Here is a 53,465-nt window from a genome sequence, read left to right as displayed (position 1 = left end):
AGCTTCGGTCTCTATGGCTCCGCCGCCTACGAGGTGATGCCCAGGCTGCGCCTGCGCGGCGTCCTCACCGGGATTCCGGATTTCGAGTTCGAGGGCGACAAAGATGATTTCGGCACGGAAATCACCGCCGATGGCAGCTTCGGCGGCATCGCCGCTCTGGCGGATTACCACCCCTATGGCGGTGGCTTCCGCATCTCGGGTGGCCTGTTCTTCTCCAGCAGCGATCTCGACGGCAGCGGCCGGGGCTTCGAGGCGGACGACGGCATGCGCTACGACGATGCGCGCGTCGATGCCTCGGTCCGCTTCGCGAACGAGGTCGCGCCGATGCTGGCGCTTGGCTACACGAGCGGCGGCGCGCATGGCTGGGGCTTCGAGAGCGAGATCGGTCTGATCGGCATCGGTGGCGTTGAGGTGGCGCTCGACGGTACTAGCGGCGATCCGAGCGTCGATGCGGAGTTCGAAGCCGACCTGCAGCAGATGGAAGACGACGCCAACGAGACCGGCAGCGATCTGGTCGTCTACCCCTGGCTCTCGCTCGGCGTCAGCTACCGCTTCTGATTCAAGGCTTTATGCCCTCATGGCCGGCCCCTGTCGGGGCCGCCCATTTTTCTGCGACGAGGTTAACCACGGCGCGGCGATTCGGTGTTATGCTCCCCGGACAGAGGCGAAACGGGCCGCAGAGCCCGGACAGGAGCAGGCATGAAACTCTCGAGACGAGGCGTACTTGCGGCTGCCGCCGCGATCGTGGCCACCGGACCGGTTCTGGCCGCCCCCCCGCGCGTAGTAAAGATCCCGCGCGAGTGGCTGCCCACCGAAATCAGCGTCAACGAGGCGCTGGCGCCGGGGCAGATCCACGTGCGGATCGCGCAGAACAGGCTCTACTGGACCTTGGGCAATGGCCGGGCGATCCGCTATGTCGTGGCGCTCGGCGCGGCGGGGCGCAACTTCACCGGCACCGCCCAAGTGGCGCGCAAGGCCGAATGGCCGGCCTGGACGCCCACCGCCAACATGATCCGGCAGGAGCCGGCGGTCTACGGCCCCTATGCGGGCGGACTGCCCGGTGGCCATGCCCGCAACCCGCTCGGCTCGCGCGCGCTCTATCTCTACCAGAACGGGCGCGACACCTATTACCGCATCCACGGCACGCCGCAGCCTTGGACCATGGGACGCAAGTTCTCGTCGGGCTGCGTGCGGCTGATCAACGAACATGTCGAGGATCTCTACGACCGCGTGCCGATCGGCACGACGGTCGTCGTCATCTGAACCCGGCGCGCCCCTCTCGACGGGGCGCGCCGCTCGTTTCGCCTTACTGCGGTGATTTGGTCATCCGCAGATAGGGCAGCACGGTCTCGAACTCGCCGAACTTGGCCTTCGCGTCCTCGTCCGAGAGCGTGGCCGGGATCACCACGTCCTGACCGACCTGCCAGTCGGCCGGCGTTGCCACCCCCTTGCCGGTGGTGAGCTGCAGCGCGTCGAGCGCGCGCAGCACCTCCGAGAAGTTGCGTCCGACGGTCATCGGATAGGTCATCGACAGCTTCAGCTGCTTGTCGGGACCGATGACGAAGACGGCACGCACGGTGGCGCTGTCGTTGGGGGTGCGACCGTCGGGCAGATAGGCGTCGGCGGGCAGCATGTCGAAGGCCTTGGAGATCTCCAGACCGTCATCGGCGACGATCGGGAACTCGGGCGCGACGCCGCCGGCCTTCTCGATGTCCTTCTTCCAGCGGACATGCTCGTCGACGCCGTCCACCGAGACGCCGAGCACCTTGGTGCCGCGCTTCTTCCACTCGGCGTCGAGCCGCGCCACGGCACCGAACTCGGTGGTGCAGACGGGGGTGAAGTCCTTGGGATGGCTGAAGATGATCGCCCAGTTATCGCCGACCCAGTCATGCAGGGCGAACTCGCCCTGGTCTGTCTTGACGGTCAGATTCGGAATCTCGTCATTGATGCGCAGGGCCATGGTAACCTCCTGTAACACTGTTCCCGTGGCCAACATAGGAAGCCGCGGCACCGCCTGCCATAGCTTGCGGCCCCGATCCGCCGGTGACACTCTGCGCCGCGACACGGAGGAGATCCCCATGATCGAGAAACGCGACTTCTACATCGACGGCCGCTGGACCGCGCCCTTGGACGGGCGCGACTGCGAGGTGATCGACCCCTCGACCGAAGAGCCCTGCGCTGTCATCTCTCTCGGCGGTCAGGCCGACACCGATGCCGCCGTCGCCGCCGCCAAGCGCGCGGGCCCCGGCTGGCGCGCCACCCCGCCCGCCGAGCGGCGCGCCGTGGTCGCGCGCATCCTCGAGCAATACGAGGCCCGCAAGGAGGATCTGGCGCAAGCGATGAGCCGCGAGATGGGCGCGCCGATCGATCTGGCGCGCAACAGCCAGGCCACCTCCCTGCCCTATCACCTCGAGAACTTCCTGACGGCCTTCGACCAGATCGAATGGCTGCGGCCCTTGGGCGATCATGCGCCCGACACGATGATCTCGCTCGAACCGATCGGCGTGGTCGGGCTGATCACGCCGTGGAACTGGCCGATGAACCAGGTGACGCTCAAGGTAATCCCGGCGCTGCTGGCGGGTTGCACCGTGGTACTGAAGCCCTCCGAGGAGGCGCCGCTGTCCTCGATCGTCTTCGCCGAGATGCTCGACGCGGCCGGTGTGCCGCCGGGCGTGTTCAACCTCGTCAACGGCGACGGCGCCGGCGTCGGCACGCAGCTCTCGACCCACGAGGACGTGCAGATGATCTCCTTCACCGGCTCGACCCGGGCCGGCCGCGCCATCTCCAAGGCGGCGGCCGAGACGCTCAAGCGGGTGACGCTGGAGCTGGGCGGCAAGGGCGCCAACCTGATCTTCGCCGATGCCGGGGAAAAGGCGGTGGTGCGCGGCGTGCGGCACTGCATGCAGAACACCGGTCAGTCCTGCAACGCGCCGACCCGGATGCTGGTCGAGCGCGGTTTCTACGACGAGGCGGTCGAGATCGCCGCCCGCACGGCGCAGGAAACCGGCGTCGGCCCGGCGAGCCAGGAGGGCCGCCATATCGGCCCGCTCGTCAACAAGGCGCAATGGACCAAGGTGCAGGATCTGATCGAGACCGGCATCAAGGAGGGCGCGCGGCTCGTCGCGGGCGGCCCCGGCCTGCCCGAGGGGGTCAATCGCGGCTACTTCGTGCGGCCCACGGTCTTTGCCGACGTGACGCCCGACATGACCATCGCGCGCGAGGAGATCTTCGGCCCGGTGCTCTCGATCATGCCGTTCGAGGACGAGGCGCAGGCGATCGAGATTGCCAACGACACGCCCTATGGCCTGACCAACTACGTGCAGTCCGCCGACCCGGCGCGCCGCAACCGTCTCGCCCTGGCGCTGCATGCGGGCATGATCGAGATGAACGGCCGGCCGCGCGGCGCGGGCGCGCCCTTCGGCGGCGTCGGCCAGTCGGGCCGGGCTCGTGAAGGCGGGGTCTGGGGCATCGAGGAGTTCCTGGAGGTCAAGGCGATCTCCGGCTGGGGCCTCGACGCTGCCGAGTAAGCATCGCGGCGCGTCCCTGTCGGGGCGCGCCCGTCTAGGCCTCGGTGCCGGCAAGGCATGTGCGACTTGTGCGCCCATGCACCGATCCCGCGCCCGGAGCGGGGATTTCGGCGCGACCGTGCTAGCTTATCTCTGAGCCGAGCACAGGGGAGCCAATGCCATGCTGGATCAGATCAGGGGCCTGCACCACGTCACCTCGATGGCGTCCGGGGCCCGGGCCAACAACGCCTTCTTCACCGACACGCTCGGCCTGCGCCGGGTGAAGAAGACGGTGAATTTCGACGCGCCCGACGTCTATCACCTCTATTATGCCGACGAGATCGGCACGCCGGGCACGGTGATGACCTATTTCCCCTTCCCTCAGGCTGCGCGCGGGCGCAGGGGCGCGGGCGAGGTGGCGCTGACCGGTTTCGCCATTCCGCAAGGCAGCGCCGAGGCGTGGGAGACCCGGCTGCGCGAGCGCCATGTCGAGAACATCGTTCGCGACAGCAGTTTCGGTGCCCCCCGCCTCCTGTTCGACGGCCCCGATGGCGAAAGGCTGGCGCTGGTCGAGGCACCGGCAGACGGGCGCGCCCCGTGGACCGGCGGTGGTGTGTCGGAAGGGATCGCGATCCGCGGCTTTCACTCGGTCGAAATGCTGTTGCGTGACAAGGCGGCGACGGTCGAGCTTCTGGAATTCATGGGATACCGCGAAGCGGCCAGCGACGGGGCGGTGACACGCTACGAGATCGCGGGTGGCAACCCGGCGAGCCGCATCGACATCCGGGTCGATCCGGCGGCGCCGCGCGCACAGGCCGGCGCGGGTTCGGTGCACCACATCGCTTTCGCCGTCGAAAACCGCGCCGCGCAGGCCGAGGTCGCCGAAAGGCTGGCCGAGGCCGGCTGGCCCACCACGCCACAGATCGACCGCGACTACTTCTTCGCGATCTATTTCCGCAGCCCGGGCGGTGTGCTGTTCGAAGTGGCGACCAACGAGCCCGGCTTCGACCGCGACGAGGATCGCGCGCATCTGGGCGAGGCGCTGAAGCTGCCCAAGCAGCACGAACATCTGCGCGCCGAACTCGAGCGCCGGCTCGAACCGCTGGGACATGACGCGTGACGCTTCATGCTGCGCACCATGAGGGGCGCCCCGGCGCGCCCCTTCTCCTGACCTTTCACGGCACGGGCGGCGACGAGCAGCAGTTCCACAGCTTCGGCACCGAACTGCTGCCCGGGGCGCATGTCGTCTCGCCGCGCGGCACGGTGAGCGAGGGCGGCGCGCTGCGCTATTTCCGGCGTCGTGCCGAGGGCGTCTACGACATGGAGGATCTGGCCATGCGCCGCGACGAGATGGCGGAATTCGTCGCGGCCGAGATCGCCCGCACCGGCGCCACGCGGGTTCTGGGCCTCGGCTATTCCAACGGCGCGAACATCCTTGCCGCCGTGGCGCTGACACGGCCCGATCTCTTCACCGATCTGGCGCTGCTGCACCCGTTGATCCCGTGGACCCCGGCGCCGCAGCCCGGGCTCTCCGGTCGCCGCGTATTCATTTCCGCCGGCGAACGTGACCCGATCTGCCCGGCGCCGATGACACGAGCCCTCATCGCCTATCTGCAGGCGCAGGGGGCCGACATCACCCAAGTCTGGCATCCCGGCGGCCACGAGGTCCGGCCCGCCGAGATCGACGCCTTGAGAGATTTTTTCGGCTAGAACGGCGCCTTGGCGCTGTAGCGCACGCCCTTGCCGCCATCGGGGTGACGGAACTGCAACGTTTCGGAATGCAGCATCAGCCGCGGATGATCGCGCGCCTCGCCCTCGGCATAGAACGGGTCGCCGAGGATCGGATGACCGAGCGCCTGCATGTGCACGCGCAATTGGTGGCTGCGCCCGGTCTTCGGCATCAGCCGCACCCGGCTTTCGCTCGCATCGGCGCGCAGCACCCGCCAGTCGGTGACCGCCTGTCGCCCGTTCTCGTGATCGACCATCTGCCGTGGCCGGTTCGGCCAGTCGACGATCAGCGGCAGGTCGACGGTGCCGGTCGTGGGCTCCAGCCGTCCCCGTACCCGCGCGACATAGGTCTTCTTCGCCTGCCGCTTTTCGAATTGCAGACCGAGATGGCGCTGGGCGTGCGGCGTCAGCGCGAAGACCATGACGCCCGAGGTGTCGCGGTCGAGCCGGTGCACCAGAAGCGCCATCGGATAGGCTTCCTGCACCCGGGCCAGCAGGCAGTCGGCAAGGTGTTCGCCCTTGCCGGGGACCGAGAGCAGCCCGGCGGGTTTGTCGACGATCAGCACCTCGTGATCCTCGTGAATCACGACGAGCGGCTCGATCGGCGGATCGTAGGCGCTGCCGATATCGGGTTCGGGCGGGGTGTCAGGCGTCCGGGTCATCCCGCAGCGGTGCCAGCAGCCAGACCACCGTGCAAGGGGTGTCGTGGGGATTGAGCCAGGATATCTCCTCGCCCCGGGCCCAGAAGCTGTCGCCGGGGCCAAGCGCGTGATGCCGCCCGCCGATCCGGATCTCGAACCGGCCCTCCAGCACGTAGCCCATCTCGACCCCGCCCCTTCGGCTCGGCTGGTCCGAAGCGGAATGCGCCTCGAGCGTGCTGCGGTAAAACTGGATTCCATGGACGAGCGGGGCGAGCAGGTCATCGACCGCCCCGGTATTGTCGGCCGGCAGCGGGCGGCGTTGATCGGCGCGCAATATGTTGCCCGCTTCGGGGATCGGCTCCGCATCGCGGAGAAACAGCTGCGACAACGGCAGATCGAACGCCTGCGCGATGGCGACCAGATCGGCGTAGCCTGGCTGGGAGCGATCCCGCTCCACCTGGCTAATCCAGCCGGTGGAGCGGTTGGTGAGAGCCGCGAGATCCGCGATCCTCAACCCGCGCGACTTTCGCAAGCGTCGCAGGTCCCGCCCCAAACTGCCGCGCTCTGGCGAAGCGTCACTCATCAACCACCTGGCCTTTAGTACAGGGCACGGCGCCTTCTCTACCAAGGCGAGGCACACCGCAACACGATTCAACCGCGCGCGGTGCGCTGATGTCCAAAGAACACAGTTTTCATGAGCGCTTCCAAGCGTTCGGCATCCTCCGCGTCGAAGGCATCCGGTTGGTCGCTGTCGATGTCGAGCACCGCAAAGACCTCGCCCTGCGAATCGCGCAGGGGAATCACCAGCTCCGAGCGGGTCGAGGCCGCGCAGGCGATATGGCCCGGGAACGCCTCGACATCCCGCACGAGCTGGGTCTCCCCGCTGCGCGCGGCGGCGCCGCAGACGCCGCGGTCGAAGGGAATGGTCAGGCAGCCATGGCCGCCTTGATAGGGCCCGATCTTGAGAAGGCCCGGCGCCGTCACCCGGTAGAAACCGGTCCAGTCGAAGCGGTCATCGGCATGGTGCAGCTCGCAGGCGATGGTCGCCATCAGCGCGATCTCGTCGGTTTCCCCCTCGGTCAAGGCGAGGATACGCGCGCGCAACTCGTCGAAAGGCAATGTGGTCGTCGTCATGAGGGGCTCCCGCTGAGGCGATCCAACAGGTGTACCGAGCCGCGCGGCCCGTGCAACCCTTTGACGGCGCGCCCTAGTTGAGATCCACCTGCAGGGGATAATGCCCGTCCTCGAAGGGGCCGAAGAGATCGTCCAGATCGGGGTGATCGACCGGCTCGCCGGAATAGTCGGCGACGAGGTTCTGCTCGCTCACATAGGCCACGTAGTAGCTTTGCGCATTCTCCGCGAGCAGGTGGTAATAGGGCTGCTGCTTCGCCGGGCGGCTGTCCTCGGGGATCGACTGATACCATTCCTCGGTGTTCGAGAAGATCGCGTCGACATCGAAGATCACGCCCCGGAACGGGTGCTTGCGATGGCGGACCACCTGACCCAGTGAATATTTCGCGCGCGACTTCAGCATGGCAGACCGTCCTTTCCACCAGTAATACCCGCAAAGCCCCTCACAGGTCCATGCGGGGCGGTCAAGTGGGGGAGAAACAGTCCGTGAACCTTGTTCTGACAGTGCTGGAGATCACTGCGCCGGTCTTCGCCCTCGCCACGATCGGCTTCGTCTGGGTGCGACTCGGCCTCGCCTATGACGTGCCCTTCGTCAGCCGCATGGCGATGACCATCTCAGTGCCCTGCCTGATCTTCGTGGCGCTGATGCAGACCGAGATCGACCCCTCGGCGCTGGCCACCCTCTCGCTCGCCGCCGCGCTCAGCTACGCGGTGCTGGCGGCGCTCCTCGCGGCGCTCCTGGCGGTGATGCGGCTCGACATGCCGACCTATCTGGCGCCGCTGATCTTCGGCAATACCGGCAATCTCGGCCTGCCCCTGGCGCTCTTTGCCTTCGGGCAGGAGGGGCTGGGCTACGCGGTCGTGGTCTTCGCGGTGATGGCGATCGGCTCCTTCACCTTCGGCATCTGGCTGGTGGCGGGGCGCGGATCGCTGGGTCGGGTGCTGCGCGAACCGCTGGTCTGGGGTACGGTGCTGGGCGCGCTGTTCCTGTGGCGCGGCTGGCAGACGCCGCAGGTGGTCACCAACACGCTGGAGCTAGTGGGCCAGATGGCGATTCCATTGATGCTGATCACGCTGGGCGTCGCGGTGGCGCGGCTCAGGCCCGGCACGCTGGCGCTTTCGACCGGGTTATCGGCCACCAAGATCGCACTCTGCGCCGGCGTGGCGGTGGGGCTGGGGCTGTGGTTCGCCCTGCCGCCAGTGGCCTTCGCGGTGCTGGTATTGCAGATTTCGACCCCGGTGGCGGTGACCTCCTACCTGCTGGCCGAGAAATATGGCTCCGACGCGCAGGCCGTTGCGGGTCTGGTGGTCACATCCACGTTGCTGTCGGTGATCGCTTTGCCGCTCATACTGGCAATCGTGATCGCTTGATCTACCCTGCCCTGTTCCACGGCGGCTCGGCTTCGGCTAGGCTCGCAAAAAAACGAGCACTTGCGAGGGGCAGATGAGCAGACTCTTTCGCGCCATGATTCTGTTGGCCGTCCTGGCCGGATGCGGGCCGCGCGACTTCGCCGCCCCGCGCGAGTTGGACGACGCCTGCAGCATCGTGCGCCAACATCCCGACTATCTCCGCGCCTTCAAGGCGACCGAGCGCAAATGGGGCGTGCCGGTCCCGGTCCAGATGGCGATCATCTACCAGGAGAGCAAATTCGTCGGCAACGCGCGCACGCCGTTCCAGTGGAAGCTCGGCGTGATCCCGGTGGGCCGTCAATCCTCGGCCTATGGCTACAGCCAGGCCCTGGACGGCACCTGGGAGGAATACATGGAGCAGGAAGGCGGCTGGCGCCACAAGCGCGACGACATCCGCCATGCCACCAACTTCATGGGCTGGTACATGAACGGCACCCAGCGCGAGCTGGGCATCCCGCTCTACGACACGCGCAACCAGTACCTCGCCTATCACGACGGCCGCGCGGGCTACCGGCGCGGCACCTGGAAGTCCAAGGGTTGGCTGATCAACGTCTCTGACGCGCTGGCGCGGCGCACGCTGCTCTACGACAGCCAGCTGCGCGCCTGCGGCAAGCGCTGAACCACGGATGCGGGCGGCCTTAGGGCCGCCCTTTCCTTGTGCGGCAGGCCGATGCAGTCCCTTCGGGGAGCTGTGCGACTCGGGCCGCGAAGCCTACCTTGCGGCACGGGCCGAGTTGCGGCCCGATCATGGGAGATACTCGACATGTTTCGATTCCCAGATCACCCGTGGCGCGGCGGGGGCATCGCCCTTGTCCTCGCCCTGACTGGCTCCATGGCCTTCGGCATGGACGACATGGCGAAATCGATGGCGCCGGATATGCTTGAATGGGGCGCCGGGCCGCCCACCCTGCCCGAGGGTGCCGAACTCGCAGTGCTGAGCGGCAACCCGATGGAGGCCGGCCCCTTCGTGGTGCGGCTGCGCTTTCCAGATGGCTTCGCAGTGCCGCCACACACTCACCCCACCCCGGAGCACGTGACGGTGATCTCCGGCACCCTGCTCTTCGCCCACGGCGAGGACCCTGCCACGGCCGAGCCGCAGCCGGTCGCGGCTGGCGGCTTCATCATGATCCCCCCCGACCACCCGCACCGGGCGATGGCCGAGGGCGAGACCGTGATTCAGATCAATGGCGAGGGGCCGTTCGCGGTGACCTACCTCGATCCCGCCGACGATCCGCGCGGCCAGTCCAACTGACCACGACGAAAAGGGCCGCCGGTCGGATGACCGGCGGCCCCGAGAGGGTTCAGGCGTGGCCCGTCACCACCTCGACATCTCGGAGCGGATGTTGAACTTCGCGTCCGAGATGCCCGCGCCCGGCCGCAGGTCGTTGAGCACCACGGTGGTCTTCTGCCCGGCATTGTCGGTGACGATCCACTGGCGCAGCTCTACCGGATCGGCGGTGAACACCATCTGGATCGAGCCGTACTCGGGATGCGCCGGGTCCTGCGCGGTCACCGTGGTCTTGGTGCCGTCGGAGCTGTGCCCCGTCACCATGCCCGCCCGGCCGAGATTGACGTTGCGCTCGAGGATGATGTTGAGCGGCGTCTGGTTCAGCGGGTAGCGCTCGGGCCCGGTGTTGGAGCGGGCGTCGAACACCGCGACCTGGCCGCCACCGGCGATCATCATCGAACGGTCGCCCGCGTATTCGAAGCGGATGCGGCCGGGCCGCTTGATATACATCGTGCCGGTCTTGATCGAGCCGTCGCCGTTGATCTGGGTGAAGCCCGCGGTCGCCGACTGGAGCTGGTTGAGATAGTTCGAGATCTCGCCCAGCGAGAGCTGGCGTGCAAAGGCCGGCCCGGTGGTGACCGCCAGCGTGGCGGCCGCGGCGAGCGAGGCGAGGAAGCTGCGTCGGATCATGGTCATGTCTCGCGTGGTCCTTCATGTCGTGGCCCCGAATGGACAGCAGGGGCGCCTTGGCACTCGATATAGGGCCGGTCTGCCGGATTGTCCGCCGCTAGGCGATATCGCGCGCGCCGCCAGCCGATGACCACGCCATGAAAAAGCCCCCCGCCCGGCGGGGCAGGGGGCTTAACCCATTGAAAATTCTATGCGCATACCCCCCTCACTGAGGGCTCGCGGCGATGTCAGTGGACCTCGGGCACCAGCACTTCGCGCTTGCCGACATGGTTCGCGGAGGAGACCACGCCCTGATCCTCCATCTGTTCGACCAGCCTCGCGGCCTTGTTGTAGCCGATCGCCAGCTTGCGCTGGATGTAGGAGGTCGAGCATTTGCGGTCCTTGGCGACGATCTGCACCGCCTGGTCGTAGAGCGCGTCTTCGCTGTCGGAGCCGGAGGTCGAGGAGCCGCCCCCCGCGAGGCCCAGCACCGCGTCGATGTCCGAGCTCTTGTCCTCGTCCGGGCCCTCGACCACACCGCCCACGTAATCGGGCGGGCCGAAGCCCTTGAGGTAGGTGACGATCTCCTCGACCTCCTCGTCCGAGCAGAACGGCCCGTGCACGCGGGTGATCTTGGAGCCGCCCGCCATGTAGAGCATGTCGCCCATGCCGAGGAGCTGCTCGGCGCCCTGTTCGCCGAGGATCGTGCGGCTGTCGATCTTCGAGGTGACCGAGAAGGAGATCCGGGTCGGGAAGTTGGCCTTGATGGTGCCGGTGATGACGTCGACCGAAGGCCGCTGCGTCGCCATGATCAGGTGGATGCCCGACGCCCGCGCCATCTGCGCGAGGCGCTGGATGCAGGCTTCGATCTCCTTGCCCGCGACCATCATCAGATCGGCCATCTCGTCGACGATGACGACGATGTAGGGCAGCACCTCGGGCTGGAACTCGTCGGTCTCGAAGATCGGGTCGCCCGTCTCCTCGTCGAAGCCGGTCTGCACCGTGCGCGAGAACATCTCGCCCTTGGACAGCGCGTCGCGCACCCGGCCATTGTAGCCGTCGATGTTGCGCACGCCCATCTTCGACATCTTGCGATAGCGCTCCTCCATCTCGCCCACGACCCATTTCAGGGCGACGACCGCCTTCTTGGGGTCGGTGACAACGGGAGAGAGCAGATGCGGAATGCCGTCATAGACGCTGAGTTCCAGCATCTTCGGGTCGATCATGATCAGCCGGCATTCCTCGGGCGTGAGCTTGTAGAGCAGCGACAGGATCATCGTGTTGATCGCCACCGACTTGCCCGAGCCGGTGGTACCGGCGATCAGAAGGTGCGGCATCTTGGCGAGGTTGGCGATCACCGGCTCGCCGCCGATATCCTTGCCGAGCGCCAGCGGCAGCTTCATCTGGTTGTCGCCGTAATCCCGCGCGGTGAGGATCTCGCGCAGCGCCACCATCTCTCGCTTGGCATTGGGCAGTTCGATGCCGATCACCGAGCGGCCCGGCACGGTCGAGACCCGCGCCGAGAGCGCCGACATCGAGCGCGCGATATCGTCGGCGAGGCCGATGACGCGGCTGGCCTTGAGACCGGGCGCGGGCTCCAGCTCGTACATGGTGACCACGGGGCCGGGGCGGACCGAGACGATCTCGCCCTTGACGCCGTAATCCTCGAGCACGCTTTCGAGCTGGCGCGCGTTCTCTTCGAGCTGCGCATCCGGCAGGTGGTGCCGCTCGATCGCGGCGGGGTCCATCAGCAGGTCGAGCGGCGGGTACTCGTATTCGGGATAGGCGACTTGCGGCGTGGCGGGCTGGCTTGGCGGCGCCACCGGCGCGGGCTGCGGCGCGGTGCGCGCGATCTCAGCGGCCGGGCCCTGGGGGGCAGCCTGACGCGTGGCGACGGGCTCGGCGCGGTGCGCGGCAAGCGGCGGGGCCGCGGGTGCGGGCGTACGGGCCGGTGCGGCGGGTTCGCGGCGCGCGGTGAGCGGCGGCTCGGCCGGGCGCTGTGGCGCGACGGGGGCGGAGATCGCGGCCTCCAGCTCCTGCCAATCCTCGGCCTCGACCGGCTCTTCGGCTTCATCCGCCCATTGCGGTTCGGAGGGCAGGTCCCAGTCCTGATGCGGTTCCGCCTCGAGCGCCTGCTCGGGCACTTGCGCCCAGTCGTCCTGCGGCGCGGCCTCTTCGGTCCATCCGGCGGTCGCGTCATAGGCCACGTCATCGCCAGCCTCGACCGGCTGCGGCTCGGGCATGGCGCCGAACGGATCGGGTCGCACCGCATCGCGAGCCAGCGGCGGCTCGACCCGGGGTGCCGGGGCCCCATCCGCGCGGGCACCGCCAAGCGCCTGTCCCGCGAGCGCCTGCCCGGCGGCGGCGAGACCGGCCCCGGCAGCGGCAAGCCCGGCGCCGGCCACGGCGCGCGGCGTCTTGTTGATCATCAGCGGTTTGGGCCCACGGCCACGGGTCAGCGAGGGCTCGATCCGGCCATGCTGGAACGGCGGCATCGTGTTCTGCCCGGTGCGCGCCCGGATCGCGTCAGAAATGCGCGAGCGGATCCGGTCGTCATCGGCGGGACGCTCGGCCGCGGCCTGCGCGGTGAGCGGCGGCTCGACCGGGGCAGCGGGCGGCGTCTCGCGTGGCTCGGTCCGACGCAGCAGCTGCGGCATCCGCGACAGCAGCCCGCCGGAGGGTTCCTCGGTGCGCGCCGGGCGCGGCGGCGCGGCGAGCGTGCCCGGGGGCGCCGGCGGCAGTCGCCGCGCCGGGGCCACGTCCTGCGCGGCGGGCGCGGCCTCGGACCAATCGTTTTCGGGCCAGTCGGACCGGGCCTGCTCATCCTCGGACCAGCCATCTTCGGCCCAACCCGTCTCTTCCGTCATCGGCGGCGCGGGGGGCACGGGCGCGGGCTGGCGAGGCATGACCCGGGACACCGCCGGCGGCATGCGCCGCGCCGGCGCGCTGTCCTCGATCAGGGCTTCGTCCTCCTCGGCCTCCGAAGCGGCAGGGGCGGCGGGCCGGGCGGCGGCGCTGATGCTGGCCATGCGCTTGGCGGCATGGGCGCGCACCACGGCGGCGACGCGTTGGGTCTGGTCCGGCTCGGGTACCGCGCGGGCGGCGGCCTCTTCTTCGGCGGCGAACGCCGCATCGCGGCGCATCTGCTCGCGCCGCGCCTCGATCTCGTCGCCGATCCGGGCGCGCAGCACCTCGGCGGCACGCATCGAAACCGTGGCGCCGCGCCCCATCAGCCGCAGACCCAGCGCATAGGCGAGCACCAGCCCCAGGAGAATCAGCCGCCAGAGGCCTTGCGTTTCCTCGCGGGTAAAGCCGGTGACATAGGCCCCCGCCGCCAACGTGCCCGCGCCGAGCAGCAGCGCCAGCAGGTTCACCCCGAGCCCCGGGCCGAAGGGGAGCACCGTGAGCAGCAGTCCCAGCACCGTATCGCCGAACAGGCCGCCGAGGCCGAAATTGTGGCTCCAGCCATCGGGCGGCGTCAGCGTCGCGGCGAAGACCGCGGCCAGCGCCACGACGATCGGCGCGAACATCAGCCGCGACATCGCCCGGTCCTCGCCCCGGTGCAGCGTCAGCCGCGCGCCCCAGGTCAGGAACACAAGCGGCAGCATCCATGCGCCGCGCCCGACGATCATCACGATGGGCTGCGCCACCGAGGCGCCGAAACGCCCCAGCCAGTTCTGTACCGGCGCGTCCGAGGCCAGCATCCAGTTCGGATCGTCGGGGCTGTAGGAGCCGATCATCATCGCGACCATCAGCCCCAGGGCGATCAGCACAAGTCCGAGCAACTCCTTGCCGCGCTTTTCCAGCGCCGCCTGCGTGTTACTGTCGAAGAGCGGTTCGCGCCCCCGCGTCTGATACGCCATCTCGCCTCGTCCTCTCAGTCGTAGAGACAGTCGCGAAGCGTCTCGAGCCCGCGCTGCATCTCGTTGGCCGGGGCCACCATGGCGACCCTGACATATCCCTTGCCGGGATTTTCTCCGTTCACGTCACGCCCGAGATAGGCGCCGGGCAGCACCCGCACCCCCGTCTCGCGCCATGCCTTCAGCGCCGCCGCCTCGCCATCCGCGACCGGCAGCCACAAAAAGAACCCCGCCTCCGGCGCCGTATAGCCCGGGACATCGCCCAGTACCGCGTCAGCGATGTCGTATTTCGCGGCATAGAGCGCACGGTTCTCGACCACATGCGCTTCGTCCGACCACGCCTTCGCGGCCACCGCCTGCAGGGGCAGCGGCAGCGGCGCGCCCGCATAGTTGCGCAGCTGCCGCATCCGGCGAATCGATTCCGGGCCGCCCGCGGCGAAGCCCGCCCGCAGGCCCGGCAGGTTCGACCGCTTGGACAGGGAGTTGAACACCACCAGACGCTCAGGGTCCGCGCCCATTGCTGCGGCGACGGCCAGCGCGCCCGGTGGCGGCGTCTCGCGCCAGATCTCGGAATAGCACTCGTCGGCGAAGACCCGGAAATCATGGCGCTCGGCCAGTTCCAGCAGCCGCTGGAGATAGGCTTCCGTGGCCACCGCGCCCTGGGGGTTCGAGGGCGAGCAGAGATAGAAGATCGCGGTGCGGTCCAGCGTCTCGGGCGCGATCGCGTCCAGATCCGGCAGGAAGCCGGTCTCGTGGGTAGCGGGCAGATAGCGCGGCTCGGCACCCACGGAGAGCGCGGCCACCGCATAGACCTGGTAGAACGGGTTCGGCATCAGCACCAGCGGCGCCTGTCCGCCCTTGGCCTCGGGGCACAGCGCCATGGCGGCGTTGTAGAGCCCCTCTCGCGTGCCATTGAGGGCCAGCAGCCGCTCGGGCGCCACGGTGATGGCATAGCGCCGCGAGATCCAGCCGGAGATCGCCCCCAAGAGCATCTCCGAGCCCTCGTTGACCGGGTACTTGCCGAATCCCGCCGCCGCCTCGGCGATGGTGGGGCCGACCCAGTCCGGATAGGGGTGCTGCGGCTCGCCGATGGTCATGGCGAGCGGCGCGCCACCCGGCTTGTGCGAATCAAGCAGGCTCCGCAGACGCGGGAACGCGTATTCCGGTAGGTCCGAGAACCGATCGGGGAAATCCATCGCTGCCTCATGAACGGGGGTCATGCCAGTGCCCCTCTTGCCACGAAACTACCCGCGCGGGCAGGACGATGTCCAGCTTTCGCCCCCTGCTCGCCCCGCATGTGTCTTTCGGGTCAGGCCCCTGTCAGGCGAGGGCCGCCTCGACCGCCGCCGCGAGACGCCACAGCGCCGCGTCCCGCCCCGCCCCGCCGTTGAGCAACAGCCCGCAACCCGGATCGCCGAAGGGCAGCGCCGCCGAACATAGCCCCATCAGGTTGGCCAGCCGCGTGTTCCGCAAGGTCTTGAGGTTGGTGAGACGGAACGCCTCGGCGTCTTCGAGAAGCGGCGCGACCTTGGGAGGCATGATCGCCACGCCCGGGCAGATCACCGCGTCGAACCCCGCCGTCGCGGCCCGGAAATCGCGACGCAGCGCGTGCAGGCGGTCCCAGCCGGCGATCCAGTCGGCGGCCGACACCCCCTGCCCCGCGCTGACCCGGTCGAGAATCGGCGGGGAGAGCGCATCCCTGTCGGCCTCGATCCGCTCGCGCCACCAGGCCCAGGCCTCGGCGGTATAGAGCGTGCCCGACAGGTCATAGGCCTCCTCCAGCGCCGGATGCGCGCGGCGCGTGATCACGGCGCCAGCGCTGTCGAGCCGCGAGAGCGCCGCATCGAAGCTGCGCGACACGGCAGGCTCCAGCCCCTCCATCACCACCGTGTCGATCACCAGAAGCCGCCGGCCCTCGAGCCCGGCCCCGCGCAGATCGGCCGAGGGTCCGCCCAGCGCCGCGAGGGCGAGATTGGCGTCCTCGACGCTGCGCGCCAGCGGACCGATGGTATCGAATCGCGCGCAGAGCGGCACCGCGCCCGCGAGCGGCAGCGCCCCGTGGGTCGGCTTGAGCCCGACGAGCCCGTTCCAGACCGACGGCACCCGCACCGAACCGCCGGTGTCGGAGCCGATGGCCAGCGGCGCCAGCCCGTGCGCCACCGAGGCCGCCGCACCTGAGGAAGAGCCGCCGGGCGCGGCCTCCGGGTCGAAGATGTTGGGTGGCGTCGCGGTGCGCGGGTTGATCCCGAGCCCCGAGAAAGCGATTTCGGTCATGTGGGTCTTGCCGAGGCAGACCATCCCGGCGGCGCTGGCGCGCGCCAGCACCTCGGCGTCGCGGTCGGGCACGCGGCCCGCCATCAGCCGGGTGCCCGCCTCGGTCGCCACGCCGACGCTGTCGAACAGGTCCTTCCAGCTCGCCGGCACCCCGTCGAGCGGGCCGCGCCTGCGCCCGATACGGGCCCTTTCACGCGCCGCCTCGGCCTCGGTCATGGCGCGCTCGGGCGTCAGCCGGGCATAGATCCGCGCGGCGTCGGGATGCGCCTCGGCCGCGTCGAGAAAGCTCTGGGCCAGCGCGACCGGGTCGATGTCGCCCGCCGCGATGCCGCGCCCAAGGGCCGCCGCGCCCATCCGCCGCCATTCGTCCATCGCCGCCTCCGCCATATCCCGCCTCGATCGGGCGCGAGGCTAGCGGCGCCGGGGCGCATGGACAATCCCGCCCCCCGCCCCATAGTCAGCCGCATGGACCAAGATAGCGACATCCTCATCGCGGGCGGCGGCCTCAACGGCCCGGTGCTCGCCCTCGCCCTCGCCCGGGCCGGGTTATCGGTGACCCTCGTGGACGCGGCCGCCCCGCCGGCCCGCCTCGCCCGCTTCGACGGGCGCGCCTACGCCATCGCCGCAAGCTCGCGGCGGATGCTGGCGCGGCTCGGCCTGTGGGATCAGCTGGCGCCGCAGGCGCAGGAGATGATCGAGATCAAGGTCACCGACGGGCGCGCCGGCGAAGGTCCCTCCGCCTGGTGGCTGCACTTCGACTCGGCGGAGATCGAGGAAGGCCCGATGGGCCACATGGTCGAGGACCGGCACCTGCGATCGGCTCTCGCCGGCGCGCTGAAGGCGACGCGAGGCGTCACTCTGCGTGCTCCGGCCAGAGTGGTGGCGCAGGAGACATCGGCGGGCGGAGTGTCTATCACGCTCGAGTCGGGCGAGGTGCTGCGCGCCGGGCTGCTCGTGGGCTGCGACGGCCGCGCCAGCGGCACCGCTGCGCGGGCCGGGATCAGGCGCAATGGCTGGGGCTATGGCCAGAGCGCGGTGACCTGCGCGGTCGAGCACGAATTGCCGCACAAGGGCATCGCGCACCAGTTCTTCATGCCCGGCGGGCCGCTGGCGATCCTGCCGTTGACCGGCCGGCGCAGCTCGCTGGTCTGGAGCGAGCGCAGCCCGCGCGCCGAGCGCCTCGCGGCGATGCCTGAGGCGGAATTTCTCGACGCGCTGCGTCCCGCCTTCGGCAATTTCCTGGGCGAGATCGGTCTCGTGGGCAGCCGCGGGCTGTTTCCGCTGGGTCTCAGCCTCGCGGAGCGCTTCACCACCCGGCGCGTGGCGCTTGTGGGGGACGCGGCGCACGGGTTGCACCCGGTCGCGGGACAAGGGCTCAATGCCGGGCTGCGCGACGTCGCGGCGCTGGCCGAGGTGCTGGGCGAAGCTCGCAAGCATGGCGAAGATGCGGGCAGCGCCCTCGTGCTCGATCGCTATGCTCGGTGGCGGCGCTTCGACACCACGGTGCTGGCCGCCACGACCGATCTCACCACGCGGCTGTTCTCGAACGACAACCCGCTGCTGCGGCTGGCACGCGATGCCGGGCTCGGCGCGATCAACGCCGTAGCGCCGCTGCGCCGCGCGATGATCCGCGAGGCGGCGGGGCTGACCGGGGAATTGCCGCCACTGATGCGCTGAGGCACGGGAGGCTTAGTCGAGCGGGCGCGCCTCGTCGGCCAGCATCACCGGGATGCCGCCCCGGATCGGATAGGCGAGATTGGCGGCCCGGCTCACCAGCTCCTGTCGCTCGGCATCGTAGCTGAGCGGGGCTTGGGTCTGCGGGCAGACCAGCGCCTCGAGCATGCGCCGGTCGAAGGCGGCCCGGCCCGCGCGCGGGTCCGGCTCGGGATCGGGCAGCGGGTCGATCGGCGGCACCGGCCGGGGCGGCGTGTCGGGGGGCAGGTTCGGATCGTCGCTCATTGCATTCTTTCCTCGCCCGAGCCGCCGCGCAGGGCGAACTCGATCAGCGTCACCAAGGTCTCGCGCCGGCCCGGCAGGTCCGGCGCCTCGAGCAGCGCCTGACGCTCCTCGCAATCGAAGGGGCACAGCATCGAGAGCGAATTGATCAGCAACTCGTCCTCGGCTTCGCGCAGGTTCTCCCAGTCGGTCTGGAGCCCCTGCTCGTCGAAGAAGCGGGCGAGCAGCTTCAGGAACGGCTCCCGCCGCATGCCCGGGTCGGCCTCGACCGCGCCGCGGTCGCGCTCGAAGCCGGACCAGTTCACGGCGCAGCGGCGATAGGGCGTGAAGCCCTCGACCTCGCGGCGGATCCTGAAACGCGACACTCCCGCGAGGGTGATCATGTAGCGGCCGTCCTCGGTCTCGGAAAAGGCGGTGAGCCGCCCCGCGCATCCGATATCGTGCAGCCGCATCTCGCCCGACGGGGTCTCGTAGGGCTGGATCATCCCGATCAGCCGCTCCGGCGTCTTCATCACGTCCTCTACCATGGCGAGGTAACGCGGCTCGAAGATGTGCAGCGGCAGCCGGGCGCGCGGCAAGAGCAGCGCCCCCGGAAGCGGGAAGACCGGAATGGTATCGGGGAGGTCCGCGCCAGTGATCATGAAAGGCGACCTAGCCTGCCGCGCCCCTCAGGCAAATATCATCGATGAGAGCTTGCGCCGACCCGCGAGCGCGATCGGATCCTTTGCGGGCAGCGCCTCGAAGATGGTGAAGAGCTGGGTCTTGGCCGCGCCCTCGTTCCACTCGCGGTCGCGGCGGAAGATCTCCAGAAGCTGCTCCACCGCCTCGGCGGTCTCGCCCTTGGCATGCAGTGCCGTGGCGAGGTCGTAACGCGCCTGCAGGTCGCTTGGCTCCGCTTCGACCCGGCCACGCAGCTCGGCCACGGGACCGGCATTGCTGGCCTGCTTGGCCAGCGCGATCTGCGCATGCGCCGCGTCCAGTTCGGGCGTCCGGGCGATCTCGGCCGGGGCACCGTTGAGGATCGCCTCGGCCTGCTCGACCTGATCCAGTGCCAGATGCGCGCGCACCAGACCGGCATAGGCGGCGGCGTTCTTGCCATCCTCCTGCAGGATCGCGCCGAACACCTCGGCCGCGCCGGTGGCGTCGCCCTCGTCCAGCATCGCCTCGGCCGCTTCGATCGCCTCCGACAGGCCGCCATCCTCTTCGCCGCCGCCCAGAGCGACGAGCTTCTGCACGAACTTGTCGATTTCCGATCCGGGCAGCGCGCCCTGGAAGCCGTCGACCGGCTGACCCTGCCAGAAGGCATAGACGGTGGGGATCGACTGCACCTGCAGCTGGCCCGCATAGGCCTGGTTACGATCGACGTCGATCTTGACCATCTTCACCTTGCCGCCGGCCTTGGTCACGGCCGCCTCGAGTGCCGGGCCCAGCGTCTTGCACGGCCCGCACCACGGCGCCCAGAAATCGACGATCACCGGCACCGTCTTCGAGGTCTCGACCACGTCCTGCATGAAGGTGGCGTCGGAGCCCTCGCGGATCAGGTCGTCCTTGGGGGCGGCGGGGGCGCTGTCGTTGAGACCGAGCATGTGAAGCTCCTGCTGCTGTTTGCGGCCCTGTGCGGGCAATGTTCAGAGGTGAGTATATGTGCGCGGAGACGCGCCGCGCCAAGCCCTAGAGGTCGAAGGTGGCGAAGACCGGGGCGTGGTCCGAGGGCTTGTCCCAGCCGCGTGCCGATTTCAGAACCCGGCTTCCATGCCCAGCCTTGGCGATGTCGGAGGTGGCCCAGACATGATCGAGCCTGCGTCCGCGATCCGCCGCCTCCCAGTCCTTGGCGCGGTAGGACCACCAGGAATAGAGCTGGCCCTCAGGGATGTCCTGCCGGGTCACGTCGACCCAATCGCCGCTGTCCTGCACCTGTGCGAGGTGCTCGACCTCGACCGGCGTGTGGCTGACCACCTTCAGGAGCTGCTTGTGGCTCCAGACGTCGTCCTCGCGCGGGGCGATGTTGAGATCGCCCACGAGGATCGCCCGCTCGGGCCGGTTGGCGTGAAAATCATCGCGCATATGGGTGAGGTAATCGAGCTTCTGGCCGAACTTCTCGTTCTTCTCGCGATCCGGCTCGTCACCGCCCGCGGGGACATAGAAATTGTGGATGGTCACGCCGTTTTCCAGCCGCCCGGCGATATGGCGGGCATGGCCGAGCTGCGCATGATCATGCGCGCAGACCTCCTCGATCGGCAGACGCGAGAGGATGGCGACACCGTTATAGCCCTTCTGGCCCCGCGCGATCATGTGGTCGTAGCCCAGCGCGCGGAACGCCTCGAGCGGGATCTTCTCGACCGGGCTCTTGCATTCCTGCAGGCACAGAACGTCGGGCCCCTCCTCCTGCAGAAGGCGGGTCACAAGCGTCTCGCGCAGGCGGACCGAGTTGATGTTCCAGGTGCAAAGCGTGAAGGGCATGCGCGGTCTCCGGCTGTCGGGCCGGGCCTGCCTAGCCCCTCGCGGCGCCGAAGACCACCCACGCTCGGACAGCGCGGCTCAGGGCTGGATCGTATAGCTTTCGGCCGCGCAGACATCGACGCGGTCGGGCACCACGGCGCCGTCCGAGAACATCATCAGCAGGTCGTAGAGGCATTCCGACACGTTGCGGATCGTGACGTCGGCATTGCTCCCCGACGGCACGACGTATTCGCCCAGCAGGTCGTCGCGCCAGTACTGGTCCGTCACCGGAGAGGCGAAGAGCCGCACCAGATCCACCCCCGAGCGGTTGCGCACTCGCAGCGTCTCGGTCTCGGCCAGAACGGCGGTGCCGAAAAGCGGGATCAACGCGGTGGCGAAAGCGAGGGGGCGGAAAACGGACATCGGCAGCTCCTGTCGGTACAGGACCAGCCTAGCCCCTCGGCCGCGCCGACCCCAGAGGCGTTTCGACCCGCTCACGCCGGCGCGACCGGAATTCCGCCAAGACCCTTCGATTGCGCAGAAAAAAGCCGGGCACCGGGCCCGGCCAAGTCCAACAGGGAGGTATGTGGCGTAACCCCGCCACGGGGGCTTCGGCATGGCAACGCGCGGCCTCAGGATCGGTTCCCGCCGCGCTCAGGCCACGAGCCGGTATCCCCCCGATTCCGTGACCAGAAGCCGCGCGTTCGAGGGATCGGGTTCGATCTTCTGGCGCAGCCGGTAGATATGGGTTTCGAGCGTATGCGTGGTCACGCCGGCATTGTAGCCCCAGACCTCGTGCAGCAGCACGTCGCGCGGCACCACACCCTCGGAGGCCCGATACAGGAACTTGAGGATGTTGGTTTCCTTCTCGGTCAGCCGGATCTTGCGATCATCCTCGGCCACGAGCAGCTTTTGCGCCGGGCGGAAGCTGTAGGGCCCAAGCTGGAACACCGCGTCCTCGGATTGCTCGTGGGTGCGCAGTTGCGCCCGGATCCGTGCCAGCAGAACCGGGAACTTGAACGGCTTGGTGATGTAGTCGTTGGCGCCGGCGTCGAGGCCGAGGATGGTGTCGCTGTCGCTGTCATGGCCGGTCAGGATCAGGATCGGGCATTTCACGCCCTGCTTGCGCATGACCCGGCACAGCTCGCGGCCATCGGTATCGGGCAGGCCGACATCGAGGATCACCAGGTCGAACAGCCCGGCCTTCACCTGCGCCATCGCTTCGTGGCCGTTTCCGGCTTCGAAGACGTCGAAATCCTCGGTCATGACGAGCTGTTCGCTCAGCGCCTCGCGCAGGTCGTCTTCGTCATCCACCAGCAGGATCTTCTTCACTTGTGCCATATCGACGCCTCCATGACCTTCCGGCTCCACAGATGTGTAACGATCACGTGTGGCTCAAGTTTCGTGGCAATCTCTCACGCCGAGTTGTCGCGCCCGGGGGAAATGTTACAGTCGCCTCCCGCGCCGGGGTCGCCCGGCCTTCCGCAAGGATGCGAACATGCCCTTTCGCCCCGATCCCGTCGAGCGCCGTGCCCGCGCCCTGGCCGATCTTCGCCTCGGCGTGCCGGTGGTCCTGGGTCAGGAGGAGGGGGCTCTCGTGCTCGCGGCCGAGACGGCGGGGCCCGACCGGCTGGCGGATCTGCGGAGGATGGGCGGGGCGCCGGTTCTGGCGATTACCGGGCGGCGCGCCACGACGCTGCGCGCGCGGGCCTATGACGGCGATCTGGCACGGGTGGCGCTGCCGGCGGACGCCGATTGCGGCTGGCTGCGGGCGGTGGCCGATCCGGCGGGCGACCTGAACACCCCGATGAAGGGGCCGCTGAAGACCCTGCGCGAGGGCTCGGCCGAGACACACCGCGCGGCGATCGCGCTGGTCAAGGCAGCGCGGCTGCTGCCCGCGGCGCTGGTGCTGCCGCTCGATGACGCGGCGGGCTTCGCGGCGGCGAACGAGCTGACCCGGCTCGACCTGCCGCTGCCGCCGGCGCTGACGCCGGCCTATGCCCCGGTCGCCGCCGCCCGGCTGCCGATGGAGGCGGCGGAGAAGGGCCGGCTGCACGTGTTCCGCCCCGGCGATGGCGGCGAGGAGCATTACGCGGTCGAGATCGGCAAACCGCTGCGCGACACGGCGCCGCTGGTGCGGCTGCACTCGGCCTGCTTCACCGGCGACGTGCTGGGTTCGCTCAAATGCGACTGCGGCCCGCAACTGCACGCGGCGCTCGACCAGATGGGCGAGGCCGGCGAAGGCGTGCTGCTCTATCTCAATCAGGAGGGACGCGGCATCGGCCTCGCCAACAAGATGCGGGCCTATAGCTTGCAGGATCAGGGCTTCGACACGGTCGAGGCGAACCATCGGCTCGGCTTCGAAGATGACGAGCGCGATTTCCGCATCGGCGCCGAGATCCTCAAGCGGCTGGGCTTTTCGCGCATCCGCCTGCTGACCAACAACCCCAACAAGGTCGCGCGGATGAACGAGGCCGGGATCGCGGTGGAGGAGCGGGTGCCGCTCAAGGTCGGCCGGGGCCTGCACAATCACCATTACCTCGCCACCAAGGCGGCCAAGTCGGGGCACCTGCTGTGATCCATTCTCCCGCCGATCTCGTCCTGACCCGCCGCGGCTTGCGGGTGCTGGGCCGGCATCTCCCCTGCTCGATCGGCAAGGGCGGCATTCGCCGCGACAAGCGCGAGGGCGACGGCGCGACGCCTGTGGGCGAGCACCGGATCACCGGCATGTTCTACCGCCCCGACCGGCTGACCGCGCCCCAGCCATGGGCCGAGCCGATCCTGCCCGGCGACCTGTGGTCGGACGCAAGCGGCGATCCCGCCTATAACAGCCATGTCCGCGCGCCCTACCGCGCGAGCCACGAGGTGCTGCGCCGGGCCGATCCGCTCTACGACATCGTGCTGGTCACGGACTGGAACGAGGGTGGCGCACCGGGAGCCGGCTCGGCCATCTTCCTGCATCAGCGCCGCCGCCCGGGCTATCCGACCGAAGGCTGTATCGCCTTCGCGCGCCCCGACCTGATCTGGCTCGCCCGCCATGTCCCCTATGGCGCGCGGCTGATCGTCAGGCGCTGATCCGCTGCATCTTACCGCAAATGCGCGAACCCGACGCTCGCCTCGCGCGGGCCGCCGGTCAGTCGAGCCGATCCGGCAGAGCCCGTCCCCTGATCGCTTCGGCGAGGGGCAGCGGCCGCTTGCCCTCGCGCTGGATCTCGAGGAACTCGACCGCGCCATCGCCGCAGGCCACGACACCCTCGCCGATCACCATCCCCGGCGCGCCCTCGCCCGGTCCGGCGGCGGCGCGCAGGATCTTGAGCCGCTCGCCTTCGGCCATGCACCACGCGCCCGGAAAGGGCGAGAGCGCGTTGACCTGCCGCGCGACATGGGCGGCGGAGCGGGTCCAGTCGATCCGCGCCTCGGCCTTGTCGATCTTGGCGGCATAGGTGACGCCGTCATGCGGCTGTGGCTCGGGGCGCAGATCGTCGAGGTCGCGCAGCGTCTCGACGACGAGGCGCCCGCCCATGCCGGCCAACCGGTCATGCAGGTCCGCGGCGGTGTCCGTGGGGCCGATCGGCGTCGCCTCGCGCATCAGCACCGGACCGGTGTCGAGCCCGGCTTCCATCTGCATGATGCAGACGCCCGTCTCGGTATCGCCCTCCATGATCGCGCGCTGGATCGGCGCCGCCCCGCGCCAGCGCGGCAGCAGAGAGGCGTGGATGTTCAAACAGCCCCGCGCGGGCGCATCGAGGATCGGCTGCGGCAGGATCAGCCCGTAGGCCACGACCACCGCGACATCGGTGTTCAGCGCGGCGAAGGCCGCCTGCTCCTCTTCGCCCCTGAGCGATACCGGGTGCCGCACCTCCAGCCCCAATTCCTCGGCCCGGGCCTGCACCGCGCTGGGCCGGGGCTTCTTGCCGCGACCTGCGGGGCGCGGCGGCTGGGTATAGACGCAGGCGATCTCGTGGCCCGCGCGGACCAGCGCGTCGAGCGCGTGGACCGAGAAGTCGGGGGTGCCCATGAATACGACCCGCATCAGGAGAGCTTCCTCGCCTTGGCAACCAGCCGGTCGCGCTTGAGCCGGCTCAGCCGGTCGAAATACATGCGCCCATCCAGATGATCGATCTGGTGCTGCAGCGAGGTCGCCCAGAGCCCGACGAAATCGCGCTCCTCGATCTCCCCCTCGGCATTGAGGAACCGCGCGGTGACCGCGCGCGGACGCGAGATCACCGCCGAAACGCCGGGCAGGTTCGGCGAGGCTTCCTCGTGCTCGCGCAGTTGCACGCTCGCATGCAGGATCTCGGGGTTGGCCATCCGCACCGCCTGCCCGCGCCCGTCCGAGGCATCGACCACGGCGAGCCGCAGCGACACGCCGATCTGCGGCGCGGCGAGACCGACGCCGGGCATCGCGTCCATGGCCTCGATCATCTCGTCCCAGAGGACACGGATCTCGTCGGTGATCGCCTCCACGGGGGCCGCGGGTTTGCGCAGCGTCGGGTGCGGCCAGCGCAGGAAGGGGCGGGTCATTCGGGGGTGTCCTCTTCGTGGCGATCGATGCACAGGATGCCGTCGAGATGATCGAGCTCGTGCTGCACGCAGGTCGCTTCGATGCCTTCGAACGCGGCCTCGTGACCAAGACCGGTCAGGTCCTGCCAGCGCAGCCTGACGCGCACGGGACGGCGGACCCGGCACGGCGTGTCGGGGATCGACAGGCAGCCTTCCTCGCGCAGCGCCGTCTCCTCGGAAGCCTCCACCAGTTCGGGGTTCACGAAGACCTTGGGCGCCGGATCGCCGTCGCGCCATGCCACGTCGGTGACGAAGATCCGCATCGGCAGACCGACCTGCGGCGCCGCGAGGCCGCGGCCCGGCGCGTCGTACATTGTCTCGATCATGTCGGCGGCAAGCTGCGACAGGGTGGGGTCGAACAGCACCACCGGGTCGCAGGTCGCGCGCAGCACCGGGGCCGGGTGCCGGACGATGTCGAGCACGGCCATCAGCCGCGCGCCCGCTCGCGCTTGAGCTTGACCATCTTGCGGGTGATCATCTGCCGCTTCATCGGCTTGAGATAATCGATGAAGAGCTTTCCATCGAGATGATCGATCTCGTGTTGCACGCAGGTCGCCCAGAGCCCGTCGAACCGCTCGGCATGGGTCTTTCCGTCGAGCCCGAGCCATTGCACCTCGACCTCGGCAGGGCGCTCGACCTCGGCGAACTGCTCGGGGATCGAGAGGCAGCCCTCCTCGTAGACCGAACGGGCCTCCGAGGCCCAAGTGACGGTCGGGTTCACCAGCACCATGGGCCGGGGCGCACCCTCGTCCTCCTTGGTGGCGTCCATCACCAGCAAACGGCTCATCTGGCCGATCTGCGGCGCGGCGAGGCCGATGCCGGGGGCGTCGTACATGGTTTCCAGCATGTCGTCGGCCAGCCGCCGGATCTCGTCGGTGATGGAGGCGACGGGATCGGCCACGGTCTTGAGACGCGGGTCGGGATGGATCAGGATGGGGCGCAATGTCATGGCGCCGATCTAGGGCCAAGCGGCGCGCCTTGCAACATCGCCGCCCCTTGCGCTCGCGGCTCGGCCTGTGCAGCCTCTCGGCTCGAGACGCAGGAGACCGCCATGAGCCCCGACCACCAGACCGCCCCCGATTTCGACGAGATCATCGATCGTCGCGGCACCAATTGCTCCAAGTGGGACATGATGGAGCCGGTCTATGGCGTCAGCCCCGACGAGGGTCTGGCGATGTGGGTGGCGGACATGGATTTCCGTCCTCCCGCCTGCGTGCAGCGCGCGGTCGAGGAGATGGCGGCGCATGGTGTCTACGGCTACGCCGCCTCGGACGCGGCGCAGCGCGAGGCGATCGGCTGGTGGATGGACCGCCGTCACGGCTGGCGCCCCGATCCGGGCGACATCTTCACCACCCATGGCCTCGTCAACGCCACCGGCCTTTGCGTCGACGCCTTCACCGAACCGAGCGAGGGGGTGGTGCTGTTCACCCCGGTCTACCACGCCTTCGCACGGGTGATCCGCGCGGCCGGGCGGCAGGTGGTCGAATGCCCTCTGGTGCTGGACGAGGGGCGCTACGTCCCCGATTTCGAGGCCTGGGACGCGATGATGACCGGGCGCGAGAGGATGATGATCCTGTGCTCGCCGCAGAATCCCGGCGGTCGGGTCTGGAGCCGGGCCGAGCTGGAGGGCTGGGCCGAGTTCGCACGGCGCCATGACCTGATCCTCGTCTCGGACGAGATCCATTGCGACCTGACCATGCCGGGCGTGACCCATACCGCGATGACCCGGATCGACGGCGTGGCCGACCGGCTGCTGATGCTGACCGCGACGACCAAGACCTTCAACATCGCCGGCGCGCATATCGGCAACGTCATCGTCTCCGACCCGAAGCTGAAGGCCCGCTTCGCGGCCCGGATGGGCGCACTGGGGCTGTCGCCCAACAGCTTCGGCCTCGCCATGGCGACGGCGGCGATGTCGCCCGACGGGGTCGAGTGGCTGGAGGCGCTGCGGCGCTATCTCGATGGCAACCGGCGGCTGTTCGAGGACGGGGTCGCGGCGATTCCGGGCCTCAGGCCGATGCCGCTCGAATCCACCTATCTGGAATGGGTGGATTTCTCGGGCACCGGCATGACGCGCGAGGAGGTGCTGGCGCGGATCGAGGGCGAGGCGAAGATCGCGGTGAACCACGGCACCAGCTTCGGCCTCGGCGGCGAGAGCTTCCAGCGGTTCAACATCGCGACCCCGCGTGCCCGGGTCGCCGAGGCGGTGGCGCGGCTGAAATCGGCCTTTGCCGACCTGCAGTGAGGCTCAGGACGGGGGCAGCCGCAGCGGCGGCTCGTCCTCGGTCCGCTCGAAATCGACGGGTGCGGTGTCGGCGACGCGGCTGTGGCGCTTGAACTCGTAGATCCGCTCACCCTCCTCGACGCGGCTGGTCATGACGAGGCATTGGTAGAGATGGCGCGGCCCGTCATAGAGATCGACGAAGCCATGCAGGATCGGCGCGTCCTTGGCCGCGAGAGCGAAGCCGTCCTCCCACATGCGCAGCACCTGATGCACCTCGCCCGCGTCGTGGATGCACAGCCGCCCCGAGCGGCGTTGCGCGGCGCGACGCGCGGCTTCCATGGCGTCCTGCAGATCCTTCGTCAGATATTCGGTCATCTCGCGTTCTCCCCTGACTCCATCCTGCGCAGAAGAGTATGAAATTCAAGCGACGTTCCTGGAAAATTCCCGGTCAGGCGCGTGCTTTCGGGCGCAGCACATGCGGCTGCGCCGGATCGTAGAGCGCGCTGTCGGGAAAGCCCTGCCCGGCCGCCAGCGCCGGCCCCACGAGGATCAGCGCGGTACGGGTCAGCTTGGCCGCGCGCACCTTCGCATGGATGTCCGAGAGCGTGCCGCGGATCACCAGCTGATCGGGCCAGCTGGCGCGATAGACCACGGCGACCGGGCAATCCGCGCCATAGAACGGCGTCAGCCGCCGCTCGATATCCCTGAGCGCCCGGATGCCGAGATGGATCGCCAGCGTGGTGCCGGTGGCGGCGAAGTTCTCGAGCGTCTCTCCCGCGGGCATGGAGGTCGATTTCATCGACATGCGGGTCAGGACGATGGACTGCGCCAGTTCGGGAATGGTCAGCTCCTGCCCCAGCGCAGCGGCGGCGGCGGTGTAGGCGGGCACGCCCGGCACGATCTCGTAGGCGATACCGTCCGCCTTCAGCCGGCGGATCTGCTCGGCGATGGCGCCGTAGAGCGAGGGGTCGCCCGAATGCACCCGCGCCACGTCCTCGCCCCGCGCATGGGCCGCCTTGATCTCGGCATGGGTCTCGTCCAGCGTCATCGGCGCCGTGTCCATGACCCGCGCGCCGGCGGGCGCGCCCGCCACCACCTCTTCGGGCACCAGCGAGCCCGCGTAGAGACAGACCGGGCAGGCCGCGATCAGCCGCGCCGCCTTGAGGGTCAGAAGCTCCGGATCGCCCGGCCCGGCCCCGATGAAATAGACAGTCATGGCGCGTGCCCTTCGTGACTTTGTTCTTCAAATACGCAAGACGACCGGGCTCGGCCGCCGCGCCGCCATGCCCTAGCGCGCATCGATCTTTTTGGCGTAGCCGCGCGGCGTGACCATGCGCGGCCCCTCCCCCAGCGCGACCAGCTTCGACTGCGACGAGCCGACCAGAACCACCGTGAGCATGTCGACCTCGTCCACCTCCAGCTCGTCGAGCCGGCGATAGCGGATCTCCTCCTCGGGCCGGCCAAGCGAAGATGCCAGCAGCACCGGCGTGTCGGCGGGACGGCGTGCGAGCAGGATGTCCCGCGCCTCGGCCAACAGCGTGCGCCGCCGCTTCGAGACCGGGTTGTAGAAGGCGATGACGAAGTCGCCCTCGGCGGCGGCGTGCAGCCGCTTCACGATATCCTCGCGCGGGGTGAGCAGGTCCGACAGCGAGATGGCGCAGAAGTCGTGACCGAGCGGCGCACCGGCGCGGGCGGCGGCGGCCTGCAGCGCCGAGACGCCGGGCGTGCAGGTGACCTCGACGCGCCGCGCCGCGTCCGAGACGCCGCCATTGTCGCGATCGCGCCCCAGCAATTCGAAGACCAGCGCCCCCATGGCGTAGATGCCCGCATCGCCCGAGCAGATCAGCGCCACGTCACGCCCCTCGGCCGCGCGCTCCAGCGCGTAACGGCAACGATCCTCCTCGCCGCCCAGCGGGAAGTCGGTGCGCGGCTTGCCGGCGGCGAGCGGTCCCAGCAGGTCGATGTAGAGCCCGTAGCCCACCAGTTCCTCGGCCTGCGCAATGAGCCGCGAGGCTTCGGGCGTGCGCCAGCCGGACTGGCCCGGCCCAATGCCCACGACCGAGAGGCGGCCCCGATGACGACCGCGCACCTCGAGGATCGGCGCAGGCGCCATGGCCAGCGCGCAGGTGGCGTTGGCGGTCTTGCACTTGGTGACGGCCAGCGTCGCGTCCTTCCCGGCCTGCGCCAGCGCCGCACCCTCGGAAACGCCATGGCAGCCGACCTCGGCGAAGACGACCTCGGATGGGGTGGCGAGGCGTGGCGCCTCGGCCTCCAGCTCGGCGGCGGTGAAGAGGCGCAGCGGCACGCCGAGATCACGGGCGGCGGCGAGGATCGCGGGCTCGTCCGCCTTGAGGTCGATCGAGGACACGGCCTGCACCGCCTCGGGCGCGATCCCCGCCTCGGCCAGCACATCGCGCAGCAGCGCGGCCAGTTCCTCGGGCGGGCAGTCGCGCGCGCAGCCGAGGCCGAGCACGGCACGCTGCGGCGCGAAGTGAAGATGTTCCGGACCGAGCCCGCGCTGCGGGGCGTCCGAGACGGTGATCTTCAGCGCATCGCCCCGGGGCAGCTCGGCCAGCCACGGCGCCTCGCCGGTCACCGTGGCACCACCGCCCGAGAGCAGCGCCGCCATCGCGCCCTTGGCGTCGTCCGGGTTCACCAGCCGGTAGCCCAGGGGCGGCTCGTCGAGAGCCACTCCGAGCGCCACGTCGCCCGCGGTGGTAACGGTGGCGGTGCCGCCCAGTGCCCCGGCGATGCGTTTTGCCAGGCGGTTGGCGCCGCGATGCCCGCCGAGCAGCGGCACCACCACGCGGCCGTCATCGGAGACCGAGATCACCGGCGGCTCGGCGCGCTTGTCAGATAGAAGCGGCGCCACCGCCCGGATCAGGATGCCGCTCGCGCAGACGCCGACGACCGGCGTTCCCGCGGCGAAGAGATCGCGCGCATGTTCGAGCGCATCGGCGAAGAAGGCGTCGGCCCGCTCCACCCGCCCCTCGCGGCCGTGCAAGGGCGCACCGAGCGCCTCGGCGATGCTACGAGCCATGGGTTCGCCCGAGCGGGAGAGCGCGAGTACAACAGGGGTCACAGCCAAGGATCGGCTCCCTTCGTGAGGATGATCATCGAGAAATAGGGCGCGGTATCGGGCGCCTCGGACAGCGGGCGAACGATCTCCGTCTCCAGCGTGGCGCGTTCGACATAGGTGGCGTGCGATGTCAGGCCGAGGCTATCGATCACCGCGCGCACCTTCGGGAAATGCCGGCCGAGCTTCATGATCGCGACGCTCTCGGCGCCCTCGATCCGGGCGCGCAGCTCGGCCTCCGGCAGCGGGCCGGGCAACACGGTAAGCCGCTCGTTGCGCGCGGCCAGCGGCCTGCGGGCGGCGGCGGCGGCGGCCGTGAGCGACGTGACACCGGGCACGATCTCGACCCGGTGGCGGTCCGCCAGCCGCGCGAAGAGATACATGAACGAGCCGTAGAAGAACGGGTCGCCCTCGCACAGGCAGACCACGTCCTCGCCCGCCTCCAGCGCCTCGGCGATCTGTGCGGCACCCGCGTCATAGGCCGCCTGTGCCGGAGCACGCTCGACCGTCATCGGCACATCCATGGCGATCTCGCGCGCCTCGGGCGCGATCAGCTCGGCGGCGATGGAGCGCGCGAAGCTCGCGCCGCCCGCCAGCGTCGGATAGGCGACGACGCGCGCCCGCTCGATCAGCCGCGCCGCGCGCAGCGTGATCAGGTCGGGCGCGCCGGGGCCGAGGCCCACGCCGTAGAGCGTGCCGGTCATCGCTTGATCAGGCTCCACTGCATCACCGGCATCGCCGGACGCCAGCCGGTGAGCCGGCCCACGGGTGCCGCGCGCGCGACCGAGATCCGCACCAGCTCGCCGCCATGCTCGGCATGCAGCGCGATCAGCGCCGCCTCGCTCTCGAGCGTCACCGCGTTGGCCACGAGCCGCCCCAGCGGCCGCAGCGCCGACCAGGCGGCCTCGAACACCTCTGCCGACAGCCCGCCGCCGATGAAGATCGCGTCGGGCGCGGGCAACCCGTCGAGCGCGCCGGGCGCATCGCCCTCGACCAGACGCAGCCGCGGCGTGCCCAGCGCCAGCGCGTTCTGCGCCGCCATGGCACGGCGATCGGCGCGCGGCTCGATGCCGATCGCATTGGCGTAGCGCGCGGCGCGCATCCACTCGATCGCCACCGAGCCCGAGCCGGTGCCGATGTCCCACAAGAGCGCCCCGCGCATCGGCATCAGCTTGGCCAAGGTGGCGGCGCGCAGCTCCCGCTTGGTCATCGTGCCGTCGGAAACGAAGAGCGCGTCGTCGAGCCCCGGCACGCGCGGCAGCAGCGCCGCGTCGGGGGCGGCGACGCAGTCCACGGCCAGCGTGTTGAAGGCGGGCACCTCGTGATCCCAGCTTTCGGCGATGCCGTCGAAACGCGCCTCGTCCTCGCCGGCCATGTTGGCCAGCACGGTCATCGGGCTCTGGCCGAAGCCGCGCTCGGTCAGGAACCGCGCGATCTGGCCCGGCGTCTCGGAGCCGGTGGTCAGGATCAGCAGCCGCGCCTGCGGCTGGATGAAGGCGATCATCTGCTCCACGGGGCGGCCATGCACCGTCAGCGTCTCGACATCGGCAAGGCTCCAGCCCATGCGGGCCGAGGCCAGTTGGAACGCCGAAAGCTGCGGGTGATAGACGATCTCCGAGGCCGGGATCGCTCGCCCGATCCGCGCGCCGACCGAGAACCACAGCGGATCGCCGGTGGCCAGAACCACGACGCGGCGGCCCTTGAAGGATTTCAATCGGTCGATCAGCGCGTCGAACGGGCTGGGCCAGGCGACGCGCTCGGCGCCCACCGCGCCTGCCAGTTCGTGATGCCGGTCGCCCCCGACGATGACCTCGGCCGCCTCGACCACGGCACGGGTCGCGGGCAGGAGACCGTCCATGCCGTCCTCGCCGATGCCGACGACATGGAGCCAGGGCTCCTGCGCTGCGACCGCGTTCATGCGCGTCCCTCCGAAATGCCGTTGGCCAGCGCGTTCACCGCCGCCGAGGCCATGGCCGAGCCGCCCTTGCGGCCCCTGAGCGCCACGAAATCGCAGCCGCGCGGATCGCTCGCGAGCTCGGCCTTGGATTCCGCCGCGCCGACAAAGCCCACCGGAAAGCCGAGGATCAGCGCCGGCTTCGGCCAGTCTGCATCGAGCCGCTCCAGCAGATGGAACAAGGCGGTGGGCGCGTTGCCGATGGCGATCACGGCGCCCTCGATCCGGTCGCGCCACAGATCGACGGCGGCGGCCGAGCGCGTGGTGTCCAGCTGCTTCGCCATTTCCGGCACGCGCGGGTCGTTCAGCGTCACTACGACCTCGGTGTCCGGCAGGTGCCGCCGGATGATCCCCGCCGCCACCATCTCGCAGTCGCACAGCACCGGCGCGCCGGCGGCCAGAGCCGCCCGCCCCGCCGCCATGGCACCAGGCGAAAAGGCCAGCCTGTCGGCGATCTCGACCATGCCGCAGGCATGGATCAACCGGATCACCATCGGCTGGAGATCCTCGGGAACGCGGTCGAGCCGCGCCTCGGCGCGCACGGTGGCGAAGCTCTGGGCGTAGATCTTCGCGGGATCCGTCTCGTAGGGGCGCATCAGGCCCTCCCTGCCGCGCGGGGCCGGTCGGCCGCCACGCGTATTTGGAGAATGGTGAAGATCACTTGCGCGACTTCAGCACGCTGAGCGGCCCGAGCGGGTGAGCCGCCTGCGGGTAGGGCGCGTGGTGATGGTCGTGGTCGTGATCATGCCCGTGGTGATGATGGTGGCCATGGTCATGCGCATGGTCGTGCGGCAGCCCATGCGCATGGGCGTGTGCATGGCGCGCCTCGGCATCAAGGCGGCACATTCCCGTGCAGAAATCGGCGCAGAGTTCGCAATCCGCCACGTTGGAGCCCGGCGCGTTCGCGCCCTGCCCCTCGACATGGTGGTGATGGCTTTCCTGCACCGCGCCGACCTCCGCCTCGAAGCCCAGCACCTGTGTGCGGTACTTGCACATGCCGCAGGTGGGCGGGACCACCTCGCCGACCAGTTCGGTGACGCGCTCGGAGAAGGTGCCCAGCACCTCGGGATGGTCGCCCAAATAGCCCGCCTTGACGAATTCCAGCTCGGGATGCGCCTCGGCCACCTGGTCGGTGAAGCCGTAGATGCGGTCGATCAGGATGCCGGAGAACAGGAAATAGGGGAACACCACGACCCGGCGATAGCCGAGCCGCGCCACGTGTTCGAGGCAGGGCTCCACCAGCGGGAAGGTGACGCCGGAATAGCCGGTCTCGCACCAGCCGAAGCCCATTCCCTCCCACAGGAGCCGCGCGATCTTGGCGACGTTGCCGTTGGCGTCGGGGTCGGAGGCGCCGCGGCCGATCACCACGAGGCAGGTCTCGTGCATCGGCACGTCGGAAGGATTGGCGTCGAGCGCGGCCTGGATGCGGTCGGCGGCGGCGGCGACCATGCGCGGATCGACCCCGAGTTCGCGGCCATAGATGATCTCGATGCCGTGCTTGGCGGCATAGGTGTTGAGCACGGTCGGGATGTCGTTCTTGGCATGCATCGCCGCGAACAGCATGCCGGGCACCGCGAGGATGCGCGTGCAGCCCTGCTCGCGCAGCCGGTCGAGCCCGTCGCGGATCACCGGGTTGGCGAATTCGAGATAGCCGTATTCCACCGGCCAGTCGGGCGGCAGCAGCGCCGGCAGCTTTTCCGCCAGCACCGCGAATTCGTCCACCGCCGACTGGCTGCGCGAGCCATGGCCGCAGATCATCACGCCGGTCTTGGGCGCGGCGCTCATGCCTCGGCCTCGTCGCCTTGCGGCTCCGCGTCATGCGCCTCGTCCGTTTCCTTGCGCCCGCCCTTGAGCGCGCCCCACAGCCCCAGCGCGATCGCGAGGCCGATCGCCGCGCCGGCGACCCAGTGATCGTGTCCGGCGAGGCCGGCCATGTGTCCGGGATGGGCGAACGCCATACCGGGCGCGGCCATGAGGGCGGTGGTCGGCAGGAGGATGTGGCGCATCGCGGACCTCTCGATCTGGCAATGGCCGGCGCCCGCCGCATCATGCGGCGGATCTAGGACGACGTGGCGCTCCGGTCCCCTGTCTGGGTCGACCCCCGCACCACCGACCGTTCCGGCCACTTCGGGCTTCGTCGGTCCCCTCCATAGCCGGGCGACGGCGCGGGCGAAACCCCCGGATGCGTCACTTCAGGGGAATGTCCCGACGCTGGGCGATGTAACCGATGGCGGGAAAATGCTCCCAGGCCAGCGGCGCCTGCAGCGCGGCCATCTTGCCGCCGCCATGGGTGACGAAGCCGTCGCCGCCGGTCATCAGGTGAAAGCTCACCCCATGCGTGCCGCTCACCACGTAGGTGTCGCCCGCCTTGGACAGCTGCGCCGGCCGGCCGTTGACGCAGATCGCCCGACCCTGCTGGCATGGGATCAGCCGCCATGTCGCCATGTCGCCCCGCGCATCGGCGCTGATCACCGAGACCGGGCCCTTCTGGAAGGGAGATTCGGTGTATTCGGGCTCGAACGGGTCGGGCTCGGGCAGCACTCGGACCGGTGCCGTGGGCGGCGAGATCGGTAGAGGTTCGACCGAAGCCAGAAGCGGCATCACCACCGGCTTCACCTCGGCGCAGCCCGCCAGCAGGGCCGCCGCCAAGGCCGCCCCCGTCATCGAAAATCGCATCGCACCACTCCTCTTGCCGCCTTACCGATCACGTAGCCGTGAGACAGCGCAAGACAAGCGCCTTCACCGTCGCCCGAACAGCTTCTCTATATCCGACAGACGCAGTTCCACATAGGTCGGACGCCCGTGGTTGCATTGGCCGGAGCCGGGTGTGGCCTCCATCTCACGCAGGAGCGCGTTCATCTCCTCGGCCCGCATCCGGCGGCCCGAGCGGACCGAGCCGTGGCAGGCGACCCGGCTCAGGATCGCGTCGAGCCGCGCCGGCAGCGCGGTGGAGGCGTCGAGATCCTCCAACTCGTCGAGGATGTCGCGCAGCAGCGCCGCCGCGTCGATCCGGCCGAGGATCGCCGGGGTTTCGCGCACCGCCACCGTGCCCGGCCCAAAGGCCTCGATGGTCAGGCCGAGCTTCGACAACTCGTCGGAAGCCTCGAGCAGCCGCGCCGCGCCGGCGCCGAGATCGACGATCTCGGGCACCAGCAGCGCCTGGGCCGCGACGCCGGCCTCGGCCATCTGCCGCTTCAGCCGCTCATAGACCAGACGCTCATGCGCGGCGTGCTGATCGACCAGCACCATGCCGGTCTCGGTCTGCGCGACGATCCAGTTGCCGTGCAGCTGCGCGCGAGCGGCGCCGAGCGGCAGCGTCTCCGCCTCCGCCCCCTCATCGGGCTCGACCCGCGCCGACGGCGCCTCGGTGCCGGGCAGCCGCGCGGGCGACGCGGGCGGCGCCGTCTCGAAGCCGAAGCTCGACTCGGCCATGCCCGGGGCCTGCCCCTGCCGCGCCACCTGCATCGCCCGCATCGAGGGGCGGTCCATCTGGTAGATCCGGACCGGGCTGGCGGCATCGCGCCCGGGCCGGTCCTCCTCGTCGATCAGGCCGCCGGCATCGCCGGCCTCCCCCCGCTGCGCCGCCGCGCCGGGGCGCATCAGCCCTAGCGTTTCGGTAGCGACGGTGGTCGAGGCGCGGTGCCCCGCGCCCGACAGCGCCGCGCGCAGGGTCGAAACGATCAGCCCGCGCACCGCCTGCGGGTCACGGAACCGCACCTCGGACTTGGCGGGGTGCACGTTGACGTCGACGAGGTGCGGCTCGCATTCGACGAAGAGCGCGGCGGCGGGAAAGCGGTCGCGCGACAGGTAATCCATATAGGCCGCACGCAGCGCCCCGGTGAGCTGGCGGTCGGTGACCGGGCGACCGTTGACGAAGACATGCTGGCTCACCCCGGCGCCACGCGAATAGGTCGGCAGCGCCGCGAAACCGGTCAGGTGCAACCCCTCGCGGCTGCCATCCACGGGGAGCGCGTTGTCGTGGAATTCGCGCCCCAGAATGGCGGCAAGGCGATTGCCCAGAGCCTCGACCGGATCGCCAGTCTCGGCATCGACGCGAAAGATCTCGCGGTCGCGCCCCTCGGTGGCGTCGCGCAAGCTGAAGGCGACATGCGGCTCGGCCATGGCCAATCGGCGCAGCGCCTCGGCCAGCGCCTGTCCCTCGGCCCGGTCCGAGCGCATGAATTTGAGCCGGGCCGGCGTCGCATGGAACAGGTCGCGCAGCTCGACCACGGTGCCGCGATCGAGCGCGGCGGGCGTCACCGGTCCCAGCCGCCCGCCCTCGACCCGGATCGCCGCCGCCTCGAAACCGGCGGCGCGCGAGGTCAGGGTGAGCCGCCCCACCGCACCGAGCGATGCCAGCGCCTCGCCGCGAAAGCCGAAGGAGTGGATCGCCAGAAGGTCGGAGCCGTCGATCTTCGACGTGGCGTGGCGCGCCAGTGCCAGCGGCAGCTCTTCGGGGGTCATGCCGCAGCCGTCGTCCTTGACGCGGATCAGACGCTTGCCGCCCGCGGCGATGGTGACCTCGATACGTCGCGCCCCGGCGTCGAGCGCGTTCTCGACCAGTTCCTTGACCGCCGAGGCCGGGCGTTCGACCACCTCGCCCGCGGCGATGCGGTTGATCGCCGCCTCGTCGAGCTGGCGGATCACCGGGCGCGCGGGCGGAGTCGGGCTGGAAGCGTCGTTCAGGGTCATGGAGCCAAGCCTAGCACGCGCGCGCCAGGCTCCGCGAGGGGCTCACTCGGCCGGCAGCGCGACCTCGGGCAGCGTCACCCGCGGCCGGGCAGCGGCCTCGGCTTCGCCCAGCCCCTCGGGGCGGCCCACCACCACGAAATGCAGCGCTTCGGGATCGACCAGCTCGCGCGCCACGCGGTTCACCTCCTCCAGCGTCACCGCCTCGATGAAGGCGTTGCGCTCGGTGACGTAGCTCTGCGGCAACCCGGTGACCTGCATGCCGACGAGGATCTCGGCGATCGGGCCGTTGCCGTCGAAGCGCAGCGGGTACTCGCCGGTGAGATAGGTCTTGGCGTCGTCGAGTTCGGTCTGCGTGACGCCCTCCGCCGCGATCCGGGCCCATTCCTCGCGGATCACCTCGATCGCCCGCGCCATCCGGTCGTTGGCCGAGGCCACCGAACCGATCCAGAACTCGGCATTCTCCAGTGGCACCAGATCGGTGCTGACGCCGTAGGTAAGGCCGCGCTTCTCGCGCAGCTCGGTCATCAGCCGGCTTTCGAAGCCGCCGCCGCCGAGGATGTGATTGAGCACGTAGGCCGCGAAGAAATCCTCGTCCTCGCGCTTGAGCCCCCTTTGGCCGAACAGCGCCACCGATTGCGGCGAGGGGTAGTCGATCACGTCGATTCCGCCCGAGAGCCCGAAATCGACATGGCCGGGCAGCTCCGGACCGCTGGCGGGCAGATCGCCCAGCAGCTCGTCGAGGAGCGCGCCGAGTTCATCGGGGGTGATGTCGCCCACCGCGCCGACATGCACGCCCTCGCGGGTCAGGGCCGCCTCGTGTGCCGCCACGAGATCCTCGCGGGTCAGCGCCGCGACGCTCTCGGCCGTGCCGTTGTCGGGCCGGCCATAGGGGTGATCGCCGAAGGCCGCCTCGTAGAAGGCGCGCCCGGCGATGCGGTTGGGGTTCTGCGCATCCTGTCGCAGGATCGACTGCACCTGCCCGCGCACCCGCTCGATGGCCTCGGGATCGAACCGCGGCTCCACCAGCGCGGCGCGCAGCAGATCGACCGCCGCGTCGCGGTTCTCGCTGAGCATCTTGGCCGAGACCGAAAGCGTGTCGGCGCCAACATCGAAGCCGAACTGCGCTGCGAGATCCTCGCGTGCGGCCTGAAAGGCGCGAGCATCCATCCCGGCCGCGCCTTCCTCGAGAAGCCCGGTCATCAGGTTCACCGCGCCGAGGCTGTCGGGATCATCGAGACCGGTGCCGCCTTCGAAGCGGATTTCCAGGGCGGTGAAGGGGATCGAGTGATCCTCCACCAGCCATGCCTCGATCCCGCCCGGCGAGGTCACCTCCTGGATCTCGATCTCGGCCCGGGCCAGCCCGGCGAGCCCCATGAGCAGCGCCGCGCCCAGGCTCATCTTCGTGCAGATGTTGCGGATCATTCGTCTGCCTCCTCGCGGCTCGGAACCACGATCATGGTGACACTGCGATCGGGGTCGAACAGCTCGCGCCCGGCCGCGACGACATCCTCGGCCTCGACCGATTGCAGGATCTCGGGCCAGGCCTGCACGTCTTCGACGGTGAGGCCCTGGCTCAGCGCCGCGCCGTAGCGCCGCGCCAGCCCCTCGACCGAATCGCGGGCATAGATCTCGGAGGCACCGATCTGGGTGCGGATGCGCTGCATCTGCGCCGGTGTCGGGCCGGTCTCCAGAAATGCCTCCACCGCCGCGTCGAGCGCCGCCTCGGCGTCGTCGAGCGATACGCCGGGCTTGGGCACCACCGACAGCGAGAAGGTGGTGTCATCAAGCGACATGCCGTCATAGCCGGCCCCGGCATGCAGCGCGATGTCCTGCTCGAACACCAGTTCCTCGCCCAGCACCGAAGTGAAGGAAGAGCCGCCGAGAATCTCGGCCAGGAAGGTCAGCGCCGCCGCCTTCTCCTGCGCGCCCGAATCGCGCTCGGGCGCGAGATAGCTGCGCACGAGATAGGGTTGCGACACCCGCTCGTCGGCATAGCTGAGGCGCCGCGCGGCGCGCTGCGGCGGCTCCTGCGGGCGCGCCCGCTCGGGCAGGTCGGGCTCGGCCGGGATCGGGCCGTAATGCTCCTCGGCCAGCGCCAGCACGTCCTCGGGCTCGACATCCCCCGCCACCACGAGGATCGCGGCGTTGGGCGAGTAATAGGTCTCGTAGAAGTCGCGTACCTCTTCGCGGCCCAGCCCCTCGATCTCGTGCATCCAGCCGATCACCGGAGCGCCATAGGGGTGGTTGAGATACTGCGCCGCGGTCATCTGCTCGCGCGCCAGCGCGCCGGGGCTGCTTTCGGTGCGCTGGTTGCGCTCCTCGATGATCACCTGCCGCTCGGTCTCGATATCCTCGTCGGTCAGCCGCAGATCGTTCATCCGCTCGGCTTCCATCTCCATCATCAGCGGCAGCCGGTCGGCCGCGACGCGCTGGAAATAGGCGGTGTAGTCGGTCGAGGTGAAGGCGTTGTCGGAGCCGCCATTGGCGGCGACCGTGGCCGAGAACTCGCCCGCTTCGAGATCGTCGGTGGCCTTGAACAGCAGGTGTTCGAGGAAATGCGCGACACCGGAGGCGCCCTGCGGCTCGTCGGCGGAACCGGTGCGGTACCACAGCATCTGGGTGACCACGGGGGCGCGGTGATCCTCGATCACCACCACCTCGAGGCCGTTGTCGAGGGTGTAGGTCGTCACCGCGTCATCCGGCGCCGCCACGGGGGCGGCTTCCTGCGCCGAAGCGGGCAGTGCCAGAATGAGAGGGGCGGCCAAAGCCAGTCTGCGCAGCATGAAGTGCCTCCTTCGCTGCGCTCAACCTACGATGCAGCGCCGCCACCGCAAGCGTTGCCACGGCTTCGTGAGCCGCCGCGAGCGCTCAGAAAGGCGGCTGCAGCGCCGTCTGGGCGGCGCGGGCGCGCAGCGCGATCTCGGCGGGGGCCGGATCGGCACGGTTCGGCGTGCCCGGCGCCGGTTCCGGCAGGTCGAGCCGCGCCGGGACCTCGAGCGGCTGCTGCGGGACCACGGTGGTGGGATCCGGCCCGGCCGGGCCGTCGCCACCGCCGCAGGCCGCGAGTGTCAGCGCGGCCAATCCCGCCGCCAGAGCCAGTCGCATCAGTCGTCCCCGTCTTCTTGTCCGATCAACTGCCTAGCGCATGACGCGATCCGGGTCACGGGCTCTTTGCCCCGCGCCGGCGCGTCGGGCCGGAACGTCGCTCCGGCCCCGCCTTGTCGCCGCCGAACAGCACCAGCCCCACGGCGCCCAGGAAGATCGCGATATCGGCGATGTTGAAGGCATAGGGATTCTCGATGCCGCAGCAGCTCACATTCAGAAAATCCGCCACCGCGCCGTAGAGCACCCGGTCGATCACGTTGCCCAACGCGCCGCCCACCAGCAGCCCGGCCGAGAACCGCGCCAGCCAGCTGCCGCCGTCGCGGGCGATCCAGGCCAGCACCGCCGCCGAGATGGCCAGCGCCAGCCCGACCAGCACCCAGCGCATGTCGAACCCGGCGAAGAGGCCGAAATTGACGCCCCGGTTCCAGGCCATGCGAAAGCTCAGGATGCCGGGGATCACCTCCATCTGGAGCCGCTCCATCAGCCCGAGCGCGTGTACCACCAGGTATTTCGTCGCCTGATCGGCGAGAAACACCCAGAAGCCGGTCCAGAGGGTCAGTCGCACCGCGCGCTCCTCAGTGCCGGAAGTGGCGCATGCCGGTCAGCACCATCGCCAGCCCCGCCGCGTCGGCCGCGGCGATCACCTCGTCGTCGCGCATCGAGCCGCCGGGCTGGATCACCGCCGTCACGCCCGCGCCCGCCGCCTCCATGAGACCGTCAGCGAATGGGAAGAAGGCGTCGGAGGCCACCACCGAGCCCTTGGCCGGGCTCTCGGAGAGGCCCAGCGCCTCGCCCATGCGACCAGCCTTGGCCGCCGCAATCAGCGCCGAATCGAGCCGGCTCATCTGGCCTGCGCCGACGCCGACGGTCTGGCCGCCCTTGGCATAGACGATGGCGTTCGACTTCACGTGGCGCGCCACGGTCCAGGCGAACATCAGGTCGTCCAGCTCCTGCGCCGAGGGCGCGCGCTTGGTCACCACCTTGAGGTCGTCGCGCGACACGAAGCCCGAATCCTGGTCCTGCACCAGAAGACCGCCCGCTACCTGCCGGAAGGCCAGGCGGGGGGCGCGCGGATCGGGCAGCGCCTCGGTCACCAGAAGCCGCAGGTTCTTCTTGGCGGCGAAGACGGCGCGGGCGTCGTCATCGGCACCCGGCGCGATCACCACCTCGGTGAAAATCTTGGCGATCTCCTCCGCCGTCGCCCCGTCGAGCGGGCGGTTCAGCGCGACGATGCCGCCGAAGGCCGAGGTGCGGTCGCAGTCGAAGGCCCGCGCATAGGCCTCCCTGAGCGAGCCGCCGGTGGCGACGCCGCAGGGGTTGGCGTGCTTGATGATCGCGCAGGCGGGCTGGTCGCCGCCGAATTCGGCCACCAGCTCGTAGGCCGCGTCGGTGTCGTTGATGTTGTTGTAGCTCAGCTCCTTGCCCTGGATCTGCCGCGCGGTGGCGACGCCGGGGCGGTTCGAGCCGTCGGTGTAGAAGGCCGCGTTCTGATGCGGGTTCTCGCCGTAGCGCAGCGTCTGGGCGAGCGTGCCGGCAAGGGCGCGGCGGCGCGGCGCGGCCTCGCCGATGGCCGAGGCCATCCAGGTCGAGACGGCGGCGTCATAGGCGGCGGTGCGGGCATAGGCGGTCTGAGCGAGCCGCTTGCGGAAGGCCAAGTCGGTCTGGCCGTCGTTGCTTTCGAGCTCCGACAGCAGCGCCTCGTAATCCTCGACATCCGTCACCACGCAGACATCGGCGTGGTTCTTGGCGGCGGCGCGGATCATCGCCGGTCCGCCGATGTCGATGTTCTCGATGCAGTCGTCGTAATCGCCGCCCTTCGCCACCGTCTCCTCGAACGGGTAGAGGTTGACCACCAGCAGGTCGATCGCCGGGATGCCATGCTCCTGCATCGCCGCGACATGACCCTCGTCCGAACGCACCGCCAGCAGGCCGCCATGCACCTTGGGGTGCAGCGTCTTGACGCGGCCGTCCATCATCTCGGGAAAGCCGGTGATCTCGGCCACGTCCCGGACGGGCAGCCCCGCATCGCGCAGCGCCTTGGCGGAGCCGCCGGTCGAGAGCAGCTCGACGCCGCGCGCATCGAGCGCCCGGGCGAGGTCCACGAGGCCGGTCTTGTCGGAAACGGAGAGCAGCGCGCGGCGCAGCGGGGCAAGCGAGGTCATGGGTCGTCCTTCCTGGTCCTGGTCCGCGGGACTCATGCCGGATCGTCCTCCCCGCGCCACAGGTCGCGCGGGGCCGGCACGCCGTCGCCCATTCGGACGAGCGACCAGCGGACGAGCGTCGCATAGGCCATCGCGCGACCGGATAAAACCACCTGTTGCGTCGGCACGGGTCTGGGACGGCTCTTTTCGAGATAGACCGACGGCGCCAGCGCCAGCCGCGCGCCGCCGTCATGCGCCAGCCGCCAGACCTCGCCCGAGCGCAGCCGCAACAGCGCCGATGTCGCCTGCGCGTCAAGCTCGGGCGCCACGTCGGGATGCAGGTGGAACCGGATCACGAAGGAAACGCCCGGATCGCGCCCGGCATGGCTCGCGGCATCGAAGGCGCGCTCGTCGGCCGGGCCCAGCGTGGTCAGCAGGTCCTCGCCCACCAGCGCGCCGCCATCGCGATCGAGGCCGAGCCTGCGGTCATGGGTCAGCCCGAACCCCGCGCGCCAGGCGTCGTGGCTGGCCTCGATTCGCTGCAGCCCGTCGGCATCGGTCCGGTGCGACAGCACCTCTCGCGGCCCCTCGACCAGCGGCTCGGCGCCATCCGCGCCGCGGCCCAGCCGGGCCGACGAGAGCCCTTCGAGGCAGAGCGTCGAATGCGACAGCGTGGCCCGTCCCGCGCGGCGCCAGTCCGGCCCGTGATGCAGCCCCGAGCCGCAATTCACGATCAGAGGTCGACGGCCGCAGGTCATCTCGAAGGCCAGGGTCGAGGCATGCGCCCCCGTCGCGCGCGGGCCGCTGGGCGGCTTGGCCGCATCCAGCAGCACGGTGCTGCGGCCCACCGCGAGGCGCGCATAGCCCATGCAGGACCCGCTGAGCGGCGGCACGCCGGGACCGCCGGCCCGGGCCAGTGCCCGGTCGAGCCGCCCCGGCGCGCCGCGGCCGCCGCCATGAAACCGCGCCAGCCCGCCATCGGCATGGCGCAGCGCCCGCAACAGCGGCGCGATGCGGTTGATGGCGTTGCGATGCTCGGGCGTCGTGTCCGGGCCGAGGATCGCGGCCGCCTCGCCCAGCGCGCAGAACAGGTCAAGGAGCGCCTCGGGCGCCCGCGAGGCGATGCCGCCGTCGGGACCGACCGCCTCGGCGACCGCGCGCGCCAAGGCCGCGGCGCGCTGCGTCGGCTGGCGCGGCTCGCCATGCAACGCCGTCTCGGCCCAGAGCAGCGCCGTGAGCGCCGCGATCCGCTCCGGCGCGCCCGAGGCCCGGGACCAGTGCCGCGCCAGCCAGCGCGACTGCAGCGACAGGCTGCGCAGGAAGCTCGGCATGTCGGCCCGGGGCGAGGCCGCTTCGCTCAGCCAGCCGGCCTGCGCCACCCAGCGCGACAGCCGCGCCGCCGTGGCCTCGGGTGTCCATCCCGAACCGCGCCCGTCCCCGTAGCGGGCGATCCAATCAAGAAGCCAGCTCCAGGCGAGATCGCGCGCCACCGGGCCGCCAAGGCTGGACAGGTCATCGATCCAGCCGAAGCGATGCAGCGCCGCGCCCTGCGGATCGGTATCGGGGCCCAGCGCCCAGATCGAGCGGTCCCCGGCCTCGACCAGCTGCCCGGCGCGGTGGTGCCGTCCCGCCAAAAGGTCGCGGCCGCGCGCGGGAGCGCCGAAGCCGTCCGGTTCGGCGAGGCGCGCCAAGGCGTCCGGCACCGGGGCGCGCGCATCCGCGCGCCACCTCAGGCGCTCCAACCCCCAGATCCGCTGCATGACCGCCACCGGCCGCCTCCCCCGCCCCGCATCCGGGCCATGCTAGAGCCGGGACCCCGCGCTTGTCACCCGTCGCGCGCGCCCGGTCGCAGGCAGGCGATGAAGAAGCCGTCCATGCCGCCCCGCTCGGCCCAGAAATCCGGCCTGAGCCGCAGCCCCTCCGGCCCGATCCAGTCCGGCGCGATGCCGGGCCTTGCCAGCACCTCCCGGTCGTTGACCAGCCCCGGATGCCGCGCCAGCGCCTCCTCGACCTGCACCTCGCCCTCGTCGGGCAGCAGCGAGCAGGTGCAGAAGACCAGCCGCCCGCCGGGCTTCAAGAGCCCCAGCGCGTGATCGATCATCTCCGCCTGTAGCGCGATCAGCGCGCCGAACTCCGAGCCGTCCTTGGCGTGCGGCAAGTCCGGATGACGGCGGATCGTGCCCGTGGCCGAACAGGGTGCATCCAGAAGGATCGCATCGAAGCCGGTCTCGTCGAACTCCAGCGCGTCGGCCTGCACCACGCGCGCCGCAAGCCCGGTGCGGTCGAGATTCTCGCGCAGCCGCGCCAGCCGCGCCTCGGAGAGGTCGAGCGCCGTGACATCGGCGCCGGTCGCGGCGATCTGCATCGTCTTGCCGCCCGGCGCGGCGCACAGGTCGAGAACCCGCTCGCCCGGCCGGGCATCGAGCACGCGCGCCGCCACTGCGGCGGCGGCGTCCTGCACCCACCATTCGCCCGCGGCGAAGCCCGGCAGCGCCGAGACCTGCCCGGCTTCGCGCAGCCGGATCGAGCCGGTGGGCAGCAGTTCGCCGCCCAGCGTCGCGGCCAGCGCCGCCGCGTCACCCTTCGCCGTCAGGTCGAGCGGCGGGACCTGCGCCTGCACCGCCTCCATCGCCTCGACCGGCTTGCGGCCCCAAGCCTCGACCAGCGGACCGCGCAGCCAGTTCGGCAGCTTTGGCGCCGGCAGCCTGGCCCATGCCTCGGCCGGCTGCTCGCCGATCTTGCGCAACACCGCGTTGACGAGGCCCTTGTAGCTCTGGGTGCGCTTGCCCTTGGACATGATCTGCACCATGGCGTTGACGACGCCATGCGCCGCGGCACCCTCCATGATCTCGACCGCGCCGAGGCGCAGCGCGTTGCGCACCGCGAGTGGCGGTTGTTTCACGAGAAACGGCTTGAGGGCCCGGTCGGCGCGCGGCAACTGCCGCAGCACCTGGGTGGCAAGACGCTGGGCACGGGCGCGATCTGGGGGCGACAGCCGCTCCAACGCCCCGGCGGCGATGCTCTCCGACAGCAGCCGCTGCGCGCCCATCGCCTGCTCGATGAGATGCAGGGCCGCGCGGCGCGCGGCGATGCCGTCGTCTGGGGACGTGGCGCGGGCTTGGGTCATGGCGGGTCCGGGGCTTGTTGGAGACGCATCAGCACGTATATCCCAAGCATCCGCCGCACAAGCGCCGCCCCCGAGGAGAGCCGCCATGGCCGACGACAGCCCGACCCCCGACATGCCCGCCGACCTGCCGCCTGCCGCGCAGCGGGCACTGGAGGAAGCTCGCGCCCGGCGCGCGGCGCTCGACGACGCGGCGAAGCTGCCGACCGAGCTCGGCGGCCGCGACGGCCCCGAGCCGGTGCGCTATGGCGACTGGGAAAAGCAGGGCCTCGCCATCGACTTCTGACGGCGCGGCTCCTGAGGGCTCAGCGATCGAGGCCCAGCACGTCGATCATGTCGTAATGGCCCGGCGAGCGCCCCTGCCCCCAGAGCGCGGCCCGCACCGCGCCGCGGGCGAAGATCATCCGGTCGGTCGCCATGTGCCGCAGCACGATGCGCTCGCCCTGACCGGCGAAGATCACGTCGTGCTCGCCGACGATGTCGCCGCCGCGAATCGCCGAAAAGCCGATACGCCCCTCGACCCGCGCGCCGGTGATGCCGTCGCGGCCCCGGTCGGCGACATCCGACAGCTTGACACCGCGCCCCTCGGCCGCCGCTTCGCCCAGCATCAGGGCGGTGCCGGAGGGGGCATCGGCCTTGAGGTTGTGATGCGCCTCGACCACCTCGATGTCCCAGCCCTCCTCCAGCGCCGCCGCGACCATCTTGGTCAGGCCGGTCAGGAGGTTCACCCCGAGGCTCATGTTGCCGGCGCGCACCTGCACCGAATGCCGCGCCGCCGGGACCAGCCGCTCGAGTTGGCCCGCGTCGAAGCCGGTGGTGCCGATCACGTGCACCGCGCGGGCCTGCGCCGCGAGATGCGCCACCTCCAGCGTGGTTTCGGGGGTGGTGAAGTCGATCACCGCCTGCGCGCGCGCCATCGCCTCGAGCGGATCGTCCGAGACGGTGACGCCCATGGCGGGCCCGCCCATGGCATGGCCGACATCCTGGCCCACCCAGTCATGGCCCGCGCGCACCACCGCGCCGGCGAGCCGCGCCCGGTCGCTGTCGCAGACGGCCTGCACGAGCATCCGGCCCATCCGGCCCGCCGCCCCCATGATCACGATTCCCGGTGCCGTCTCGGTCATGCGCCTGTCCCCTTGCTGTGCCGCCCCTTCCTCGCCCGCGCCGCGCCCGCTTGGCAAGCCCGGCCGCGGAGACTAGATGGTGCGGCATGAGCAAAACCCGCGCCTCCGAACCCCGTGGCCCGTCGCAGCGCCAGCTGCGCGTGGGCGAACTGATCCGCCGCAGCCTCTCCGAGCTGCTGAGCCGCGGCGACCTGCACGAACCCGAGCTGTCGGCGATGTCGATCACCGTGGGCGAGGTCCGGGCCACGCCCGACCTGAAGCGCGCCACCTGCTTCGTGCTGCCGCTGGGCGGCGGCGACGAGACGGTGATGCTGGACGCGCTGCGCCGCGCCAAGCCCGAGATCCGGCATCAGCTGGCCCGGACCATGAAGCTCAAGCACGCGCCGGACCTGAAATTCGAGATCGACCGTACCTTCGACCGGATGGACGAGACGCGTCGCCTGCTCTCGGACGAGAAGGTCCGCCGCGACGTCGAAGCCGCGCGCGACGCGACGGAGGGGGACGGGGAATGATCCCCCGTCTGGCGCTGGCCACCCTTGGTCTCGGCGCGGCCTGCGCCCTGCCGGTGCCGTCGCAGGCGGCGGCTTGCGAGGACGTCGATTACGAGGGGCTGTCCTACACGATCTGCGAGGTCGATCCGGCGAGTGACGACCTGCGGCTGTTCCTCACCGACGGCAATGGCGGCCTCTATGGCAGCTTTCAGGCGATCGACCGCGAGATCGACGGCGAGGCGCTGGTCTTCGCGATGAACGCCGGCATGTATCACCCCGATCGCCGCCCGGTGGGCCAGTATCTCGAGAATGGCGAAGAGGTGATGCGCCTTGTCACCAATGCGGGACCCGGCAATTTCGGCATGCTGCCCAACGGCGTGTTCTGCATCAACGACGACACGGCGCAGGCGATCGAAACCCTGCGCTACGAGCGCGAGGCGCCCGAATGCCGCTACGCCACGCAATCGGGGCCGATGCTGGTGATCGACGGCGAACTGCACCCGCGATTCCTGCCCGAAAGCACCTCCCGCAACATCCGCAACGGCGTCGGCACCACCGATTCCGGTGATCGCGCCGTTTTCGCCATCGCCAACCAGCCGGTGACCTTCCACGAGTTCGGCTCGTTCTTCCGCGACCATCTGGAGCTGCCGCAGGCGCTCTATTTCGACGGCAATGTCAGCCGGCTGCACGCGCCGGGGCTGGGCCGCTCGGATTTCGGCTTCGCGATGGGGCCGATCGTCGGGGTGCTGGCCCCCGTTGACGAGGCACGTCCCGACGGCTAGGCCGCGCGCCTCGCACGCAGGCATCAGGAGGGCCGCATGGCACGCAAGCGCAAGGGCCGCGACATCTCGGGTTGGCTGGTGGTGGACAAGCCCGCGGGCATGACCTCCACGGCGGTCGTCAACAAGGTCAAATGGGCCTTCGACGCCAAGAAGGCGGGCCACGCCGGCACGCTCGACCCCGACGCCACCGGCGTGCTCGCCGTGGCGCTGGGCGAGGCGACCAAGACCGTGCCCTTCATCACCGATGCGCTCAAGGCCTACGAGTTCACCGTGACCTTTGGCGCCGCCACCAACACCGACGATGCCGAGGGCGAGGTGATTGCCCGCTCGGACGCGCGCCCAACGGACGTCGAGATCAAGGAGGCGCTGCACGGCTTCGTCGGCGACATCGAGCAGGTGCCGCCCGCCTTCTCGGCGGTGAAGATCGACGGCCAGCGCGCCTATGCCAAGGCCCGTGCAGGCGAAGAGGTCGAGCTTGCCGCCCGACCGCTCTGGGTCGAGAGCCTGATCCTGCTGGAGCGACCCGACAGCGATCACGCGAAGCTGGAGATGGTCTGCGGCAAGGGCGGCTATGTCCGCTCGATCGCCCGCGATCTGGGCGAGAAGCTCGGCTGCCTCGGCCATGTGCGCGAACTGCGCCGGGTCTGGTCGGGGCCGTTCTCGGCAGCCGAGGGCGTGACGCTCGAGCAGATCGAGGCCGAGGCAAAGTCCGAGGCGCTCGACCGTTTCCTGCGCCCGCTCGAGGACGGGTTGGCCGACCTGCCGCGCGTCACCTGCTCGGCCGAAGCGGCGGGGCGCCTCAGGAACGGCAACCCGGCCCCGGTGATCGCCTCGGGGCTCGACTACGGCGAAGAGGCCTGGGCTGCGCATGAGGGCCGGGCCGTGGCGGTGGGCCGGGTGATGGGACCCGAGCTGCACCCGAACCGGGTCTTCGTGATCTGACATCGGCGCGCCATGCTTCGAGGCATGGCGCGCCGGACGCATCAGAACACGGCGAGCCGCACCCTTCAGAAGACCGCGCGCCGCACGAGGTTCAGCCCGGCGATCAGCAGCACCGCCAGCGTCACCCGGCGGAACGCCTGCTGGTCGATCCGGTCATGCACCAGCCCGCCCAGCATCATTCCCGCCACGGCGGGGACGATCATGAACAGCGAAAACGGCAATGTCGCGCCGTTGAGCACCCCCGATCGCAGATGCGCGCCCGACAGCGCCAGCGCGCCGAGGCCGTAGATCACCCCCTGCACCCGGATCGAATCGCCCTTGGGCGTGTCGATCGCGGTGAGATAGGCCACCGTCGGCGGCCCCCAGACCCCCGACACCCCGCCCACGAAGCCCGAAAAGCCGCCGATCAGCGCCTCGATGCCGTTGGTCTTCTCGGGAAGCTTCGGCTTCCATCCCGACAGCTGCAGCAGCGCGAAGGCCGAGACCGGCGCCCCGATCAGCAGGAACAGCGCCTCGGCCGACAGCACCCGCACCAGCTGCGCGCTGATCGCCAGCATCACGCCGCCCACGATCAGGTAGACCCGAAAGCGCTTTACCGTCGACGCCGCCGCGCGGCCGCCCTGCCGCAGCGCCTGCATGCCGTTTGTCACCAGCGTCGGTGCGATCAGCGCCGCGAGCGCCAGCTCGGGCGGCAGGAACAGCGACATGGCCGAGATCATGATCATCGGCATGGCGAAGCCGACCATGCCCTTCACGATGCCCGCGCCGAAGCCCACGAGGACGGAAAGCAGCAGCAGCTGCGGCGGCATCAGCTCGGCGAAGGGAAGCATGCGGTCTCCGGGGGTTGCGTTGCCGCCCCTGTGGCCCGGCGTCGCTCAGACGGCAAGGGGACGCGGCGCGCCGAGCCGCGGGTGCAGCTTCGCCGCAATGGCCGAGGCCGCGGCCATGCCGGCCCCGCAGGCCGCGAACACCCCCGCCACCGGCGCCACGGTCAGCACCAGCCCGGCCACCGCCGGGGTGAGGATGCCCGACACGTCGCGAAAGCTCGCATAGACCGCGGCCATCTCGGTGCGCTCGGACGGCTTCACCGCCATCAGGAAGGGCAGCCCAGCGCAGACGTCGAGCATCACCAGGCAAACCGATCCCGCCATCAGGGCGGCGAGCGCCGCCCATGGCGCGCCGGAGAGAAGCGCCGCCGCGACGAATAGCGCCGCCGCGACGGCGAAGCTGCCGCGCACCGCGAAACGCACGCTGGTGCGCTGCACCAGCCGCAGCATCAGGGGCGTGGTGAACAGCAGCGCGTTCGACAGCGACAGCATCACCCCGCCGAGCCGGTCTCCCAGACCCTGCTCGATGCAGAAGATCGGCAGGTAGACGATGTAGACCCACCAGCCGCAGGAGCGGATCACCGCGAAGAGCCAGCCCGCCACGAGGCGCGGCTGCGCGCCGAAGCGTCCGAGAAACGCCAGCGGGTTCGGCGCCGGTCCCCGGGCCCGGACGATCTGCCGGCCATTGCCGAGCCGCATCCGCCAGAACGCCGCCACCACCGCGAGCGCCATCGCTCCCGCCAGCAGGAACGGCGCCGGATACCACCAGTCGAGCAGGATCACTCCCAACGCCGGGCCGACCATCCACGACGCCGCCGAATAGACCAACCGCGTCGATTCGTTGCGCCCCAGATCGCTGCGCGCGATGTGATCGAGCACATAGGCGTTGAAGCAGACCATCCACAGCACCGTCGCCCAAGCGTTCGACGCGAGACCCAGCGCCAGCAGCCCCGGCCGCCCGGTCAGGGCGAGCCCGGTGCCCAGCCCGTAGAACAGTCCGACCCCGGTGAACAGCCAGCGCCGGGGTACGCGCCTGTTCACCCAAGGCAGCAGCAGCCCGCCGCAAAGCGACGAGATCCCCACCGCGAAGTAGATCACGCTCACCAGCGCGGCGTCGCCAAAGGCGCGGTAGAGCGCCAGCGGCATCACCGAGAGCAGGATGCCCCGTACCCCGGCCTCCAGCGCCGCCAGCCTCGCGAAATCCTCGACGCGTGGCGTCGGCGAATGGGTGAGGAAGATCGGGGCGCGGGGGGTGACCATGAGGCGACTCGCATCGACGGCAGACACTTCCTCCTTGCGCCCGCCGCTCCCGCCCCGGCTGTGCCGGACGCGACATCGCGATGTCGTATCGGGGCCAAACGCACGGGGCGGCGGAACCGCGCCGTCATCCGCTTCGCGCGATCGCCTCGATCAGCCGGCCACGCGCCGGGGGCAGCGGCCGGTCGCCAGATCCCGGCAGCAGCCGGTGCTCGATGAACCAGCCGGTGGTGCCCAGCGCCGCGACGATGTCCTGCGGCCCGGCCTCGCCCTCGCCGCGCAGCACCGGCGGCAGCGGCAGCAGCTTCGCGGCCCAGGCCCCCGCCCCCGCCCGGCTTACCGCGCGGCCCGATTTCGGGCTGACCAGCTCCAGCCCCTCGGTCTCGCCGGTGACCGCGCAGCGCGTGAGGTCGAGCGCGAAGCCCATCTCCTCCAAGAGCGCCATTTCCCAATGCAGGTAGGCCAGCGGCCAGAGCTCACTCTCGCCTAGCAGATCCAGAAGCGCCATGGTCCGGTCGTAGAGCGGCGGGTGCGGGTCGCGCTCGGGCAGCACGCTGACCAGCAGCGCCGCGACCGCGTTGAGGCCGGCCAGCGCCAGCCGGTCCTCCATCACCTGCGCGGCGCGAGAGCGCAGAGGCTCGAAGGTGAAATTGCCCAGATGCTCGCCCAGTCGCGCCTTCCAGGTGAGATCGAGCTGCGAGCCGGGTTGCAGCAGCGGCGCGATGCGGCGCGAGCCGCCGCCGCGAACCACGCCCGCATGCAGCCCGTGGCCGCGGGTGAACACCTCGACGATGGCCGAGCCCTCGCCATGGCGGCGCACCCGCAGGAGCGCGCCCTCTTCGCGCCACTCGATCATGCGCGGATCACGCGCGGGCGCGACCCGGCTTGAACGGCGCCATGCCGGCGCGGGCCAGCTCGTCGGCGCGCTCGTTCTCGGGATGGCCGGCATGGCCCTTGACCCAGGTCCAGGTCACCTCGTGCCGCGCCGCCGCCTCGTCGAGCCGGCGCCACAGATCCTCGTTCTTCACCGGCTTGCCGGTCGAGGTCCGCCAGCCCTTGCGCTTCCATCCCGCCATCCACTCGGTGATGCCCCCCTTCACATAGGCACTGTCGGTCACGACGGTAAGCTTGGAGGGCTTGCCCAGCGCCTCGAGCGCCGCGATCGCCGCCATCAGCTCCATGCGGTTGTTGGTGGTCATCGCCTCGCCGCCCTTGAGCTCGCGCTCCTTGGTGACGGTGTCACCGTCCTTGGCCTGCAGCAGCGCGCCCCAGCCGCCGGGGCCGGGATTGCCCGAGCAGGCGCCGTCGGTGAAGGCGAAGATCTTGGCCATAGGGGCGTCCTTGGTCAGGGGGTCGGGGCGTTCCCTTTAAGCGAAGCTCCGCCGTCCGGCAACGTACCATGCGGAACTCGCCTCCCGGGTGAGGATGTTCAATCGGGGTGACTTAACCGAATGCGGAGCCCTTCCCATGTTCCACCACTCCTCCAAGCTTCAGTACCAGGTGCGCGTCGACAAGCCCTCACCGGCCTTCGCCAAATATCTCCAGCAGGCGATCGGCGGCGTCGAGGGCGAGATCCGCGTCGCCATGCAGTACTTCTTCCAGGCGATGGGCGCGCGCGGCGACAGCAAGTACCGCGACATGCTGATGATGACCGCGACCGAGGAGCTGAGCCATATCGAGTTTCTCGGCCACGCCGTGGCGCTCAACCTCGAAGGCGCGCCGGTCGAGGTGCAGGACGAGGCCGCGAAGGACCCGGTCGTGCATGCGATCCTGGGCGGCATGAATCCGCGCCACATCCTCAGCTCGGGCCTTTCGGCGATGCCGGTGAACGCGAACGGCGTGCCGTTCGACATGAGCCATGTCTACGCCACCGGCAACCTCGCCGCCGACATGATGGCCAATGCCACCGCCGAATCGGGCGGCCGGGTGCTGGCTTCGCGGCTTTACAACATGACCGACGACGCGGGCATGAAGGACATGCTGTCCTTCCTGATCGCCCGCGACACGATGCACCAGCAGCAGTGGCTGGCGGTGATCGAGGAGCTGGGCGGCTGGGAAAAGGCGTTGCCGATCCCGAACTCGACCCCCGAGGAGCACGAGGCGACCGAGCACAGCTACTACTTCCTCAATACCTCGCTCGACGAGCCGACCCCCGAGGGCCGCTGGACCTCCGGTCCCTCGCTCGACGGGCGCGGCACCTTTTCGAGGAAGGACAAGCCCGAACCGCTGGGCCAGAAACCCGATCTCGGCAAGTCCAAGCCGAAATCCGGCACCCAGACCGACCAGCAATGAGTTCAGAAGGGGCGGGCTTCCGGGCGCGC

58 protein-coding genes (1 of these 58 only partly in view) are annotated in these 53,465 nt (G+C 70.0%); 17 read left to right on the top strand and 41 right to left on the bottom strand.

The window, feature by feature from the left end:
* On the top strand, positions 1–558 hold the 3' portion of the coding sequence (locus ACRAQ3_RS00850) for a hypothetical protein (protein WP_432255349.1). It extends 111 nt beyond the left edge of the window; the window shows 558 of its 669 coding nt (coding positions 112–669); the start codon falls outside the window, past its left edge; its stop codon occupies positions 556–558.
* Positions 559–699: 141 nt separating this feature from the next.
* The gene (locus ACRAQ3_RS00845; RefSeq protein WP_432255348.1) at positions 700–1,263 is read left to right on the top strand and encodes a L,D-transpeptidase; all 564 of its coding nucleotides are present in this window, start codon (positions 700–702) and stop codon (positions 1,261–1,263) included.
* 43 nt (positions 1,264–1,306) lie between these two features.
* On the opposite strand, the gene ACRAQ3_RS00840 is transcribed toward ACRAQ3_RS00845, so the two are convergent.
* The gene (locus tag ACRAQ3_RS00840; RefSeq protein WP_269395556.1) at positions 1,307–1,960 is read right to left on the bottom strand and encodes a peroxiredoxin; all 654 of its coding nucleotides are present in this window, start codon (positions 1,958–1,960) and stop codon (positions 1,307–1,309) included.
* Positions 1,961–2,078: 118 nt separating this feature from the next.
* Between ACRAQ3_RS00840 and ACRAQ3_RS00835 the strand changes: the two genes are divergently transcribed.
* The 3 genes from ACRAQ3_RS00835 (at position 2,079) to ACRAQ3_RS00825 (ending at position 5,216) form a co-directional block, all read left to right on the top strand.
* Positions 2,079–3,527, top strand: coding sequence for an aldehyde dehydrogenase family protein (locus ACRAQ3_RS00835; RefSeq protein WP_432255347.1), 1,449 nt, complete (start codon positions 2,079–2,081; stop codon positions 3,525–3,527).
* Positions 3,528–3,687: 160 nt separating this feature from the next.
* Entirely contained in the window at positions 3,688–4,626 is a 939-nt protein-coding gene (locus ACRAQ3_RS00830; RefSeq protein WP_432255346.1) for a ring-cleaving dioxygenase, read from the top strand.
* A complete protein-coding gene (locus ACRAQ3_RS00825; protein ID WP_432255345.1) occupies positions 4,623–5,216 on the top strand; it encodes an alpha/beta hydrolase in 594 nt (197 codons plus the stop codon). The genes ACRAQ3_RS00830 and ACRAQ3_RS00825 overlap by 4 nt, the downstream gene beginning before the upstream one ends.
* Here the strand turns inward: ACRAQ3_RS00825 and ACRAQ3_RS00820 are convergent.
* From ACRAQ3_RS00820 to hspQ, 4 genes are all read right to left on the bottom strand, one after another.
* A complete protein-coding gene (locus ACRAQ3_RS00820; protein ID WP_432255344.1) occupies positions 5,213–5,896 on the bottom strand; it encodes an RluA family pseudouridine synthase in 684 nt (227 codons plus the stop codon). The genes ACRAQ3_RS00825 and ACRAQ3_RS00820 overlap by 4 nt on opposite strands.
* Positions 5,880–6,458, bottom strand: a complete 579-nt coding sequence (locus ACRAQ3_RS00815; RefSeq protein ID WP_432255343.1) for a helix-turn-helix domain-containing protein — start codon at positions 6,456–6,458, stop codon at positions 5,880–5,882. The genes ACRAQ3_RS00820 and ACRAQ3_RS00815 overlap by 17 nt, the downstream gene beginning before the upstream one ends.
* Positions 6,459–6,526: 68 nt before the next feature.
* A complete protein-coding gene (locus ACRAQ3_RS00810; protein ID WP_432255342.1) occupies positions 6,527–7,009 on the bottom strand; it encodes a GAF domain-containing protein in 483 nt (160 codons plus the stop codon).
* Positions 7,010–7,082: 73 nt separating this feature from the next.
* The gene (gene hspQ / locus ACRAQ3_RS00805) at positions 7,083–7,409 is read right to left on the bottom strand and encodes a heat shock protein HspQ (protein ID WP_085895016.1); all 327 of its coding nucleotides are present in this window, start codon (positions 7,407–7,409) and stop codon (positions 7,083–7,085) included.
* 83 nt (positions 7,410–7,492) lie between these two features.
* Here hspQ and ACRAQ3_RS00800 point away from each other — a divergent pair, with 83 nt between their 5' ends.
* From ACRAQ3_RS00800 to ACRAQ3_RS00790, 3 genes are all read left to right on the top strand, one after another.
* Complete coding sequence (locus tag ACRAQ3_RS00800) at positions 7,493–8,377, top strand: AEC family transporter (protein WP_432255341.1); 885 nt, start codon at positions 7,493–7,495, stop codon at positions 8,375–8,377.
* Positions 8,378–8,450: 73 nt separating this feature from the next.
* Positions 8,451–9,035, top strand: a complete 585-nt coding sequence (locus ACRAQ3_RS00795; protein ID WP_269395549.1) for a transglycosylase SLT domain-containing protein — start codon at positions 8,451–8,453, stop codon at positions 9,033–9,035.
* 144 nt (positions 9,036–9,179) lie between these two features.
* Positions 9,180–9,668, top strand: coding sequence for a cupin domain-containing protein (locus tag ACRAQ3_RS00790; protein ID WP_432255340.1), 489 nt, complete (start codon positions 9,180–9,182; stop codon positions 9,666–9,668).
* 63 nt (positions 9,669–9,731) lie between these two features.
* Here the strand turns inward: ACRAQ3_RS00790 and ACRAQ3_RS00785 are convergent, their stop codons facing one another.
* The 4 genes from ACRAQ3_RS00785 to ACRAQ3_RS00770 all read right to left on the bottom strand — a co-directional run bounded on the left by ACRAQ3_RS00785 (position 9,732) and on the right by ACRAQ3_RS00770 (position 16,819).
* Positions 9,732–10,340 carry a LolA family protein gene (locus ACRAQ3_RS00785; protein WP_269395547.1) on the bottom strand — a complete coding sequence of 203 codons (609 nt, stop codon included), beginning with the start codon at positions 10,338–10,340 and terminating at the stop codon, positions 9,732–9,734.
* Between the two features lie 221 nt (positions 10,341–10,561).
* On the bottom strand, positions 10,562–14,176 hold the full coding sequence (locus tag ACRAQ3_RS00780; protein ID WP_432255339.1) for a DNA translocase FtsK 4TM domain-containing protein: 3,615 nt from the start codon (positions 14,174–14,176) through the stop codon (positions 10,562–10,564).
* Between the two features lie 14 nt (positions 14,177–14,190).
* Positions 14,191–15,369 carry an aminotransferase class I/II-fold pyridoxal phosphate-dependent enzyme gene (locus ACRAQ3_RS00775; protein ID WP_432256309.1) on the bottom strand — a complete coding sequence of 393 codons (1,179 nt, stop codon included), beginning with the start codon at positions 15,367–15,369 and terminating at the stop codon, positions 14,191–14,193.
* Between the two features lie 124 nt (positions 15,370–15,493).
* Complete coding sequence (locus ACRAQ3_RS00770; protein ID WP_432255338.1) at positions 15,494–16,819, bottom strand: amidase; 1,326 nt, start codon at positions 16,817–16,819, stop codon at positions 15,494–15,496.
* Positions 16,820–16,912: 93 nt separating this feature from the next.
* Here ACRAQ3_RS00770 and ACRAQ3_RS00765 point away from each other — a divergent pair, with 93 nt between their 5' ends.
* A complete protein-coding gene (locus ACRAQ3_RS00765; protein ID WP_432255337.1) occupies positions 16,913–18,124 on the top strand; it encodes a UbiH/UbiF/VisC/COQ6 family ubiquinone biosynthesis hydroxylase in 1,212 nt (403 codons plus the stop codon).
* 12 nt (positions 18,125–18,136) lie between these two features.
* On the opposite strand, the gene ACRAQ3_RS00760 is transcribed toward ACRAQ3_RS00765, so the two are convergent.
* The 6 genes from ACRAQ3_RS00760 to ACRAQ3_RS00735 form a co-directional block, all read right to left on the bottom strand.
* Positions 18,137–18,289: a Trm112 family protein gene (locus ACRAQ3_RS00760; RefSeq protein WP_106534991.1), complete on the bottom strand. Its 153-nt coding sequence runs from the start codon at positions 18,287–18,289 to the stop codon at positions 18,137–18,139.
* A gap of 113 nt (positions 18,290–18,402) precedes the next feature.
* Positions 18,403–19,044, bottom strand: coding sequence for an LON peptidase substrate-binding domain-containing protein (locus ACRAQ3_RS00755; protein ID WP_432255336.1), 642 nt, complete (start codon positions 19,042–19,044; stop codon positions 18,403–18,405).
* 27 nt (positions 19,045–19,071) lie between these two features.
* Positions 19,072–19,989, bottom strand: coding sequence for a thioredoxin (gene trxA / locus ACRAQ3_RS00750; RefSeq protein WP_432255335.1), 918 nt, complete (start codon positions 19,987–19,989; stop codon positions 19,072–19,074).
* A gap of 85 nt (positions 19,990–20,074) precedes the next feature.
* Positions 20,075–20,863 carry an exodeoxyribonuclease III gene (locus ACRAQ3_RS00745; protein ID WP_432255334.1) on the bottom strand — a complete coding sequence of 263 codons (789 nt, stop codon included), beginning with the start codon at positions 20,861–20,863 and terminating at the stop codon, positions 20,075–20,077.
* A gap of 78 nt (positions 20,864–20,941) precedes the next feature.
* Positions 20,942–21,265 carry a hypothetical protein gene (locus ACRAQ3_RS00740; RefSeq protein ID WP_432255333.1) on the bottom strand — a complete coding sequence of 108 codons (324 nt, stop codon included), beginning with the start codon at positions 21,263–21,265 and terminating at the stop codon, positions 20,942–20,944.
* A gap of 231 nt (positions 21,266–21,496) precedes the next feature.
* The gene (locus tag ACRAQ3_RS00735; protein WP_085895029.1) at positions 21,497–22,183 is read right to left on the bottom strand and encodes a response regulator transcription factor; all 687 of its coding nucleotides are present in this window, start codon (positions 22,181–22,183) and stop codon (positions 21,497–21,499) included.
* A 157-nt stretch (positions 22,184–22,340) separates the two neighbouring features.
* Here ACRAQ3_RS00735 and ribA point away from each other — a divergent pair, with 157 nt between their 5' ends.
* Entirely contained in the window at positions 22,341–23,420 is a 1,080-nt protein-coding gene (gene ribA, locus ACRAQ3_RS00730) for a GTP cyclohydrolase II (RefSeq protein WP_432255332.1), read from the top strand.
* Positions 23,417–23,917 carry a L,D-transpeptidase family protein gene (locus tag ACRAQ3_RS00725; protein WP_432255331.1) on the top strand — a complete coding sequence of 167 codons (501 nt, stop codon included), beginning with the start codon at positions 23,417–23,419 and terminating at the stop codon, positions 23,915–23,917. Before ribA ends, ACRAQ3_RS00725 begins: the two co-directional genes overlap by 4 nt.
* 58 nt (positions 23,918–23,975) lie before the next feature.
* Here ACRAQ3_RS00725 and fmt read toward each other — a convergent pair whose 3' ends face one another.
* Genes fmt through def (ACRAQ3_RS00705) form a run of 4 tightly spaced genes read right to left on the bottom strand, consistent with a single transcriptional unit; the run spans position 23,976 to position 26,354 of the window.
* Positions 23,976–24,875, bottom strand: a complete 900-nt coding sequence (gene fmt / locus ACRAQ3_RS00720; RefSeq protein WP_432255330.1) for a methionyl-tRNA formyltransferase — start codon at positions 24,873–24,875, stop codon at positions 23,976–23,978.
* Positions 24,875–25,366, bottom strand: coding sequence for a peptide deformylase (def, locus tag ACRAQ3_RS00715; protein WP_432255329.1), 492 nt, complete (start codon positions 25,364–25,366; stop codon positions 24,875–24,877). Before def (ACRAQ3_RS00715) ends, fmt begins: the two co-directional genes overlap by 1 nt.
* A complete protein-coding gene (gene def, locus ACRAQ3_RS00710; RefSeq protein WP_432255328.1) occupies positions 25,363–25,833 on the bottom strand; it encodes a peptide deformylase in 471 nt (156 codons plus the stop codon). Before def (ACRAQ3_RS00710) ends, def (ACRAQ3_RS00715) begins: the two co-directional genes overlap by 4 nt.
* Positions 25,833–26,354 (bottom strand): peptide deformylase, encoded by a 522-nt coding sequence (gene def, locus ACRAQ3_RS00705; protein ID WP_269395534.1) that lies wholly within the window; start codon positions 26,352–26,354, stop codon positions 25,833–25,835. The genes def (ACRAQ3_RS00710) and def (ACRAQ3_RS00705) overlap by 1 nt, the downstream gene beginning before the upstream one ends.
* A gap of 102 nt (positions 26,355–26,456) precedes the next feature.
* Between def (ACRAQ3_RS00705) and ACRAQ3_RS00700 the strand changes: the two genes are divergently transcribed.
* A complete protein-coding gene (locus ACRAQ3_RS00700) occupies positions 26,457–27,650 on the top strand; it encodes a MalY/PatB family protein (protein ID WP_432255327.1) in 1,194 nt (397 codons plus the stop codon).
* A 3-nt stretch (positions 27,651–27,653) separates the two neighbouring features.
* Here ACRAQ3_RS00700 and ACRAQ3_RS00695 read toward each other — a convergent pair whose 3' ends face one another.
* From ACRAQ3_RS00695 to ACRAQ3_RS00615, 17 genes are all read right to left on the bottom strand, one after another.
* Positions 27,654–28,004 (bottom strand): hypothetical protein, encoded by a 351-nt coding sequence (locus ACRAQ3_RS00695; RefSeq protein WP_269395532.1) that lies wholly within the window; start codon positions 28,002–28,004, stop codon positions 27,654–27,656.
* 73 nt (positions 28,005–28,077) lie between these two features.
* Complete coding sequence (gene cobM / locus ACRAQ3_RS00690) at positions 28,078–28,845, bottom strand: precorrin-4 C(11)-methyltransferase (RefSeq protein WP_432255326.1); 768 nt, start codon at positions 28,843–28,845, stop codon at positions 28,078–28,080.
* A 72-nt stretch (positions 28,846–28,917) separates the two neighbouring features.
* On the bottom strand, positions 28,918–30,669 hold the full coding sequence (gene cobJ, locus ACRAQ3_RS00685; protein ID WP_432255325.1) for a precorrin-3B C(17)-methyltransferase: 1,752 nt from the start codon (positions 30,667–30,669) through the stop codon (positions 28,918–28,920).
* A gap of 38 nt (positions 30,670–30,707) precedes the next feature.
* Positions 30,708–31,409: a precorrin-2 C(20)-methyltransferase gene (gene cobI / locus ACRAQ3_RS00680; protein ID WP_432255324.1), complete on the bottom strand. Its 702-nt coding sequence runs from the start codon at positions 31,407–31,409 to the stop codon at positions 30,708–30,710.
* Entirely contained in the window at positions 31,406–32,623 is a 1,218-nt protein-coding gene (gene cbiE, locus ACRAQ3_RS00675; RefSeq protein WP_432255323.1) for a precorrin-6y C5,15-methyltransferase (decarboxylating) subunit CbiE, read from the bottom strand. The genes cobI and cbiE overlap by 4 nt, the downstream gene beginning before the upstream one ends.
* Positions 32,620–33,255 (bottom strand): precorrin-8X methylmutase, encoded by a 636-nt coding sequence (locus ACRAQ3_RS00670; protein WP_432255322.1) that lies wholly within the window; start codon positions 33,253–33,255, stop codon positions 32,620–32,622. The genes cbiE and ACRAQ3_RS00670 overlap by 4 nt, the downstream gene beginning before the upstream one ends.
* A gap of 61 nt (positions 33,256–33,316) precedes the next feature.
* Positions 33,317–34,444 (bottom strand): sirohydrochlorin chelatase, encoded by a 1,128-nt coding sequence (locus ACRAQ3_RS00665; protein WP_432255321.1) that lies wholly within the window; start codon positions 34,442–34,444, stop codon positions 33,317–33,319.
* Positions 34,441–34,665 carry a DUF6732 family protein gene (locus ACRAQ3_RS00660; RefSeq protein ID WP_269395525.1) on the bottom strand — a complete coding sequence of 75 codons (225 nt, stop codon included), beginning with the start codon at positions 34,663–34,665 and terminating at the stop codon, positions 34,441–34,443. Before ACRAQ3_RS00660 ends, ACRAQ3_RS00665 begins: the two co-directional genes overlap by 4 nt.
* Positions 34,666–34,846: 181 nt before the next feature.
* On the bottom strand, positions 34,847–35,335 hold the full coding sequence (locus ACRAQ3_RS00655) for a hypothetical protein (protein WP_432255320.1): 489 nt from the start codon (positions 35,333–35,335) through the stop codon (positions 34,847–34,849).
* 63 nt (positions 35,336–35,398) lie between these two features.
* Positions 35,399–37,351 carry a DNA mismatch repair endonuclease MutL gene (mutL, locus tag ACRAQ3_RS00650; RefSeq protein ID WP_432255319.1) on the bottom strand — a complete coding sequence of 651 codons (1,953 nt, stop codon included), beginning with the start codon at positions 37,349–37,351 and terminating at the stop codon, positions 35,399–35,401.
* A gap of 42 nt (positions 37,352–37,393) precedes the next feature.
* Positions 37,394–38,773: a M16 family metallopeptidase gene (locus ACRAQ3_RS00645; protein ID WP_432255318.1), complete on the bottom strand. Its 1,380-nt coding sequence runs from the start codon at positions 38,771–38,773 to the stop codon at positions 37,394–37,396.
* A complete protein-coding gene (locus tag ACRAQ3_RS00640) occupies positions 38,770–40,134 on the bottom strand; it encodes a M16 family metallopeptidase (protein ID WP_432255317.1) in 1,365 nt (454 codons plus the stop codon). Before ACRAQ3_RS00640 ends, ACRAQ3_RS00645 begins: the two co-directional genes overlap by 4 nt.
* An 85-nt stretch (positions 40,135–40,219) precedes the next feature.
* Entirely contained in the window at positions 40,220–40,456 is a 237-nt protein-coding gene (locus ACRAQ3_RS00635) for a DUF3035 domain-containing protein (protein WP_085895048.1), read from the bottom strand.
* Between the two features lie 55 nt (positions 40,457–40,511).
* Complete coding sequence (gene lspA / locus ACRAQ3_RS00630) at positions 40,512–41,021, bottom strand: signal peptidase II (RefSeq protein WP_085895049.1); 510 nt, start codon at positions 41,019–41,021, stop codon at positions 40,512–40,514.
* A gap of 10 nt (positions 41,022–41,031) precedes the next feature.
* A complete protein-coding gene (gene purH / locus ACRAQ3_RS00625) occupies positions 41,032–42,618 on the bottom strand; it encodes a bifunctional phosphoribosylaminoimidazolecarboxamide formyltransferase/IMP cyclohydrolase (RefSeq protein ID WP_432255316.1) in 1,587 nt (528 codons plus the stop codon).
* Between the two features lie 32 nt (positions 42,619–42,650).
* Positions 42,651–44,357 (bottom strand): heparinase II/III family protein, encoded by a 1,707-nt coding sequence (locus tag ACRAQ3_RS00620; protein ID WP_432256308.1) that lies wholly within the window; start codon positions 44,355–44,357, stop codon positions 42,651–42,653.
* A 65-nt stretch (positions 44,358–44,422) separates the two neighbouring features.
* Positions 44,423–45,724 carry an RsmB/NOP family class I SAM-dependent RNA methyltransferase gene (locus tag ACRAQ3_RS00615; protein ID WP_432255315.1) on the bottom strand — a complete coding sequence of 434 codons (1,302 nt, stop codon included), beginning with the start codon at positions 45,722–45,724 and terminating at the stop codon, positions 44,423–44,425.
* Between the two features lie 85 nt (positions 45,725–45,809).
* On the opposite strand from ACRAQ3_RS00615, the gene ACRAQ3_RS00610 reads away from it, so the two are divergent.
* On the top strand, positions 45,810–46,007 hold the full coding sequence (locus ACRAQ3_RS00610; RefSeq protein WP_269395519.1) for a DUF1674 domain-containing protein: 198 nt from the start codon (positions 45,810–45,812) through the stop codon (positions 46,005–46,007).
* A 19-nt stretch (positions 46,008–46,026) separates the two neighbouring features.
* Here ACRAQ3_RS00610 and dapB read toward each other — a convergent pair whose 3' ends face one another.
* On the bottom strand, positions 46,027–46,845 hold the full coding sequence (dapB, locus tag ACRAQ3_RS00605) for a 4-hydroxy-tetrahydrodipicolinate reductase (protein WP_432255314.1): 819 nt from the start codon (positions 46,843–46,845) through the stop codon (positions 46,027–46,029).
* An 86-nt stretch (positions 46,846–46,931) separates the two neighbouring features.
* Between dapB and rbfA the strand changes: the two genes are divergently transcribed.
* The 3 genes from rbfA to truB are packed head-to-tail and all read left to right on the top strand — an operon-like array spanning position 46,932 to position 49,060.
* Positions 46,932–47,357, top strand: coding sequence for a 30S ribosome-binding factor RbfA (rbfA, locus tag ACRAQ3_RS00600; RefSeq protein ID WP_085895054.1), 426 nt, complete (start codon positions 46,932–46,934; stop codon positions 47,355–47,357).
* On the top strand, positions 47,354–48,118 hold the full coding sequence (locus tag ACRAQ3_RS00595; protein ID WP_432255313.1) for a phosphodiester glycosidase family protein: 765 nt from the start codon (positions 47,354–47,356) through the stop codon (positions 48,116–48,118). The genes rbfA and ACRAQ3_RS00595 overlap by 4 nt, the downstream gene beginning before the upstream one ends.
* 36 nt (positions 48,119–48,154) lie before the next feature.
* The gene (truB, locus tag ACRAQ3_RS00590; protein WP_269395517.1) at positions 48,155–49,060 is read left to right on the top strand and encodes a tRNA pseudouridine(55) synthase TruB; all 906 of its coding nucleotides are present in this window, start codon (positions 48,155–48,157) and stop codon (positions 49,058–49,060) included.
* A gap of 65 nt (positions 49,061–49,125) precedes the next feature.
* Here truB and ACRAQ3_RS00585 read toward each other — a convergent pair whose 3' ends face one another.
* The 4 genes from ACRAQ3_RS00585 to rnhA all read right to left on the bottom strand — a co-directional run bounded on the left by ACRAQ3_RS00585 (position 49,126) and on the right by rnhA (position 52,475).
* A complete protein-coding gene (locus tag ACRAQ3_RS00585; protein ID WP_432255312.1) occupies positions 49,126–49,890 on the bottom strand; it encodes a sulfite exporter TauE/SafE family protein in 765 nt (254 codons plus the stop codon).
* A 45-nt stretch (positions 49,891–49,935) separates the two neighbouring features.
* On the bottom strand, positions 49,936–51,147 hold the full coding sequence (locus ACRAQ3_RS00580) for an MFS transporter (protein WP_432255311.1): 1,212 nt from the start codon (positions 51,145–51,147) through the stop codon (positions 49,936–49,938).
* 124 nt (positions 51,148–51,271) lie between these two features.
* On the bottom strand, positions 51,272–52,000 hold the full coding sequence (gene recO, locus ACRAQ3_RS00575) for a DNA repair protein RecO (RefSeq protein ID WP_432255310.1): 729 nt from the start codon (positions 51,998–52,000) through the stop codon (positions 51,272–51,274).
* A gap of 7 nt (positions 52,001–52,007) precedes the next feature.
* Entirely contained in the window at positions 52,008–52,475 is a 468-nt protein-coding gene (gene rnhA, locus ACRAQ3_RS00570) for a ribonuclease HI (RefSeq protein WP_432255309.1), read from the bottom strand.
* A 136-nt stretch (positions 52,476–52,611) separates the two neighbouring features.
* Between rnhA and ACRAQ3_RS00565 the strand changes: the two genes are divergently transcribed.
* Positions 52,612–53,436 (top strand): manganese catalase family protein, encoded by an 825-nt coding sequence (locus ACRAQ3_RS00565; protein ID WP_432255308.1) that lies wholly within the window; start codon positions 52,612–52,614, stop codon positions 53,434–53,436.
* The last annotated feature ends 29 nt before the right edge of the window (positions 53,437–53,465 follow it).

Origin of the sequence: Limimaricola sp. AA108-03 (genome assembly GCF_050847355.1) — a bacterium.
Lineage (GTDB): Bacteria > Pseudomonadota > Alphaproteobacteria > Rhodobacterales > Rhodobacteraceae > Limimaricola.
The sequence above is the reverse complement of the archived record's forward strand: the minus strand, read 5'-3'. Positions and strand labels throughout refer to the sequence as shown.

What these genes read in the sequence shown, in the direction of transcription:
- ACRAQ3_RS00765 (WP_432255337.1), top strand. Translation starts at nt 16,913, where the DNA reads ATGGACCAAGATAGCGACATCCTCATCGCGGGCGGCGGCCTCAACGGC.
- ACRAQ3_RS00615 (WP_432255315.1), bottom strand. Translation starts at nt 45,724, where the DNA reads ATGACCCAAGCCCGCGCCACGTCCCCAGACGACGGCATCGCCGCGCGC.
- ACRAQ3_RS00775 (WP_432256309.1), bottom strand. Translation starts at nt 15,369, where the DNA reads ATGGATTTCCCCGATCGGTTCTCGGACCTACCGGAATACGCGTTCCCG.
- recO (WP_432255310.1), bottom strand. Translation starts at nt 52,000, where the DNA reads ATGATCGAGTGGCGCGAAGAGGGCGCGCTCCTGCGGGTGCGCCGCCAT.
- ACRAQ3_RS00670 (WP_432255322.1), bottom strand. Translation starts at nt 33,255, where the DNA reads ATGCGCCCCTACGAGACGGATCCCGCGAAGATCTACGCCCAGAGCTTC.
- ACRAQ3_RS00695 (WP_269395532.1), bottom strand. Translation starts at nt 28,004, where the DNA reads ATGACCGAATATCTGACGAAGGATCTGCAGGACGCCATGGAAGCCGCG.
- ACRAQ3_RS00785 (WP_269395547.1), bottom strand. Translation starts at nt 10,340, where the DNA reads ATGACCATGATCCGACGCAGCTTCCTCGCCTCGCTCGCCGCGGCCGCC.
- cobM (WP_432255326.1), bottom strand. Translation starts at nt 28,845, where the DNA reads ATGACTGTCTATTTCATCGGGGCCGGGCCGGGCGATCCGGAGCTTCTG.
- ACRAQ3_RS00700 (WP_432255327.1), top strand. Translation starts at nt 26,457, where the DNA reads ATGAGCCCCGACCACCAGACCGCCCCCGATTTCGACGAGATCATCGAT.
- ACRAQ3_RS00830 (WP_432255346.1), top strand. Translation starts at nt 3,688, where the DNA reads ATGCTGGATCAGATCAGGGGCCTGCACCACGTCACCTCGATGGCGTCC.
- ACRAQ3_RS00595 (WP_432255313.1), top strand. Translation starts at nt 47,354, where the DNA reads ATGATCCCCCGTCTGGCGCTGGCCACCCTTGGTCTCGGCGCGGCCTGC.
- mutL (WP_432255319.1), bottom strand. Translation starts at nt 37,351, where the DNA reads ATGACCCTGAACGACGCTTCCAGCCCGACTCCGCCCGCGCGCCCGGTG.
- ACRAQ3_RS00585 (WP_432255312.1), bottom strand. Translation starts at nt 49,890, where the DNA reads ATGCTTCCCTTCGCCGAGCTGATGCCGCCGCAGCTGCTGCTGCTTTCC.
- ACRAQ3_RS00610 (WP_269395519.1), top strand. Translation starts at nt 45,810, where the DNA reads ATGGCCGACGACAGCCCGACCCCCGACATGCCCGCCGACCTGCCGCCT.
- dapB (WP_432255314.1), bottom strand. Translation starts at nt 46,845, where the DNA reads ATGACCGAGACGGCACCGGGAATCGTGATCATGGGGGCGGCGGGCCGG.
- ACRAQ3_RS00770 (WP_432255338.1), bottom strand. Translation starts at nt 16,819, where the DNA reads ATGGACGAATGGCGGCGGATGGGCGCGGCGGCCCTTGGGCGCGGCATC.
- ACRAQ3_RS00780 (WP_432255339.1), bottom strand. Translation starts at nt 14,176, where the DNA reads ATGGCGTATCAGACGCGGGGGCGCGAACCGCTCTTCGACAGTAACACG.
- ACRAQ3_RS00795 (WP_269395549.1), top strand. Translation starts at nt 8,451, where the DNA reads ATGAGCAGACTCTTTCGCGCCATGATTCTGTTGGCCGTCCTGGCCGGA.
- ACRAQ3_RS00810 (WP_432255342.1), bottom strand. Translation starts at nt 7,009, where the DNA reads ATGACGACGACCACATTGCCTTTCGACGAGTTGCGCGCGCGTATCCTC.
- fmt (WP_432255330.1), bottom strand. Translation starts at nt 24,875, where the DNA reads ATGCGGGTCGTATTCATGGGCACCCCCGACTTCTCGGTCCACGCGCTC.
- ribA (WP_432255332.1), top strand. Translation starts at nt 22,341, where the DNA reads ATGCCCTTTCGCCCCGATCCCGTCGAGCGCCGTGCCCGCGCCCTGGCC.
- ACRAQ3_RS00760 (WP_106534991.1), bottom strand. Translation starts at nt 18,289, where the DNA reads ATGCTCGAGGCGCTGGTCTGCCCGCAGACCCAAGCCCCGCTCAGCTAC.
- cobI (WP_432255324.1), bottom strand. Translation starts at nt 31,409, where the DNA reads ATGACCGGCACGCTCTACGGCGTGGGCCTCGGCCCCGGCGCGCCCGAC.
- ACRAQ3_RS00645 (WP_432255318.1), bottom strand. Translation starts at nt 38,773, where the DNA reads ATGATCCGCAACATCTGCACGAAGATGAGCCTGGGCGCGGCGCTGCTC.
- ACRAQ3_RS00815 (WP_432255343.1), bottom strand. Translation starts at nt 6,458, where the DNA reads ATGAGTGACGCTTCGCCAGAGCGCGGCAGTTTGGGGCGGGACCTGCGA.
- ACRAQ3_RS00740 (WP_432255333.1), bottom strand. Translation starts at nt 21,265, where the DNA reads ATGTCCGTTTTCCGCCCCCTCGCTTTCGCCACCGCGTTGATCCCGCTT.
- rbfA (WP_085895054.1), top strand. Translation starts at nt 46,932, where the DNA reads ATGAGCAAAACCCGCGCCTCCGAACCCCGTGGCCCGTCGCAGCGCCAG.
- cbiE (WP_432255323.1), bottom strand. Translation starts at nt 32,623, where the DNA reads ATGAACGCGGTCGCAGCGCAGGAGCCCTGGCTCCATGTCGTCGGCATC.
- cobJ (WP_432255325.1), bottom strand. Translation starts at nt 30,669, where the DNA reads ATGGCTCGTAGCATCGCCGAGGCGCTCGGTGCGCCCTTGCACGGCCGC.
- ACRAQ3_RS00840 (WP_269395556.1), bottom strand. Translation starts at nt 1,960, where the DNA reads ATGGCCCTGCGCATCAATGACGAGATTCCGAATCTGACCGTCAAGACA.
- ACRAQ3_RS00735 (WP_085895029.1), bottom strand. Translation starts at nt 22,183, where the DNA reads ATGGCACAAGTGAAGAAGATCCTGCTGGTGGATGACGAAGACGACCTG.
- ACRAQ3_RS00845 (WP_432255348.1), top strand. Translation starts at nt 700, where the DNA reads ATGAAACTCTCGAGACGAGGCGTACTTGCGGCTGCCGCCGCGATCGTG.
- hspQ (WP_085895016.1), bottom strand. Translation starts at nt 7,409, where the DNA reads ATGCTGAAGTCGCGCGCGAAATATTCACTGGGTCAGGTGGTCCGCCAT.
- def (WP_269395534.1), bottom strand. Translation starts at nt 26,354, where the DNA reads ATGACATTGCGCCCCATCCTGATCCATCCCGACCCGCGTCTCAAGACC.
- def (WP_432255328.1), bottom strand. Translation starts at nt 25,833, where the DNA reads ATGGCCGTGCTCGACATCGTCCGGCACCCGGCCCCGGTGCTGCGCGCG.
- def (WP_432255329.1), bottom strand. Translation starts at nt 25,366, where the DNA reads ATGACCCGCCCCTTCCTGCGCTGGCCGCACCCGACGCTGCGCAAACCC.
- ACRAQ3_RS00565 (WP_432255308.1), top strand. Translation starts at nt 52,612, where the DNA reads ATGTTCCACCACTCCTCCAAGCTTCAGTACCAGGTGCGCGTCGACAAG.
- truB (WP_269395517.1), top strand. Translation starts at nt 48,155, where the DNA reads ATGGCACGCAAGCGCAAGGGCCGCGACATCTCGGGTTGGCTGGTGGTG.
- ACRAQ3_RS00660 (WP_269395525.1), bottom strand. Translation starts at nt 34,665, where the DNA reads ATGCGCCACATCCTCCTGCCGACCACCGCCCTCATGGCCGCGCCCGGT.
- ACRAQ3_RS00835 (WP_432255347.1), top strand. Translation starts at nt 2,079, where the DNA reads ATGATCGAGAAACGCGACTTCTACATCGACGGCCGCTGGACCGCGCCC.
- ACRAQ3_RS00665 (WP_432255321.1), bottom strand. Translation starts at nt 34,444, where the DNA reads ATGAGCGCCGCGCCCAAGACCGGCGTGATGATCTGCGGCCATGGCTCG.
- rnhA (WP_432255309.1), bottom strand. Translation starts at nt 52,475, where the DNA reads ATGGCCAAGATCTTCGCCTTCACCGACGGCGCCTGCTCGGGCAATCCC.
- ACRAQ3_RS00635 (WP_085895048.1), bottom strand. Translation starts at nt 40,456, where the DNA reads ATGCGACTGGCTCTGGCGGCGGGATTGGCCGCGCTGACACTCGCGGCC.
- ACRAQ3_RS00620 (WP_432256308.1), bottom strand. Translation starts at nt 44,357, where the DNA reads ATGCAGCGGATCTGGGGGTTGGAGCGCCTGAGGTGGCGCGCGGATGCG.
- ACRAQ3_RS00790 (WP_432255340.1), top strand. Translation starts at nt 9,180, where the DNA reads ATGTTTCGATTCCCAGATCACCCGTGGCGCGGCGGGGGCATCGCCCTT.
- ACRAQ3_RS00820 (WP_432255344.1), bottom strand. Translation starts at nt 5,896, where the DNA reads ATGACCCGGACGCCTGACACCCCGCCCGAACCCGATATCGGCAGCGCC.
- purH (WP_432255316.1), bottom strand. Translation starts at nt 42,618, where the DNA reads ATGACCTCGCTTGCCCCGCTGCGCCGCGCGCTGCTCTCCGTTTCCGAC.
- ACRAQ3_RS00745 (WP_432255334.1), bottom strand. Translation starts at nt 20,863, where the DNA reads ATGCCCTTCACGCTTTGCACCTGGAACATCAACTCGGTCCGCCTGCGC.
- trxA (WP_432255335.1), bottom strand. Translation starts at nt 19,989, where the DNA reads ATGCTCGGTCTCAACGACAGCGCCCCCGCCGCCCCCAAGGACGACCTG.
- ACRAQ3_RS00640 (WP_432255317.1), bottom strand. Translation starts at nt 40,134, where the DNA reads ATGCTGCGCAGACTGGCTTTGGCCGCCCCTCTCATTCTGGCACTGCCC.
- ACRAQ3_RS00755 (WP_432255336.1), bottom strand. Translation starts at nt 19,044, where the DNA reads ATGATCACTGGCGCGGACCTCCCCGATACCATTCCGGTCTTCCCGCTT.
- ACRAQ3_RS00580 (WP_432255311.1), bottom strand. Translation starts at nt 51,147, where the DNA reads ATGGTCACCCCCCGCGCCCCGATCTTCCTCACCCATTCGCCGACGCCA.
- ACRAQ3_RS00655 (WP_432255320.1), bottom strand. Translation starts at nt 35,335, where the DNA reads ATGCGATTTTCGATGACGGGGGCGGCCTTGGCGGCGGCCCTGCTGGCG.